The sequence below is a fragment of the Streptomyces sp. NPDC002754 genome (assembly GCF_053592315.1).
Genome location: NZ_JBSFVM010000042.1, coordinates 1 through 44,090 on the forward strand (window position 1 = coordinate 1; position 44,090 = coordinate 44,090).

Sequence of the window (44,090 nt, forward strand, 5' to 3'; positions counted from 1 at the left end):
CGGACGTTGTCCACGGAGTCGACCTTCTCCAGGAGCTCCCAGCCCTCGGCGTAGGCCTGCATCATGGCGTACTCGATGCCGTTGTGGACCATCTTGGAGAAGTGGCCGGCGCCGACCTTGCCCGCGTGGACGTAGCCGAAGTCGCCCTCGGGCTTCAGGGCGTCGAAGACCGGCTTGACCTTGGCGACGTTCTCCTCGGAGCCGCCGACCATCAGCGCGTAGCCGTTCTCCAGGCCCCAGACGCCGCCGGAGACACCGGCGTCGACGAAGCCGATGCCCTTGGCCGCGAGCTCCTCGGCGTGCTTCTCGTCGTCCGTCCAGCGGGAGTTGCCGCCGTCGACGACGATGTCGCCCTCGGAGAGCAGGGCGCCGAGCTCGTCGACGGTCGACTGGGTGGCGGCACCGGCCGGGACCATCACCCACACCACGCGCGGGCCCTCGAGCTTCTCGACGAGCTCCTGGAGGGAGGCGACGTCGGAGACCTCGGGGTTGCGGTCGTAGCCGATGACGGTGTGGCCGGCGCGGCGGATGCGCTCGCGCATGTTGCCGCCCATCTTGCCGAGACCGATGAGACCGAGCTGCATGTCAGTTCACTTACCTTCAGTGCTAGTTGTGGCTGATCTAGGGCTACTTGCGACCGCGCAGCGCGCGGTACGTGCTGACCAGGGACTGCGTCGACGCGTCGAGGCCGGGGACCTCCGCGCCTTCGGTGAGGGCGGGCTCCACGCGCTTGGCGAGGACCTTGCCGAGCTCGACGCCCCACTGGTCGAAGGAGTCGATGTTCCAGATGGCGCCCTGGACGAAGACCTTCTGCTCGTAGAGGGCGATGAGCTGGCCGAGGACCGACGGGGTCAGCTCGCGCGCGAGGATCGTCGTCGTCGGGTGGTTGCCCTTGAACGTCTTGTGGGCGACCAGTTCCTCGGCGACGCCCTCCGCGCGGACCTCGTCCGGCGTCTTGCCGAAGGCGAGCGCCTGGCCCTGCGCGAACAGGTTGGCCATCAGCAGGTCGTGCTGGTCCTTGAGACCGTCGCTCAGCTCGTCGACGGGGTTCGCGAAGCCGATGAAGTCCGCCGGGATCAGCTTCGTGCCCTGGTGGATCAGCTGGTAGTAGGCGTGCTGGCCGTTGGTGCCGGGGGTGCCCCAGACGACCGGGCCCGTCTGCCACTCCACGCCGCGGCCCTGGCGGTCCACGGACTTGCCGTTGGACTCCATGTCGAGCTGCTGGAGGTACGCGGTGAACTTGGAGAGGTAGTGCGAGTACGGCAGCACCGCGTGCGACTGCGCGCCGTGGAAGTTGCCGTACCAGACGCCGAGGAGGCCGAGCAGCAGCGGCGCGTTCGCCTCGGCGGGGGCCGTGCGGAAGTGGTCGTCGACCAGGCGGAAGCCGTCGAGCAGCTCGCGGAACGCGTCCGGGCCGATGGCGATCATCAGCGAGAGGCCGATGGCCGAGTCGAAGGAGTAGCGGCCGCCGACCCAGTCCCAGAACGCGAACATGTTGGCTGTGTCGATGCCGAACTCGGAGACCTTCTCGGCGTTGGTCGAAAGGGCGACGAAGTGCTTCGCGACGGCGGACTCGTCCTTCAGCGCCGCAAGCAGCCAGGAGCGCGCCGCCTTCGCGTTGGTGATCGTCTCGATCGTCGTGAAGGTCTTGGACGCGATGATGAACAGCGTCTCGGCCGGGTCGAGGTCGCGGACGGCCTCGTGCAGGTCGGCGCCGTCGACGTTCGACACGAAGCGGACCGTCAGATCGCGGGCGGTGAACGGGCGCAGCGCCTCGTACGCCATCGCGGGGCCGAGGTCCGAGCCGCCGATGCCGACGTTGACGATGGTGCGGATCCGCTTGCCGGTGTGGCCGGTCCACTCCCCCGTACGCACGGAGTCGGCGAAGACGGCCATCTGGTCGAGGACCTCGTGCACCTTCGGCACGATGTTCTCGCCGTCGACCTCGACCACGGCGTCGGCCGGGGCGCGCAGGGCCGTGTGCAGCACGGCGCGGTCCTCGGTCGTGTTGATCTTCTCGCCGCGGAACATGGCGTCGCGCTGCCCGAACACGTCGGTGGCGGTGGCCAGTTCCTGGAGCAGGGCGAGGGTCTCGTCCGTGATCAGGTGCTTGGAGTAGTCGATGTGCAGGTCACCGACGTCGAGCGTGTAGCGCTCGGCACGGGCCGCGTCCTTCGCGAACAGGTCGCGCAGGTGCGTGCCGTTGAACTTCGCGCGGTGGTCCTCAAGGGCCGTCCACTGCGGGCGGCGGGTGAGGAAGGGGGCGGTGTCAGGCATGTTGAACGGACTCCTTGGTGACTTTGCTGCCTTTGCTGCCTTTGCCGGGGGCGGCTGCCTGCAGGGCCACGGCGTACATCTCGTCGGCGTCGAGGCGCCGGAGTTCCTCCGCGATCAGCTCGGCGGTGGAGCGGACCTTGAGGGCGAGGGTGCGCTCGGGCTGTCCCGGCAGGGTCAGCTTGGCGAGCGGCCCTTCCGGGCGGTCGATGCGGATCTCACCGCTCGGCGTGCCGAGGCGGACCGCGGTGACGACCGGGCCTTCCGTGACGACCCGCTCGACCGGGACGCCGAGCCGGGCGCCGAGCCAGCGCGCGAGCAGTTCGGCGCTGGGGTTCTCGGCCTCGGACTCGACGGCCGCGGAGACGACGTCGGTACGGGCCTGGTCGAGCGCGGCGGCCAGCATGGAGCGCCACGGGGTGAGCCGGGTCCAGGCCAGGTCGGTGTCGCCGGGGGCGTAGTGCGCGGCGCGCCGGTCGAGGGCGGCGAGCGCGTCCTCGTCGGCGTACAGGTCGGTGATGCGGCGGGCGGCGAGCGCGCCGAGCGGGTCCTTGGAGGGCTCGTCGGGGGCGTCGACCGGCCACCACACGACGACCGGGGCGTCGGGCAGCAGCAGCGGCAGGACGACGGAGTCGGCGTGCTGGCCGGTCTCGCCGTACAGGCGCAGAACGACCGTCTCGCCGGTGCCGGCCTCGGAGCCGAGGCGGACCTCGGCGTCGAGCCGGTTGCCGTGCCGGTCGCGGGGCAGGCGCTTGGTGCGCCGGATGACGACGAGGGTGCGCGAGGGGTGCTCGCGGGACGCCTCCTGGGCGGCCTTCGTCGCGTCGTAGGCGTTCTCCTCGTCCGTGACGATGACCATCGTCAGGACCATGCCCACCGCGGGCGTCCCGATGGCCCGGCGTCCTTCGACGAGCGCCTTGTTGACCTTGCTTGCCGTGGTGTCGGTCAGGTCGATCCTCATGGCCTGCGCCAGCTCCGTCCGTCTCGTGCGAGCATCTCGTCCGCTTCCTTCGGGCCCCAGCTCCCCGAGGCGTACCGGGCGGGCCTGCCGACCTTGTCCCAGTGCTCCTCGATGGGGTCGAGGATGCGCCAGGACTCCTCGACCTCTTCCGTACGGGGGAAGAGGTTGGCGTCGCCCAGCAACACGTCCAGGATCAGCCGCTCGTACGCTTCCGGGCTGGACTCGGTGAACGACTCGCCGTAAGCGAAGTCCATGGACACGTCGCGGATCTCCATCGACGTACCCGGCACCTTGGATCCGAAGCGCACCGTCATGCCCTCGTCCGGCTGAACGCGGATGACGATCGCGTTCTGGCCGAGTTCCTCGGTGGCGGTGTGGTCGAACGGGGAGTGCGGGGCGCGCTGGAAGACGACCGCGATCTCCGTGACGCGGCGGCCGAGGCGCTTGCCGGTGCGCAGGTAGAACGGGACGCCCGCCCAGCGGCGGTTGTCGATGCCCAGCTTCACGGCCGCGTAGGTGTCGGTCTTCGACGCGCGGTCGATGCCGTCTTCCTGGAGGTAGCCGCGGACCTTCTCGCCGCCCTGCCAGCCCGCCGCGTACTGCGCGCGGACCGTGGACTTCTCCAGGTCGGCGGGGAGCCGTACGGACTTGAGGACCTTGAGCTTCTCGTTGACCAGCGACTCGGCGTCGAACGCGGCGGGCTCCTCCATCGCCGTGAGGGCGAGCAGCTGGAGCAGGTGGTTCTGGATGACGTCGCGGGCGGCGCCGATGCCGTCGTAGTAGCCGGCGCGGCCGCCGATGCCGATGTCCTCGGCCATCGTGATCTGGATGTGGTCGACGTAGGACCGGTTCCAGATCGGCTCGTACATCTGGTTGGCGAAGCGCAGCGCCAGGATGTTCTGGACGGTCTCCTTGCCGAGGTAGTGGTCGATGCGGAAGACCTGCTCGGGCGAGAACACGTCGTGCACGATCGCGTTGAGCTCGTGCGCCGACCCGCTGTCGTGACCGAACGGCTTCTCGATGACGGCGCGCCGCCAGGAGCCCTCGGCCGCGTCCGCGAGACCGTGCTTCTTGAGCTGCTGCACGACCTTGGGGAAGAACTTCGGCGGTACGGAGAGGTAGAACGCGTAGTTGCCGCTGGTGCCGCGCTTCTCGTCGAGTTCGTCGACGGATTCGCGCAGCTGCTTGAACGCGGTGTCGTCGTCGAAGTCGCCGGGGATGAAGCGCATGCCGTCGGCGAGCTGCTGCCAGACCTCCTCGCGGAAGGGGGTGCGGGCGTGCTCCTTGACCGAGTCGTGGACGACCTGCGCGAAGTCCTGGTCCTCCCACTCGCGGCGGGCGAAGCCGAGGAGCGAGAAGCCGGGCGGCAGCAGGCCGCGGTTGGCGAGGTCGTAGACGGCCGGCATCAGCTTCTTGCGGGACAGGTCGCCCGTGACGCCGAAGATGACGAGCCCGGAGGGGCCCGCGACGCGCGGCAGACGCCGGTCGCGCGGGTCCCTCAGCGGGTTCTGCCAAGCGGTGGAGCTCACTTGGACTCAGCCTCCGTCAGGCGGGAGGAGACGGTGCCGAGCAGGTCGTTCCAGGCGCTCTCGAACTTGGCGACGGCCTCGTCCTCGAGCTGCTGGGTGACCTCGTCGAGGGAGATGCCGAGCGCGTCGACGGCCTTGAGCTCGGCGCGGGCCTGCTCGTAGCGGCCGGTGATGGTGTCGCCGGTGATCTCACCGTGGTCCGCGGTCGCCTTCAGGGTGCCCTCGGGCATGGTGTTGACGGTGCCGGGCGCGACCAGCTCGTCGACGTACAGGGTGTCCTTGTACGCGGGGTCCTTGACGCCGGTGGAGGCCCACAGCGGGCGCTGCTTGTTGGCGCCCGCGGCCGCCAGCTTGGTGGCGCGCTCGGCGGCGAAGGCCTGCTCGAACGCCTCATAGGCGAGACGGGCGTTGGCGAGCGCCGACTTGCCCTTGGCGTCCTTGGCCCCGTCGGTGCCGATCTTGTCGAGGCGCTTGTCGATCTCGGCGTCGACGCGCGAGACGAAGAAAGAGGCGACCGAGTGGATCGAGGAGAGGTCGATGCCGCGCTCGTGGGCCTTCTCCAGGCCGGCCAGGTAGGCGTCCATGACGGCCTTGTAGCGGTCGAGGGAGAAGATCAGCGTGACGTTGACCGAGATGCCGAGGCCGATGACCTCGGTGATCGCCGGGAGGCCCGCGAGGGTCGCCGGGATCTTGATCATGACGTTCTCGCGGTCGACGAGCCAGGCGAGCTGCTTGGCCTCGGCGATGGTGGCATCGGTGTTGTGGGCCAGGCGCGGGTCGACCTCGATGGAGACGCGGCCGTCACGGCCCTGCGTCGCGTCGTACACGGGGCGCAGGATGTCGGCGGCGGCGCGCACGTCCTGGGTCGTCATCATGCGCACGGCCTCGTCGACGGTGACCTTGCGGACGGCCAGGTCGGCGAGCTGCTCCTCGTAGCCCTCGCCCTTGCCGATGGCGGCCTGGAAGATCGAGGGGTTCGTGGTGACGCCCACGACGTGGCTGTTCTCGATGAGCTCGGCGAGGTTGCCGGACTCGATGCGGGTGCGGGACAGGTCGTCCAGCCAGATGGAAACGCCTTCGTCGGACAGCGACTTGAGGGGTGCGACGGCGTTGCTCATGTTCTGCTTCATCTTCTTTCGGGCGTGCGTACGTGTGTTACGTGGGGTCAGGCGCGGGCGGCGGCGAGAGACTCGCGGGCCTTGGCGGCGACGTTCTCGGCGGTGAAGCCGAACTCGGCGAAGAGCGTGCCCGCGTCGGCGGAGGCACCGAAGTGCTCCAGGGAGACGATCCGGCCCGCGTCACCGACGTAGCGGTACCAGGTCAGGCCGATGCCGGCCTCGACCGCCACGCGGGCCTTGACCGACGGCGGCAGGACGGCGGCGCGGTACTCGGCGTCCTGCTCCTCGAACCACTCGACGGACGGCATCGAGACGACGCGGGTGGCGACGCCCTCGGCCTCCAGCTGCTCACGGGCGGCGACGGCGAGCTGCACCTCGGAGCCGGTGGCGATGAGGACGACGTCGGGGGTGCCGGTGGAGGCCTCGAAGAGGACGTAACCGCCCTTGGCGGCATCCGCGTTGGCCTCGTACGTCGGCAGGCCCTGACGGGAGAGCGCCAGGCCGTGCGGGGCCGGCTTCTCGGTGCCGCGCTCGAGGATCTCGCGCCAGGCGGTGGTGGTCTCGTTGGCGTCGGCCGGGCGGACCACGTTCAGGCCCGGGATGGCGCGCAGCGCGGCGAGGTGCTCGACGGGCTGGTGGGTCGGGCCGTCCTCGCCGAGACCGATGGAGTCGTGGGTCCAGACGTAGGTGACGGGGAGCTGCATGAGGGCCGACATACGGACCGCGTTGCGCATGTAGTCGGAGAACACGAGGAACGTGCCGCCGTAGATGCGGGTGTTGCCGTGCAGCGCGATGCCGTTCATCTCAGCGGCCATCGAGAACTCGCGGATGCCGAAGTGCACGGTGCGGCCGTACGGGTCGGCCTCGGAGAGCGGGTTGCCCTTCGGGAGGAAGGAGCTGGTCTTGTCGATGGTCGTGTTGTTGGAGCCGGCGAGGTCGGCGGAGCCGCCCCACAGTTCGGGGACGACCGGGCCGAGCGCCTGGAGGACCTTGCCGGACGCGGCGCGCGTGGCGACCTTCGTGCCGGTCTCGAAGGACGGCAGGGCGTCCTCCCAGCCCTCGGGGAGGCGGCCCGCGAGCACGCGGTCGAGGGTCGCGGAGCGCTCCGGGTTGGCGCTGCGCCACTCGGCGAGCTGCTTGTCCCAGGCTGCGTGCGCCTCGGCGCCGCGGTCGAGGGCGCCGCGGGTGTGGGCGACGACCTCGTCCTCGACGATGAAGGACTGCTCGGGGTCGAAGCCGAGGACCTTCTTCGTGGCGGCGATCTCCTCGGCGCCGAGCGCCGAGCCGTGCGAGGCCTCGGTGTTCTTCGCGGTCGGGGCGGGCCAGGCGATGATCGTGCGCATCGCGATGATCGAGGGCTTGTCGGTGACGGCCTTGGCGGCGGCGAGCGCCTCGTACAGGGCCTTCGGGTCGACGTCCCCGTCCGCCGTGGGCGCGATGCGCTGGACGTGCCAGCCGTACGCCTCGTAGCGCTTCAGGACGTCCTCGGAGAAGGCGGTCGCGGTGTCGCCCTCGATGGAGATGTGGTTGTCGTCGTAGACGAAGACGAGGTTGCCGAGCTTCTGGTGGCCCGCGAGGGATGAGGCCTCGGCGGAGACGCCCTCCTCCAGGTCGCCGTCGGAGACGATCGCCCAGATGGTGTGATCGAAGGGGGAGGCGCCCTCGGGAGCCTCGGGGTCGAACAGACCGCGCTCATAGCGGGCGGCCATGGCCATGCCCACCGCGTTGGCGAGGCCCTGGCCGAGCGGCCCGGTCGTGGTCTCGACACCGGCGGTGTGGCCGTACTCGGGGTGACCCGGCGTCTTCGAACCCTGCGTGCGGAACGCCTTCAGGTCGTCGAGCTCCAGCTCGTAACCGGCCAGGAACAGCTGGGTGTAAAGGGTGAGGCTGGTGTGGCCGGGCGACAGGACGAAGCGGTCGCGGCCGGTCCACTCCGGGTCGGCCGGGTCGTGCCGCATGGCCTTCTGGAAGATGGTGTACGCGGCCGGGGCCAGGCTCATCGCGGTGCCGGGGTGACCGTTGCCGACCTTCTGCACCGCGTCCGCCGCCAGGAGGCGCGCGGTGTCGACGGCACGCTGGTCGCGCTCGGTCCACTCGAAGGCGCTCTGGAAGGGGTCGAGTCCGTCCGGTGTCTGCGTGCTCATCTGTACAGCTTCCTTCACATCCGTTGTCCTGCCGAGGTACCGAAAGGCACCGTCCCCCCAGGACCAAAGTCCCAGGTCGAACCACTTACGAATGTAAAGGTCATACTTTTGGCTCGCCAGGTACCTCCGTGCCAGCGTTCGGTGAAAATGGGACACTCGCCGAAGCCAGAGCCAAGGAGAGTGGATGGCGGAGCAGGACCCCTCACAGACGAGCGCACATCTGCGGGCGCCCACTGAGAATCGAGCGCAGATCCGCACCTATCCGTTCGACCCGGGCGCGAGCCTGTCCGGCGTCGGGGTCCAGGTCGGGCCGATGGGTTCCGAGGGCCCGTGGGCGGGTGGCGTCGGCCTGTCGCGGCGCGTGCACCGCATCGACTTCCACGTGCTGCTGTTCTTCCGCGAGGGCCCCGCCCGCCACATGATCGACTTCACCGAGTACGAGGTGGGGGCGGGGGACATCCTGTGGATCCGGCCGGGGCAGGTGCACGGCTTCTCGACGGAGGACGCGTACGTCGGCACGGCGCTGACCATGCAGCCGGGGTTCCTGCCGCGGGCCATCGTCGAGGCGACCGGGCTCTACCGCTACGACCGGCCACCGCTGCTGCACCCCGACGCGGAGCAACTCGCCGCGCTCGACGCCTCGTTGGAGCAGTTGCGCCGCGAGTACGTGGACACGGACACGCTGCCGCTGAGCCTGCACACCGCGGTGCTGCGGCACACCCTGACGGCGTTGATGCTGCGCGTGGCGCATGTGTCGGCGCGGGCCGCGATGGAGGACGACGGGACGCCGCAGCAGAACACGACGTTCACGCGGTTCCGCGCGGCGGTCGAGCACGGGTTCGCGTCCAACCACAGCGTGAGTGCGTACGCCGACGAGTTGGGGTATTCGCGTCGCACGCTGGTCCGGGCGGTGCGGGCCGCGACGGGGCTCACGCCGAAGGCGTTCATCGATCGGCGGGTGATTCTGGAGGCGAAGCGGATGCTGGCGCATACGGAGTTGCCGGTGGGGCGGATCGGGGTTGCGGTGGGGTTTGCGGATTCGGCGAATTTCTCGAAGTACTTTCAGCAGCATGTGGGGGCTACGCCGGCCGGGTTTCGTGAGGGTACGGTCGGCCGGGGTTGACGACTCGGGGCTCCGCCCCGGACCCCGCGCCTCAATCGCCGGCGGGGCTTGATTTGCCGGAACCGCTTGCATAGCCAGAAGCGCCTGATAGGCACAATGGGCCCATGTCACGCGCCTCCTCCACCTGTCCCTGCGGGCTTCCCGCCGCCTACGAAGCGTGCTGCGGCCGGCACCATTCCGGCAGCAGCGCCGCGCCCACCGCTGAAGCGTTGATGCGGTCGCGGTATGTCGCGTTCGTTCGGCGGGACGGGGGGTATCTGCTGCGGACCTGGCATCCGGACACCCGGCCGCCCCGCATCGACTTCGATGACGCGCCGCGGTGGACCGGGCTGGAGATCGTGGAGACCGGTGACGGGTCCGCGTTCCATCAGCGCGGCACCGTCACCTTCCGCGCCCGCTACAAGGGCGGCGAGCTGCACGAGCGCAGCCGGTTCTCCCGGGTGGACGGTGCGTGGGTGTACGTCGACGGGGACTTCATCGAGTAACTCGCCGTCGCGGCAAGGTGGTTCAGGGCGCGAGGATGTCCAGCTCCTCCAGCGCGCCGACCGCGATCTCCCGCGTGAGCGCCTCCGCGCGCTCCGCGTCCCGCTCCCGTACCGCCTCCGCGACCTTGACGTGGAGGCTGACCGCCGCCGGGTCCGGGTCCTCGAACATGACCTGGTGGTGGGTGCGGCCCGAGAGGACCTCCGCCACCAGATCGCCGAGGTGGGCGAACATCTCGTTGCCCGACGCGTTGAGCACCACACGATGGAACTCGACGTCGTGGAAGAGGTAGCCCTCCAGTTGTTGACCCCGAGAGTTCGCCACCATGCCGAGCGCGCACTCCGTGAGCTCCGCGCACTGCTCCGCGCTCGCGTTCCGCGCCGCCAGGCCCGCCGCGATCGGCTCGACCGCCGAGCGCAGCACCGTCAACGACCGCAGCTGGCGCGGCCGGTCGGTGCCCGCGAGGCGCCAGCGGATCACCTGCGGGTCGTAGACGTTCCATTCCCCCGCGGGCCGCACCGTCACGCCGACCCGGCGCCGCGAGGCCACCAGGTGCATCGACTCCAGGACCCGCACCGCCTCGCGCATGACCGAGCGGGACACCTCATAGCGCTGCGCCAGCTCGTCGGTGCGCAGCACGCTGCCCGCCGGGTACTCGCCCGCCGTGATGGCGGGGCCGAGGCTTTCCAGTACGCGGGCATGCAGGCCGCGGCCCTCTGTGGTCATGGGTTTACCCTAGCCCCGGGCTCAATGGTCTGACTTTTACATCACAGCCCCTTGAATTAGTCAGACCTATTGGGTTTCAGTGAGGTGACACAGCGATGTCGACGAAGACAGCGAGGCAGTACCCGATGAGCACCCCCCACGTCGTCGTGGTGATGGGCGTGGCAGGAACCGGCAAGACAACGATCGGTCCCCTGCTCGCCGAACGACTCGGCGTCCCCTACGCCGAGGGCGACGACTTCCACCCCGAGGCCAACATCGAGAAGATGTCGGCCGGCACCCCCCTGACCGACGAGGACCGCTGGCCCTGGCTCGATGCCATCGGCCGGTGGGCACACGGCCGGGCAGGGCTCGGCGGGGTGGTCTCCAGCTCCGCCCTCAAGCGCAGCTACCGTGACCGCCTGCGGGCCGAGGCCCCCGGCGCCGTCTTCGTCCACCTCACCGGCTCGCGCGAGCTGATCGAGGACCGGATGGGGCATCGCGAAGGACACTTCATGCCCACCTCGCTGCTCGATTCGCAGTTCGCCACGCTCCAGCCGCTCGCGGCGGACGAGGCGGGCGTGGCCGTCGACGTCGCGGGAACACCTGAGGAGATCGCGGACCGGGCCGTACGGGCCCTGGCCGCACTCGACTCCGCGGCCCCCACCGCGTAACGCCCGTAAAACCCCCGTCCCCCCACTCGTACAAGGGATAAGACCGTGACCAGACTCAGCGTCGAGATGCTGGCAGCGGACACCGTCGAGCCGATCACGTCCGCGGGCCATGCCCAGCTCGGGATCGCCGTGCTCGCGGGAATCGCCGTCATCGTCCTGCTCATCACCAAGTTCAAGATGCACGCCTTCCTGGCGCTGACCATCGGCTCGCTCGCGCTCGGCGCGTTCGCCGGTGCGCCGCTGGACAAGGTGATCGAAAGCTTCAGCGGCGGGCTCGGTGAAACCGTCGCCGGCGTCGGCGTGCTGATCGCGCTCGGCGCGATCCTCGGCAAGCTGCTCGCCGACTCCGGCGGCGCCGACCAGATCGTCGACACGATCCTCGCCAAGGCCGGCAAGTCCGGCGGCAAGGCGATGCCGTGGGCCATGGTGCTCATCGCCGCCGTGATCGGTCTGCCGCTCTTCTTCGAGGTCGGCATCGTCCTGCTGATCCCCGTCGTCCTGATGGTCGCCAAGCGCGGCAACTACTCGCTGATGCGGATCGGCATCCCGGCCCTCGCCGGCCTGTCCGTCATGCACGGCCTGATCCCGCCGCACCCCGGCCCGCTCGTCGCGATCCAGGCGGTGGACGCCAACCTCGGCCTCACGCTGGCGCTCGGCATCCTCGTCGCCATCCCGACGGTCGTCATCGCGGGCCCGGTCTTCTCGAAGTACGCGGCCAAGTGGGTCGACGTCCCGGCCCCCGAGAAGATGATCCCTGCCCGCGCCTCCGACGACCTGGAGAAGCGTCCGAGCTTCGGCGCCGCCGTCGCGACGATCCTGCTGCCGGTCGTGATGATGCTGTCCAAGGCTCTCGTCGACGTCATCGTGGACGACCCGGACGCCATGGTCCAGCGCGTGTTCGACGTGATCGGCAACCCGATGATGGCGCTGCTCGTCGCCGTCGTCGTCGCCATGTTCACCCTCGGCCGCCCGGCCGGCTTCACCAAGGGCAAGGTGCTCTCCACCACCGAGAAGTCCCTCGGCCCGATCGCGGGCGTGCTGCTCATCGTGGGCGCGGGCGGTGGCTTCAAGGGCACCCTCGTCGACTCCGGTGTCGGCGAGATGATCATGGAGATCTCCAAGGACTGGGGCCTCCCGACGCTGCTGCTCGCCTGGCTCATCGCGGTCGTCATCCGCGTCGCCACGGGTTCGGCCACGGTCGCCACGGTCTCCGCCGCCGGTCTGGTCGCACCCCTCGCGGCCAACATGAGCGACTCCCACACGGCGCTCCTCGTCCTGGCGATCGGCGCGGGTTCGCTGTTCTTCAGCCACGTCAACGACGCCGGTTTCTGGCTGGTCAAGGAGTACTTCGGGCTCAGCGTCGGGCAGACCGTGAAGACCTGGTCGCTCATGGAGACGATCATCTCCGTGGTCGCGGGTGCGCTGGTACTGCTGCTGTCGCTGGTGATCTAGCGAAGCACTCTTTCCGTGCCGGGCCCTCGCAGCGTGCTTGCTGCGGGGGCCCGTTCACATGTCGGTCGTGTCGCGGTCGAGCCACTCGCCGTGCTCGCGCGCGGCCCAGTCCCGGTCCACGAAGCCGGTACGCAGGCCCCGGCGCGCCTCGGGGTCGGCGACCGCCATGCCGATGTGCCCGGCGAGCACGATACCGAGGGCGAGCGCCAGCCAGTCGTGCACGAAGGTGCTGCCGGTGCGCACGGTGAGCGGGGCGAGGTGGGTGAACCACATGAGTAGTCCCGTGCCGAGCATCACCAGGACGGCGCCTGCGAGCCACGCCGCCCACAGTTTCTGCCCGGCGTTGAACTTGCCCGCCGGGCGGTGTCCCGGACGCCGGTGCAGGACCGCGCGCAGCCATGCCTTGTCGTGGGGGCCGAACCGGTTGAGCCGGCCCAGGTCCGCGCGGAAGGCGCGGGAGACGAGGCCGGCCAGGAAGGGCACCGGCAGCAGCAGGCCCGACCATTCGTGGAGCGTGACCACGAGGGCGCGGCGGCCGACGAGTTCGGCGAGCTGCGGAACGTAGAGGCAGGCGGCCGTCGCGACGCACACGCCCATGAGGACGGCCGTGGCGCGGTGCACCCAGCGTTCGGCGCGGGTGAACCGGCGGACGGCTGCCGCGAGTTGCTCAGTTCGTGGGCTCATCGTCGCGTCCGTTCGAGCGGCCGACCCAGGCGTCGATGTCGTAGCCGCGCTCCTCCCAGTAACCGGGCTGTACGTCGTCGGTGACGGTGATGCCGGAGAGCCACTTGGCCGACTTGTAGAAGTACATGGGGGCCGCGTAGAGGCGCACCGGGCCGCCGTGCGCGTGCGAGAGGTCCTTGTCCTGCATGCGCAGCGCCACCAGGACGTCGGCGCGGCGGGCCTGCTTCAGCGTGAGGCTCTCGCTGTACGTGCCGTCGAAGCAGGTCAGGCGTACGGCCCTGGCGGTGGGGCGCACCCCCGCGGCGTCCAGGATCCGCGAGAGCCGTACACCTTCGAAGGGCGTGTGCGGGACCCGCCAGCCCGTGACGCACTGGATGTCGCGGACGAGGCGGGTCTGCGGCAGCGCCCTCAGTCCGGGGAGCGTGTACGTCGACGGGTGGTCGACCAGGCCGTCGACCTTGAGGCGGTAGGTCTCGGCGCTCTTGTGGGGGACGGAGGCGGCGACCGAGTAGTAGCGGAAGCCGCCGCCGTTCGGCAGTACGCCGGTGAGGCCGGTGGGGTCCTTCTGGGCGAGGCTTTCGAAGGCGTGTTGGAGGGTGGGGGCGGCGGCCACGGTGAGCGCTCCCGCGCCCAGCATTCCGAGGATTAGCCGTCGGCCTACCGGGGGGCCTTGGTTCGGGGTCACGTTGCGATTCCAGCATCACGGGGGGCCGGATACCAGGGGTTTCGGCCCCCCGTCAGGGGTTCGTCACTTGTGGCTCCCGGGGCAGCGCCCCCCATCAAGCCCCTGCGGCGACTGAGCAGCGGGGTCCGGGGCGGAGCCCCGAGTCCTCAGCCCCGGATGGGGTTGCGCTCCCGGGGCGCTGCCCCGGACCCCGCGCCTCAATCGCCGGCGGGGCTTGAATGGTCCGCACGTTGGTCCAGCTGGAAGGCCTCGTTGCCCAAGCCGATGCGCGCGTGGGCCTCGGGGCTTGTGCGGCGGAGGAACAGGCCGTACGCGCCGCCGGCCACCGCCGCGAGGGCGATGATGCCGGGGAGGATCCAGTTGAGCGGGGAGTTGGGGCCCGAGCCGACCAGGACGTCGAAGTCCTTGACCGTGTAGACGGCGATCACGAGGAGGGCCAGGCCCGCCACCGCGGACGCCGCCAGGCGCCACGCCTGCGACCCCGCGGCCCCACGCCGCGCGAAGAACACGATGACCGCGAGGGACGCCGTGGCCATGAGGACGATGACGCCGAGCGCGCCCACGTTGCCGCCCCACGTGAACAGGTGCAGGACCGGCGCCGTCGGGTCGCCGAACGGCCCGTCGTCGGCGATCGCGAAGCCGACGACCGCGATCAGCGCGATCACCGACTGCAGCACCGAGCCCTTGCCGGGCGCCCCGGTCGCCGTGTTCGTCCGCCCGAACGCGGCGGGCAGCAGCCCCTCGCGCCCCATCGCGAACGCGTACCGCGCCACCACGTTGTGGAAGCTGAGCAGCGCCGCGAACATGCCGGTGACGAAGAGGACATGGACGACGTCCGTGAAGGCGCCGCCGAGGCGGTCCTCCGTCAGTCCGAAGAGGAGACCCGCCGACTGCTTCTGTGCGGCCCCGACGATGCCGGAGGGGCCCGTAGCCACCGTCATCGCCCACGAGCTGAACGCGAAGAAGAGGGCGACGCCGCCGACCGCGAGGAACATCACGCGCGGCACCAGGACGTGCGGCCTGCTGGTCTCCTCCGCGTACACCGGTGCCTGCTCGAAGCCGGTGAACGCGGCGATGCAGAAGCAGAGCGCCGTGCCGAGGCCGACGCCCGAGAGGGTCTCCGGGTTGAAGGCGTGCAGGGACAGGCCCTGGGGGCCGGGGTCGCCGATGGCCGCGATGTCGAAGACGACCACGACGGCGACCTCGATGAGGAGCAGGACGCCCAGCACCTTCGCGTTGACGTCGATCTTCAGCAGGCCGAGTGCGCCGACCGCGAGGACCGCCACCAACGCCGGTATCCACCAAGCCAGTTCGAGGCTCAGAAACTGCTCGGCGAGGCCCTCGACCTCGTAGCCGAACAGTCCGAAGATGCCGACCTGCAGCACGCTGTAGGCGACGAGCGCGACGAAGGCCGCCGCCGCGCCCGCGGTCGGGCCGAGGCCGCGGGCGATGTACGCGTAGAACGCCCCGGCGTTGTGCACGTGCCGGCTCAACTCCGCGTAGCCGACGCTGAAGAGGGCCAGCACGACGCCGAGGAGGAGGAAGAGGAGCGGCATGCCGACCACCCCCATCACCGCGAACGTCGTCGGCATGACCCCCGCGACGACCAGCAGCGGCCCGGTCGCGGCGAGCACGGAGAGCAGCAGCCCCGCCGTACCGAGCCGCCCGGCGCGCAGCGCGCCCGTCTCGCCCAGATACGTGTGAATGGCCGGATCCGCCGTGGCCTCGGGCGGTCGCTCGCTCGCGCTCATTGGGGGGACGTCCCTTCCTTCGTGCGGTGAGGTGGGTGAAGTGAGGTGAGGGCTTGGGCGGTGAATCTCTACGCCGAGCCGAGCGCGGCGCCGCGCGCGACCCGGAACGCTTCGTACGGGTCCCGGTCCGGGTACGACCAGGGGTGCGGTGTGCTGTACCGGCCGATCCGGTGGAACAGGGCGGCCGCCTCGGCGGGGCGGCCCTCGCAGTACTTCGCGTGCGCAAGGTAGTTGAGGTCGATGCGGCCGCGCGGGTGCGAGGCACCGGCCGGCTCACGCGCGGCTCCCCACTCCAGCCACCAGTCGAACGCGGCCTTCAGGACGAGCCGGGCGCGCCGCCCCGACCAGTGCCCGGACGCCTTCGGGTCGTCGGAGAGCACACCCACGCGGGCGAGCACCCGGTAGCGCTCGGCGTGCGCGACGACCGGGAGCAGCGCCAACGGCGAGTCCGGCGTGACCTGTTCACCGGCCCAGGACGCGAAGTCGTACACCTCGTGCATCGGGTCCTGCCCGACGTCGGCCCGCCGCTCGGCGAGCCGCGCAACCATCAGGTGGTGTGCGTGGTGGTGTCCGGGATGCCGCAGGCGTACCTCGTCGAAGAGCCGCACGACGTCCTCCTCGCTCCCCAACTCCCGCTCCAGGAGCATCAGCCCGAGCAGCGGCGTCGGATCGTCGGGCACGAGCTCCGCCGCCCGCGCGCACGCGTCGCGCGCCTTCTCCGGGCGGTCGCGGCCCTCGACGGCACGCAGCACGCCCGCGCAGGCGAGCAGCACGACCGCGTCGGTGGAGTCGGGTTCGGCGAGCAGCCAGTCGCGGGCCCAGACGTTGGCCGTGGGTTCGCCGGCGAGGCCGAGGACGCGGTGGCCGCGCAGGTCCCAGTCGCTGCCGGTGGCGCGGAGCAGGGATCTGACCTCGGTCCAGCGGCCGCGGGCGAGAGCGGAGCGCGCCGCGACGAGCTCGGTGTCGTCGAGCGCGGGATCGCCGAAGGGCGGGATGTGCGCGGGCTTCTTGCGGGAGCGCCCGAGCGGAGGCGGGGGTGGGGGCACCGCGGCGGGGTCCTTACGGCTGTTCAGATGTGGGTGAGTGGACGGCAAATCGATGATCAAGCACAGCAAACCGGTACGGAGGTGTCCGCGTCAAGGTCGGCCGGTGACGCACTTCACCAACTCGTCGAAAACGCAGGTGAGTTCGGCGCGCAAGCGGAAGGCGTCGCTCGCTCGCGCGCGGGTGGCCGCGCGGGCCGCTATCGTCGACAGGGTGTCGGTTGTCGTCCTCGTCCTCTCCGTGAGCGCGGCGTTCTGTCTGGGCATCGGTTTCGTCCTCCAGCAGAACGCGGCGGCGCGGGCCCCGCTCAGCGACTTCCTCTCACCCCGGCTGCTGCTCGACCTGGTGCGCGTACCGCGCTGGCTCGGCGGGATCGGCCTGATGGTGTGCGGGATGGTGCTCGGCGCGCTGGCCCTCGGCAAGGGCGAGGTGACCCTCGTCGAGCCGCTGCTCGCCACGAACCTCCTCTTCGCCCTGCTGCTCTCCCGCCGTCAGACGAGATCGCCGCTCGGCCGGCAGGGCTGGGCGGGGCTGCTGCTGCTCGCGGGCGGCGTCACGGCGTTCATCGTCGCCGGGCAGCCGCGGGGTGGCAGCGCGGTCACCGATCCGCTGCGGCACTGGCTGATCATCGGCGTGATGGTCGGCGGGGCGCTGCTCCTCGCGGCCCTCGCGAGGCGCTCCCGGCTGACCGCGGGCCCCGCACTTCTCGGGGTGGCGGCGGGCCTGCTGTACGGGGTGCAGGACGCGTTGACGCGGGTGAGCGGTCAGCGGTTCTCCGCGGGCGGCTGGCCGGAGCTGTTCACCGGCTGGCAGCCGTACGCGGTGCTGGTGCTGGGGGTCACGGGGCTCGTCCTGGTGCAGAGCGCGTTCGAGACGGCGCCGCTGCGGATGTCGCTGCCCGCGCTGACCGCGGCGCAGCCGCTGGCCGGGATCGCGTGCGGCGTGGGCTTCCTGGGCGACCGGCTGCGGATGGACACGGGGGCGCTCGCGTGGGAGGCGGTGGGCCTGGCCGGAATCGTGGCCGGCGTCGTCCTGCTCGGGCTGCACCCCGCGATGCCGGGCGCCGCGGCGTGCGGGCGGGACCGGGTGGAGGCACCGCTTTAGCCGTCCCCCTTAGCCTGCGGTTCATGAATCCCGCTGAGGAAATCCTCGACATCGTCGACGAGCAGGACCGCGTGATCGGGCAGGCGCCGCGCGGCGAGGCCTACGCGAAGCACCTGCGCCACCGGTGCGCGTTCATCCTCGCCAGGAACCCGGCCGGCGACATCTTCGTGCACCGCCGCACCCCCACCAAACTCGTCTTCCCCTCCCACCACGACATGTTCGTCGGCGGAGTGGTCGGCGCAGGCGAGACGTACGACGAGGCGGCGCTGCGCGAGGCGGAGGAGGAGCTGGGGGTGAGCGGACTCCCGCGGCCCACACCGCTGTTCACGTTCCTGTACGAGGGCGACGCGGGGCAGTCCTGGTGGTCGTCCGTCTACGAGGTCACCTTCGATCTGCCGGTGCGCCCGCAGGTCGAGGAGATCGACTGGCACGCGTTCCTGAGCCCCGACGAACTAGAGCGGCGGATCGGCGAGTGGGACTGGACGCCCGACGGGCTCGCGGCGTACGAGCGGTGGAAAACGCACGGGTAAAACGCACGGGTAATGTGCCGCGAGTGATCGAATTTGTACGCAGTATCCGTCTCTGGTTCGCGCCGGAGCGGGTCAGAGAAGAGGGTGACACTCCCGACTACCGCTTCTCGCTCGCCAACGAGCGCACCTTCCTTGCGTGGGTGCGCACCGCGCTCGCGCTGATCGGTGGCGGTTTCGCGGTGGACCAGTTCCTGCCGGACCTGCGCTGGGGCTGGCGCGTCGGGCTCGCGCTCGCACTGCTCGCAGCGGGCGCGCTGTGCTCGCTGCGGGCCGTTGGGCACTGGGTGCGCTGCGAGCTGGCGATGCGGCGCGGCGAGGACCTGCCGGTGTCGAGGTTCCCCGCGGTGCTCGGTGTGGTGGTGGCGCTCGTCTCGGTGGCCATGGTCGTCATCGTGTTCGTGGGGTGGGAGGGGTGAGCGGGACGGACGCGCCCGTGCGCGACCCCGGGCTTCAGCCCGCCCGGACGCGGCTCGCGTGGCGGCGTACGACGCTGTCGGGCTCGGTCGCAGCGGTGCTCGCGGTGAAGGCGACGCTGAACAGCGGCGTCGGACCGGGGCGGTTCGCGGCCACGGCGCTGTGCCTGCTGCTGTGGCTGGGCTTCGTGGCGGTCGCCCACCAGCGGATCACCGGCCTCGCCCGCAACGAGGCCGCGCCGCCGGTGCTGACCCGGCGCCAGGCGGCGGCCGCCGCGCTGTGCACGGTGGCGATCACGGTGTGCGCGGCGGTACTCATCGTGTGAGGGCGCGGGATCCCGTCGTCGGCGACCACCGGAAGGGCCACGCCCCGTTCCGCCCCGTTCGCCGTAAGAACGATCACGTTTGTGAGAGCCCCTGGACGCCATACCGACTGGTCGGCATGATGGCAGCCACTGTTGCCCGGATACAGCCCGGATCCTCGGAGGACCGCGATGAGTCACCCCCCTGGCCTCGACCTCGACCAGCTGCGCGCCCATCTCGACCGGGAGCGCCCCGGCCTGGTCACCGGGCCACTGACCGGGCGGCTCATCGAGGGGGGGCGTTCCAATCTGACGTACGCGGTCGACGACGGCGCCTCGAAGTGGGTGGTGCGCAGGCCACCGCTCGGGCACGTGCTCGCGACCGCGCACGACATGAAGCGCGAGCACCGGGTGATCGCGGGGCTGCACCCCACGAACGTGCCGGTGCCGGAGCCGGTGCTGCTGTGCGAGGACGAGAACGTCGTCGGGGCGCCGTTCTACGTCATGGAGTTCGTGGACGGCACGCCGTACCGCACCGCGCAGGAGCTCGCGCCGCTCGGGCCGGAGCGCACGCGCGCCGCGGTGCTCGGGCTCGTGGACACGCTGGTCGATCTGCACGCGGTGGACCCCGCCGCGGTCGGGCTCGGCGACTTCGGGCGGCCCGATGGATTCCTCGACCGGCAGTTGCGCCGCTGGGGCAAGCAGCTGGACGCCTCCCGCAACCGTGAACTCCCGGGGATCGACGAGTTGCAGGCGGCGCTCGGCCGTGAGCTGCCGGCCTCGCCCGCGCCGACGATCGTGCACGGCGACTACCGGCTCGACAACGTGCTCGTACGGCAGGACCCCGATGGGGTCGACCGGATCAAGGCGATCCTCGACTGGGAGATGTCGACGCTCGGCGACCCGCTGACGGACGTGGGTCTGCTGGCGATGTACAGCGCCAAGCTGGACATGCCCGGCTCGCCGATCTCCACGACCGCCGAGGCCGCGGGACACCCCTCCCCCGCCGAGCTGATCGAGCGCTATGCCGAGCGGTCGGGGCGCGATGTGTCGGCGATCGCCTGGTACACCGCGTTCGCCTGGTTCAAGCTGGCCGTGATCCTCGAGGGCATCCACTACCGCTACACGCTCGGCCAGACCGTCGGCGCGGGCTTCGACCGGATCGGCGAACTGGTCCCGGTCTTCATCGACCACGGCCTCGGCACCCTCAAGCAGGGCTGAGCCACTTCAAGCCCCTGCGGCGATTGAGCAGCGGGGTCCGGGGCAGAGCCCCGCGGCGTAGGACCGGGCCCGCCGAAGTTACGGCCGCAGCGCCCGCAGCAGAAGGTCGGCCAGCTGGTCCGCCAACTGCTGCGGGGTCAGCGGCCCGTCGGGGCGGTACCACGTGGACAGGTGGTGGATCGAGCCGAAGTGGTAGTCGACCACCAGGTCGGCCGGCGTCTCGGTGGTGAAGACGCCGGCCTTCTGCCCCTCCTCGATCAGCGCCCGGAACCGCTCGTGGTACCGCCGCCGCTCGGCCCGCACCTGCTTGTTCTTCTCCGGGCTCAGATGGTGCATCGAGCGGAAGAAGATCGACGCGTCGTCGAGGTTGTCGATGGTGGTCACCACCACGTCGGCCGCCGCGCCTCGCAGCCGCTTCTCCACCGGCTCGTCCCGGTCGGCGAACGCGTCGAGCCGCTCCTGCTGGAGGCGCAGCACGCGCGCGTACACCTCGTGCAGCAGATCGTCCTTCGAGCCGAAGTAGTGGTAAAGGGCGCCCTTCGTGACGCCCGCCGCCTCCACGATCTCCTGCACCGACGTCCGGTCGTAGCCACGGTCGGCGAACAGCCGGGTGGCGGCCGCGAGGAGCCTTTGCGGGACGGGCGTGCCGTCGCCGTCGGTCGTCCTGGGCACTGCCGCCACCTGCCTTTCCGTAGTTCTCAGCCTTGTACTGACGGGGAACGCAGTTCCCGCCGGAGGATCTTCCCACTTGCTGCCCGCGGGCGGAGCCCGCTGATCGACACGGCGGAAGGTCGCCGAGGACTTCCACCATCGCCACGCCTCACGAGCGCAACTCCCTGCGAAGAATCTTTCCGCTTGCCGTCTTCGGAAGGTCGCCGAGGACTTCCACCTCGCGCGGGTACTTGTACGCGGCGAGGCGTTCCTTGCAGTAGGCGGACAGCTCCTCGGGGCTGGCCTGGGCCCCCGGGCGCAGGCTCACGTAGGCCTTCACGCTCTCGCCGCGGTAGGAATCGGGGATGCCGACGACCGCGGCCTCGCGCACGGCGGGGTGGCTGTAGAGGACGTCCTCGACCTCGCGGGGCCACACCTTGAAGCCGGACGCGTTGATCATGTCCTTCTTGCGGTCGACGACGTACAGCCAGCCGTCCTCGTCCATGAAGCCGATGTCGCCGGTACGCAGCTCCCCGCCGGGGAAGCCCTCTTCCGTTGCCTCGGGGCGGCGCCAGTACCCGGGCACGACCTGCGGGCCGCGCACCGCGATCTCGCCGTTCTCCCCGAAGGGCACGTCGTTGCCGTGGTCGTCGATGATGCGGACCACCGAGTCGGGCCCCGGCACCCCCACCGCGAGCGTCCCCGAGGCGGGGTCGACCGGCGCCTCGACGCCCGGCGGCACGGACGCACAGGGCGCCGTGCACTCGGTGAGCCCGTAGCCGTTGTGGATGTACGGGCCGAAGGAGTCGCGGAACTTCTCCACCAGGGCGGGCGGCACGGGCGCGCCGCCCGAGGAGATCGAGTGGAACGACGCGAAGTGCTCACGCGTGGCCTGCGGCTGCGCGCCGAGCGCCATGAAGGCCGTCGAGGGGCCGACCGTGTACGCGGGCCGGTGCTCGGTGAACGCGTCGAGGACGACGCCCGGCTCGAAGCGGTAGGCGAGCGCGAGCGTGCCCGCGTTCGCGAAGGAGGCGACGAGCTCGCAGACCATGCCGGTGATGTGGAACAGCGGCGCGAGCGCGAAGTAGACGGACCCTTCGGGCAGGCCCAGGCCGGTGCGCTGGCGCTCCGCGTTGAAGGTGATGTTGCGGTGCAGGTTGGTGGCGCCCTTCGGGGCGCCGCTGGTGCCCGACGTATAGCTGATCAGCGCGATGTCGTCGCCGTCGAGTTCACGCCCGTCCGGCGCCTTGTGTCCCGCGTGCGCGACCGCGACGAGATCGTCGGCGTCCGACGCCGCCGGTTCGACCCGCTCGAAGTTCAGCACCCGCTCGTCGCCGCGCGTCTGGAGGTCCAGCTCGCAAGCGGTCAACGCGATGCGTACGGGAGAGTCGGCCGCCGTCTCGCGCAGATACGACTCCCAGGCGCGGTCCGAGCAGACGAGCCCGGTCACCTCGGCGTCGCGCAGGACGTGCCCCACTTCCCCCGCCTTGTACATCGGGTTCACCGGGACCACGATCGCGCCCGCCTTGAACGCGCCCAGCAGCGCGAGCACGAAGTGCGGCGAGTTCTGCAGCATGATCGCGACACGCTCACCGCGCTCCAGGCCGCGGGCGGCGAGGTGACCGGCCACGGAGTCGGAGAGCGCGTCCACGTCGGCGTACGAGAGGCGGCCGTCGAAGTAGGCGAGGGCTGTGCTGTCCGGGGCGCGGCGCACCGCGTCGGCGAAGGCGTGCACGACGGTGGCGGCCGGGGTGATCGGGGCCTTCTGCGCGTCGTTGAGGACGCCGAGCCAGGGCCTGGCCTCGTAGATCGAAGCGGACTGTCCCTGCGAATCGTGCACCATCGTTCTCCTTCGAACGCTCCCCGAAAGCTCTGGCCTGCCGGGCAGACTAACCAGTCGGTATGTCGCTGCGGAAGAGCTTCGTGGTGTCGGTTCGTTCCGTGGGGCGGATTCCGCGACTAGCGTGCGTGGGCATGCCAGTCCCGAAGATCACGGAGGTTCATCCATGAACGTGTCGAGACGAGGGCTGCTCGCGGCGAGTGCGGGCGTCGCGGGTGGCCTGGGCGTCAGCGGCGCGACGGCGAGCGCCGCACCCGGCATCGACGGTCCCGGTGTCGGCGGCCCCGGCATCGGCGGTCCCCGCCTTCGCACCGGCTTCGAGCGCCTTGTGGACAGCGGCTACGCGCTGCTCGCGGGCCAGAAGGTCGGCATGGTCACCAACCCGACCGGTGTCACCCGCGACGTACAGCACATCGTCGACGTGATGCACGCCGACGAGCAGGTCGACCTGAGGGCCGTGTTCGGGCCCGAGCACGGCTTCCGCGGCACGGCGCAGGCGGGCGGCTCCGAGGGCAAGAGCGAGGACCCGGCGACCAAACTCCCCGTCTACGACACGTACTTGAAGAGTGGTCAGGCGCTCGCCGACATCTTCACGGAGTCCGGCGTCGACACGATCGTCTTCGACATCCAGGACGTGGGCGCGCGCTTCTACACGTACATCTGGACGCTCTACGACTGCATGGAGGCGGCCCAGCTAGCGGGGAAGAAGTTCGTGGTGCTCGACCGCCCGAACCCGGTGACCGGGCGGAACGCCTACGGGCCCATCCTGGACCGGAAGTTCGCGAGTTTCGTCGGCCGCCGCGAGATCGCGCAGGCGCACGGCATGACCGTCACCGAGCTGGCCCGCCTTTTCAACGCCGAGTATCTGGAGCACCCCGTCGAGCTGGAGACGGTGCTGATGAGCGGCTGGAAGCGGCGCGACTTCTACGACGCGTCGGGCCTGCCGTGGGTGCCGCCGAGCCCCAACATGCCGACGCCCGACACGGCCCTCGTCTACTCCGGCACCTGCATGTTCGAGGGCACGCTGCTCTCCGAGGGCCGCGGCACCACCCGCCCCTTCGAACTCCTCGGCGCGGAGGGCATCGACGCGAAGTGGGCGGCCGCGGCCAATGAACTCGCCCTGCCCGGCGTGCACTTCAGGGAGGCGTACTTCGCCCCGACGTTCTCCAAGTTCCAGGGCAAGACGATCGGCGGCGTCCAGATCCACGTCGACGACCGCGAGGCGTTCGAGCCCGTGCGCACCGGCATCGGCCTCCTGGTGACGGCCAAGAAGTCCTGGAAGGACTTCGGCTGGCGACCCGACAACGCGATCGACCGCCTCACCGGCTCCACGCGCGTGCGCACGATGGTCGACGCGGGCGCGTCCACGGACGAGATCGTCGGGGCGTGGCAGGAGGAGCTGGCAGCGTTCCGGCGCGTACGGCGCGCGTACCTGACGTACAAGTGACCGCTGCGGAAGGGGTCTGAGGGCGTCTCGGGATCCGGGACGCCCGTCCCGGAACATTGACTGGGCAGTACACGGACAATCAGAGTTCGCTCGTGCTCAAAGATGACTCAACCAGGGACGACCTCGCCGAGGCGGAACCGGCGCAGGCCGCCGAGCCAGAAAGCTCGGAGAGCCTGCGCCGCGTGGCCGTGGCCAGCTTCATCGGCACGGCCATCGAGTTCTACGACTTCTACGTCTACGGAACGGCCGCCGCGCTCGTCCTCAACGCCGCGTTCTTCCCGAACCTCACCCCGATCAACGCCACCCTCGCCTCGTTCTCGACGTACGCCGTCGCGTTCGCGGCCCGCCCGATCGGCTCGCTGATCTTCGGCCACTTCGGCGACCGGATCGGCCGCAAGTCGGTGCTGGTGGCCTCGCTGCTCCTGATGGGCCTGTCGACGGCCTGCGTCGGCCTGCTGCCCGGGTACAGCACGCTCGGTCTGTGGGCGCCGATCCTCCTCGTGCTGCTCCGCTTCCTTCAGGGCGTGGGTCTCGGCGGCGAGTGGGGCGGGGCCGCGCTGCTCGCCGTGGAGCACGCGCCGAAGGGCAAACGCGGACTGTTCGCGGCGTTCCCGCAACTCGGCCCGTCCGTGGGCTTCTTCGCCGCCACCGGCATCTTCTGGCTGCTCTCCGAGTCCCTCTCGGACGAGGCCTTCAAGTCGTGGGGCTGGCGCATCCCGTTCCTGCTGTCGTTCCTGCTCGTGGCGGTCGGCCTGTTCGTCCGTCTGAAGATCAGCGAGACGCCGGTCTTCGCCAAGGTGATGGCGGAACAGGAGGCCAGCAAGGCGCCGGCGTTCGAGGTCTTCAAGCGCCACCCAAAGGAGATCGTGCTCGGCGCCGGCGGCATGATCATCGCGTACGGGCTCTTCTACACCGCCACGACGTACTGCCTCGCCTACGGCACCACGACGCTCGGCATCCCGCGCTCCACGATGCTCGCCGTGTCACTCGTGGCCTGCCTGTTCCTCGCGGCCGGCACCTGGCTCGCGGCGACACGATCCGACGCGGGCGGCCGCCGCAAGATGGTGCTCATCGGTTCGAGCCTCGCTGTCGTCTGGGGCCTGGCCCTGTTCCCGCTGATGGACACCGAGAAGCCGGTGCTCATCGCGCTCGCGCTCGGCGGCGCCCTGTTCTGCATGGGTGTCGTGTACGGGCCGATGGGCGCGTATCTGCCGGAGCTGTTCGGGGCGAAGGTGCGCTACTCCGGTGCCTCCTTCGCGTACAACCTGGGCGGCGTCCTCGGCGGCGCCGTCTCCCCGCTCATCGCGACGCGGCTGCAGAGCGCGCTCGGCTCTTCGTCGGTGGGCTGGTACGTCAGCGCCATGGCGGTCGTGTCACTGCTGTGCGTGCTGGCCCTTCCGGAGACGAAAGAGCGTCAACTCGCCTGACGCGTCCGCCATTTGGCGCCAATTGACGGCTGAACATCTGGCCAACCCCCGGGTACGGCGGGACGATGCGCGGCACAGCACGAAGGCTGCGCGACGCCTCCCACGGGGTTCGAGCTGTTGGCCGTGGAGTGTGCGTGAGTGGGTTCTGGCGTGCGGGAGTGGGCGCTGAGAGTGAGGGGGGGCTTGATTGTGTGGTGTCGGGGCGGGGGGGAACGTGGGTTTGTGGGTCGAATGGGTGATCTTGTGGGTGGTGGGTCGTTGGGTGGGGTGTCGGGTTGCCTGAAGGCGCATTGGGGGTGAAGTGGTGTGCAGGTTGCGGGAGTTGGTGGCGCCGTTCGTGGTGGCGGGTCCCTCGGGGGTGGCGGTGCGGACCCGGCTGAAGGGGCTGTCCACGCGGGATGTGGCGGTACTGGAGCGGGTGGGTGCGCATCTGGGGGCGCTGGCGGGCGGGGATCTGGCGGTGCGCTGCGCGCAGGGCCTGGAACACTCGGGCGAGGCGTGGGCGGTGCGCAAGCGGGAGTTGACCGCGCGGTCGTCGTCGCGGTGGGCGGGTGCTCTCACGAAGGCGACGCATGATCAGTGGGCGCTGGCCCGGCGCGCCCAGCTGGCCCACCTTCGGTCGTTGGAGGCGGGGGTGCAGATGCTGCGCCACCGACTGGCCCAGCCGCTCGGATCAAAGGGCACCAAACACGCGCCGGGCGGCTATGCGACGCGGCGGGAGTGGCACGCCAAGTCCCGCCGCCTGCACACCCTGGAGCACCGCCTGGAGCGGGTGCGCGGCGACTGGCAGGCCGGACGCGTGCAGGTGGTGCGCGGCGGCAAGCAGCTGGCCCGCACCCGCCACCACCTCGACGACGCCGGACTGAACGAAACAGTGTGGCGCCGGCGCTGGCAGGCGGCCCGCGCGTTCCTCCAGGCGGACGGCGAATCCGGCAAGAAGCACGGCAACGAAACCCTCCGCATCACCCCCGACGGCGAGGTCAGCCTCAAACTGCCCGCCCCGCTCGCCGATCTGGCGAACGCGCCGCACGGCCGCTACGTGCTGGACGGGCGCGCCCACTTCACCTACCGGGGCCCGCAGTGGGCGGACCGGGTCGCCGGGAACCGGGCCGTCGCCTACCGCATCCACCACGACACCGGGCGCGGACGCTGGTACGTGACCGCCTCCTGGCAGCACCCCACCACCCCCGCCGTGCCGATCGAGGCGGCCCTCGCGCACGGCGTGATCGGGGTGGACACCAACGCCGATCACCTGGCGGCCTGGCGGCTGGACGTGCACGGCAACCCGATCGGCGATCCCCGCCGCTTCACCTACGACCTGTCCGGCAGCGCGCACCATCGCGACGCCCAGGTACGCCACGCGCTGACCCGGCTGTTGAGCTGGGCGAAGGCCTGCGACGTGAAGGCGATCGCGGTTGAGAACCTCGACTTCCAGGCGGAGAAGACCCGCGAGGAACACGGCCGCAGAAAGCGGTTCCGTCAGCTCATCTCCGGCCTGCCCACCGGCAGGCTGCGGGCCCGGCTGACGTCCATGGCCGACGCCACCGGCATCGCGATCATCGCCGTGGATGCGGCCTACACCAGCCGCTGGGGCACCCAGCACTGGAAGAAGCCGACCACCACGACCACCCGCAAGACGACCGGTCACGATGCGGCGAGCATCGCGATCGGACGACGCGCCCAGGGACACCCGATCCGGCGACGGACGGCACCGCCCCGCGACGACCAGAGCGATCGTCGCGGGCATCGGACCGCCCAGGCCCCATCGGAGGTTCCCGGGCGTGAAGGACCCCGCCCCCGCATCCCCGGACCACGGACACGATCCGTGCCACCGGACACGGAGCGTACGCGGGCGACCAGGACACCCAACACCGTTCGGGATGTCCGCAGCGACCGGGAATGGGTCCAACACTCACTCCTGCTCACTGAATAGGAACGGTTTGACATGTCCGCACCCAAGCCACGCCAAGCACCTGAAGTCCATGTACGGCCCTACTGGGAGCTGAGGTTCGACGCCGACGGCGATCCGGATCCCCGGCAGCTCGCCACACTCCTGCGCGAAGCACGCCAGGTGCGCGATCTGGTGGTCTTCGCGCACGGCTGGAACAACGACCGCTCCATCGCGACCCGCCTCTACGACCGCTTCTTCGCGCCGTTCCCCGCCCTGGCGCCGCGGGCCTCCCTCGGCTACGTGGGGGTGCTCTGGCCGTCGATGCGCTTCACGGACGAAACGATCCCGGACTTCGACCGGTCGGCCGCCTCGACCACGGCCGCCGCCGCCCCGCGCACCACGCTCGACAAGGGCACACGGCAGGGGCTCATGGAGGCCTTCCCGCGCAGTGCGCCCGTCGTGGACCTGCTGGCGCGACGTTTGGAGGAACAGTCGGACGCGGCGTCTTCCTTCGACGAGTTCGGCGGCCTCGTACGGCAGTTGGTCGGGGTCGGCCCTACCGCGTCCGGCGCCGACACCTCGGAGGACGGCGGTCCGCACGCCACGCCCGCGATGCTCCACGAGGACACCAGGGCCATGTGCCTGGAGTTCGCGGAGGCCCTGGAGACGGCGGCGGGACCGGATGCCGCGGCGGCCTTCAAGCTGCCCGGCGGGCTCGCGAAGGCGTGGAAGGGAGCGCACGAACTGCTGCGCCAGGCCACGTACTTCGCGATGAAGCGGCGGGCGGGGAAGGTCGGCCAGGCCGGGCTCGGCCCTACGCTCGGGCGGCTCGCCGAGGAGGCGCCGAAGGTGCGGGTGCACCTGGTGGGGCACAGTTTTGGCGCGCGCCTCGTCTCCTTCGCGCTCGCCGGGATGCCGAGGGCCGCCCACAACGTGAAGTCCGTGACGCTCCTTCAGGGCGCCTTCTCGCACTACGTGTTCGCCGGCCGGGGCGCACTGAAAGGCCGGCAGGCGCGGGTGGACGGCCCGCTGGTGGCGTGCTTCTCGCGGTACGACACCGCGCTGAGCGTGATGTACCCGCTGGCGTCGCGGCTCGCGGGCGACGACAGGACGCTGGTCGACCTCGGCGAGCGGTGGGGCGCGCTCGGGCACGACGGCTTCCAGGAAGTGGCGGGCGCGGTGCGCTTCACACTGGCGGACGTGCTGCGGGCCGGGGTGCCGGGCGCGGGCTGTGTGAGCGTGGACGTGGCGCAGGTGGTGCGCGAGGGGCCCCCGCCTTCGGGGGCCCACAGCGACATCTGCCACGCGGAGCTCGCGCGCGTGGTGCTCGGTGCGGGGCGGGTCACTACGTAGGCCTCCATGAGCGACCTCCCTGAGCGACCCGCCCCTGTGCGCTACCGGTGCGCCGGGAATTCCACGACCTGCTGGTACGTGGGCCGGTTCTGCCACTGGATGTTGCGGTGCGTGATGCCGCCGACGGCGCGCTGCGCGATGCTGTCGGCGCACCACTGCTCGCCCGCCTTGCAGGTGTCGTCACCGGGGTAGACCTCGGTGGCGGGCTTGGCTGCGGCCTCGGCCAGGGTGGCGAGGAGGACGTCCCGGCAGGCCGAGAGGTCGCCGGAACCGCAGTACGAGGCGCCGAGCTTCCCCTTCACCGGCTCGCCGAGCACCGACCTGAGGTCCTTGTCGGCGTAGCCCCACCAGCCGTACTGGAAGGCCGATCCTGCGTGCGAGCCGGTGGGCCCGTGTCCGGCGGACGGCGCCTCGTCGACGGTCAGCTGCGAGGTGAGCGACTTGTAGAGCTCGTCGCCGAGCCCTGGCTTGAACTCGGCCTCGACCATCAGCGGCCACCAGGCGTCCATGATCCGTACGGCGTCGGGGTGGGCGTACGTCTTGGACCCGGCGGACGTCTGGTTGCGCTGGGCGCCCGCCTTCTCCCAGGCCTCCAACTGCTGGACGGCCTTGGTCAGCTGCGGATTGTCCAGGTCGCCGAGCGGCTTGCTGCGGATGACCTTGAGCATCTCCGGGAGCACCTGCTCGCCCCGCAGATCCGTGACGGCGGCCTCCTCCATGGCCCGGGTGAGCGAGGCCCGGGTGACGCCGCCGCGCTCGGTGAGCTTCTTCACCCGGTCGTTCAGCAGGTCGGCCCGGTGGACCGCCCCCATGCTGAAGTTGGGTGACGAGAAGCCCTTGGCCTGTTTGTTGTTCCAGGAGACGTAGTAGTCCTGGTCGACGGAGTTCGGGTGCTGGGACGGGGGCGTCTCGGCGGCCGTGTTGTTCGCCGGGTCGAAGTCCTTCCACTCATAGGCCTGTTCGCCCCGCACCGGCAGCGACATGTCGATGTCCTTGGCGCGCACCGGGTTGGTGCCGCTGTTGTAGTACGCGATGTCGCGCGAGTCGGCGTAGAACCAGTTGAACGCGTAGTTGATGTGCTGCGCCGCCTTCTGGAACGACGCGGCGTCCTTGACGTAGGTCGGGTCGTTCAGCATCTGGAAGCCGATGATCGAGTCGGCCTCGTGGCGGTACGTGGAGCGAAGTGCCGTGTAGGCGACGGGTTTTCCGTCGACGGTGGCGCGGTGGCTGACGATCCCGTACTTCGTACGGAGGATCTGCATCCGGTAGGAGCCGGCGGCCGTGGAGTCGGCGATCGTCGGCTTCCAGGCGTTCTTCTTCTCCATCTTCTCCATGGGCGTGCAGGTGCCCCGGTACATGTACGAGGTCGACTGCCGGGTGGGCGCGGAGCCGTCGGCCTCGCACAGCGGGACCGCGTATGTGTCGGTGATGTCCTGGGTCGCCGAGGTCGCGGACCACGCGTAGTCCTGGCCGCGGCCGAGCTGGACGTACATGCCGACGCCGGCGAAGGAGACGCCGCGCGCGCTGATGCCGGGGCCCTGGAGCTCCTGCATCATCAGCAGCTGTGGCGCGAAGTAGCCGGTCTGCGGGCCGAACACGGCGACCGGGTTGCCGGAGGCGGAGTGCTTGCCGGAGACGAGCAGCGCGTTCGACATGCCCTTCTTGGACGCCGAGCGCGTGAACAGGTCGGAGGGCAGGACGCCGTCGTCGTACATGCCCTGGAGCGGTTTGAGCTTGGCGGGCGCCTTGACGGGGTCCTTCTTCGCCGTTGCGGCCCCTGCCGTCCCTGCCGCCGCCGAGCCCTCCTTGTCGTACACGAGGGGTTCCTTCTCCACCGAGCCCTTGTCGGGGAGCGCCTGCCCGCGCGCGTGCTCCGGCTTCTCGCCGTACGGGAAGCTGGTGCCGTCGTGGATCGTGGTGACGGTCTCCGGGTCCTCGCGGCCGCGGAAGGACTCCCAGACCTCGGTGCCCTTCTCGACGCCGTACTTCTCCTGGGACTTCATGAGCGAGAGGGCCGCGTCGACCTCTCCGCCGCCGCCGTTGCCGAAGAGTCCGCCGACCACGGAGGCGAGCGCGATCATGTCGGTCACCTTGAACGGCTGGATCTCGCCCACGTTCGTGATCGCGTCGACCTTGCCCGTGAGCACGTACTCGCCGGGGAAGTAGCGGCCCTTCTTCGACTTCTCCCGATAGGCGTTGAGGCCGTCGATATAGGCCTGCGCGTCCTCCATGGCCTGCTTGCCGCGGTCCCCGCCGGTCTTCTTGATGGAGTCGACCTGCTGTTCGAGATCCTTTTCGGTGTACGGGGCCTGTGGCCAGAACTCCTGCTCGAGTCCCTGGTTCGCGAGGGCGCCGCCCGCGAACGACGTCAATTCGCCGCGGCCTATGTGACGGAACAGGTCGATCAGCCAGAGGCGGTCCTGACCTGCGGCGAAGCCGGCGCCGAATTCTGTTCCGTAGCGCGAGGAACCTTTGATGTGGGGTACGCCGTTCTTCTTGTCACGGGTGATCGTGACGTCCTCGCGGGGGCGGGTGACGGAACCGACCTGGTCGTCCTTGACGCCGAAGGAGGAATCGTTGAAGAAGTTGGTGAGTGTGTCGTCGGTGAGAGACGGATACCCGGACGACAGCGCGTCATAGGGACCGAGTTGATCGTCGGCGTGCGGAGGCTGGGTACCCAGCAATTTGTTGCCGAGGATCTGGGCAAGTGTGGCGCTGCCGTTCGCTCCGGGCGGCAGGATGTCGGCGCACTGGCCCCCGCAGTAGTCGGCGGCCGTCTCCTGGGCGGTGGGTTCGTCGGCGGCATTCGCGGTCGACGCGGGCGAGAGCAGTCCGGCGGTGAGTACAAGCGCCGCCAGGGCCGTAACTCTCTTCGTAAGGCTTCCCATAAGGCTTCCCATGGCGCCGGAGGTTACCGACGGTTAGCCGCGAACAGAAGATGAACATGCGTCACGTTTTCGGAATCAGCACAGGGAACACTCAGGCAGCACTCAAGTACTCCCCGGCCTCAGAAGGTGACAGTGATGGACCCCATCCGAAATCGGATGGGATCCACCGGCCTTCGAAGGGATCCGAATCGCGTGTCGATACGTCTACTCGGCGACGTCGTTTCATGGCTGCGACGACGCCGACGTACGTGTGACGGAGGTGCAGGGCGATGGCCGGATTTCGAAGTATGGCGAGACAGGTACGCGATCCGCTGAGCGATCTGGCACTGCGGCGCTATTCACTGCGCAAGTGCCTTGAGAGATTTGCCCCTTACGGGCACCGTGCGACCTGGGACCACCTCTGTTCCCGGGCGGGGTTCGACCCCGAGGACCGCTCCCCCGACCCGGCCCGCCTCGTCGCGGCCCTGGAGGAGCTGGAGGAGGCGCGGGCCGTCTGGCTCGCGTACGAAGTCGCCTTCGCGGAGCGCAGGCGCAAGGAGAAGCACGACGGGCTGCGCAGCCCGGGCAGCGTGGACGACTGGCACCGGCTGACCTGGGGCGGCTTCGGAGTCGCCTGGTGCGACGACCCGTCTGTGCATCCCACGGAGCCGCTGGCCGAAGTGCTGCGCAGGCTCATCACGGCACTTGAGCGCGGCCCCGGCGCGCGCTGCCCGGTGTGCGCGGGCAGCCGCCTGGTCTGGCAGCACGATCTGGCGCACGAACCCTCGTCGGGCCCCGTGTGCACCCGCTGCGGCATCGTCGTGCCGCGGCCCGTCCTCACACCCATGGCACTGGCGGAGGCCAGGCTGGCGCGGCTGCTCGTCTCCGCGTAGGCCGCCCACCGGAACCAGGTGACGTACAGCGCGACGGGGGTGCGGCCCCGACACCGGCGCACCCCTGATCCAGCACTGGTCCAGTACTGATCCATACAACCGGCCCTAGCTCGGCGCGACCTCAAGGCGCTGCCGGTTGAGCAAGTACCGCGGCAGGTACGGCAGATCGGTGCGGACCGGGAAGTCCATGTCGTACGCGAGGCACGCGAGCGCGAGCGGGCCGAGGGCCACGCGGGCGCGCGGCGCCCCCGACCCGCCCCAGTAACCGGCGTGCTGCACAAGGGATTCCGCGAGCGCCTCGCCGAAGGCCTCGTGGTCGTGCGTGAGCAGCCGGTGGAACAGCGCGACGGGCTGGTAGTCGACGAGGTTGAGGAAGTCCTTCGGCGCGAGGGTCGCGACGTCGGGGTGCGAGGCCTCGATGGTGGTGACGAGCCGGTCCACGACGTCGTCGACGGGGCGGCGCAGCCAGTGGCTCTGCAGAACGTCGATCCAGTGCGGCACGTAGTCGTCCACCGAGGCGCCGCCGCGCAGCGTGCCGAGCGGGACCCGGCACAGGCGTGTGGTGTGTTCGCGGTCGCGGGTGACCAGGGTGAGGTAGAAGGCGTCCAGCCAGGCGCGGGCCGCGTCGTCCTCCGCCGCCAACTCCGCGTCGTCCGCCGGAGGTTCACCGTCCTTGCCGTGCGCGAACAGGGCGGTGCCGCGCTGCTGCGCCGCGACCCAGGCGTCCCACGTCTCGGCGCGCGCGGCGTCGGGGTCGCTCTCCGCGCGCGCGAGGGCGCCGACGAGCGCGGCGGCGAAGGAGCCGGCGGGGGCCTCGCACGGCCGACCGGAGTCGAGCCGGCCCGCCCGGTCGAGCGCGCGCAGCGCCTTCATCACGTCGACGAGTTCGCGCGGCGGCCGCTGCTCGATGGTGCGGGCCGCGTCGTCAATGTGGGTGAGCGACGTGAGGCGCCCGTCGTGCCACCAGTAGACGCGGGGCGAGAGCGGCCCCGGCCCTTCGTCGTGGGCCCGGATCGCGTACGTGGCAAGGTCGTTGAGGGCCTCGGCCGCGCCGCCGTCGACGATGGGGTGGAAGGCGAGCAGGTGCCGGGTGGGCACGGCGACGAGGGCGCCCGCGTCGGGCATCCGGCGCCCGGTGACCTCCGCGACGACCTCCGGCAGCACGACGGCCTTGGTGGCGACGGAGTGCGCGTCGCCGTACACGGAGTACAGGACGGGGTGCCCGTCGAGCCGCACCTCCTCGTGCCGCATCGGCGCCCGGGTCAGGGCCCGCCGACCCGCGGCCCACAGCTCGTCGGCGCCCGCCCGCGCCACGTCCTCGTCGGTCAACAGGCGTACGGAGTCGGGCCCGTCGAGCGCGAGCGCGAGGCGCAGCCCTTCGGCGACCTCGCGCGCGTGCACGGGCACGGACGGGCCGACGGCGCCCTCGGGCACGAGGCGCAGACACGTCCCCTCGAGCAGTTCATCGGCGTCCTCGCCGCCCCGCGAGGCGTCCGCCAGCGCCACGAAGTGGGCGTCGACGAGCGCGGGCCAGTCGCTCTCGGGGGCCTCCGCGCACCGCCGCGCCAGGTTCGCCAACGGGAAGAGGTGACCGTCGCGCTCGACCGCGCCCCCGACGAGGACGAAGTCCCGCTCGGCCCCGTATCGCGCCCGCACGCACTCGGCCACGAGCGCTCTGAGCCGCTCGGCCTGCGGCGTCGCGAGCATGGGCAGTTGCGAATCCGGAGCCTCGTTCTCAATCACGGTGGCGACTCTACGAGGCGTGGGGCGCCCGAAGCGGGCCAATCCGGAAGACAAACCCGAACCGGCCCGGCGGGCCCCGGGATCCGTCAGGGCGTGAGCACATCCGTCTGGATCGCCAGCTTGAACTCGGCCAGCGTGATCGGCACCTTCAGCGGGGTGTCCCCCGAGCGGGCGGAGACCTTGAAGCCGACCGGGGTGCCGGGGTGCACGAACATCTGCCAGGTGTACGAGCGGTACTGCCCGCCGCCCGTGGGCGAGATGTCGGTGGTGGCGGTGGAGTCGTAGCCGGTTCCGATGCCCAGCGGGTCGCGCACGAAGCGGGCGCGGTACTCGCTCGCGCGGGCGTCCGCGCCCCAGAAGACCAGCGCGGACAGCGTGCCCCAGCCGTCGTGACTGGGCCAGATCAGCCCCGAGCGGGCGTCGGGGTACGCCGACGAACCGCCGCCGCCCGCCGGGTCGTGCATGGTCCACGGGTCGTACGACTCCTCGGCGTCCTCGTACGGGAAGCGCACCAGGTGGTAGCCGTCGTCGTCGTAGACCAGGGTTTGCGCGCCCGTGCGGGCGGACTCGTACTTGAGCGAACTGATCGCCACTGCCATGCCGTTCGACCTCCCCCGTCGCATTCGGTGCGACGCATGGTCGCGCCAAGTACGGCCGCGGGCAAGGGGTGTTGCGCGCCGGACCCGATCCGGACGACGGGCCCTACGGCGCGGCGATGCCCACGACGAGGACCCGGGTGCCGGGCTCCAACGGGCGCCAGCGGTGCGGGAGTCCGGCCGCGCAGTACAGCGTGTCGCCGCGCTCCAGCACGTAGTGGGTGTCGTCCGCCTCGACCTCGGCCGAGCCGTCGGCGACGTACATGATCTCGTCGCCGGGGTGCCGGAAGACCCGGTCCCAGTCGTGCTCCCCGGTGAACTCCAGGGCGTGCAGCCGCTGTTCGCCCCGGACGAGCGGGCGCGCGCCGTCGGCCATCGCGGGCTTCTCCCCCGCGCGCACCACGTCGACCGGGCGGGGCGGCTCGGCGGACGCGAGGAGTTCCACGGCGGTGGTGTCGAGGGCGTCGGCTATGCGCTGCAGCGAGCCCATGCCGGGGCGCGAGTGCCCGTTCTCGACCTGACTGAGGAACGGGACGGAGACCCCGGCGCGGCGGGCCACCTCGGCGAGCGTCAGTTCGAGGCCGCGGCGCCTGCGCCGGATTCCGGGTCCCACGTTCATGAACTTGTAACGCCCTTTCGGTTCGGCCCCTGTTCCCCGGCAGCCTACCGCCGTGGTTAACTTCTTAACCAGTACTTAAAAAAGTTAACCACTGGATGGAGGGCCTCCATGGCTCGTGTGGACCAGAACCAGCGCCGCCGCCGCGGCACCGGACTCCTCGCCCTCGACGAGGACGCCGCGTACACCGGGTACACCCTCTTCGCCCCGCTGACCGGGACCGGCGAGGTGTACCTGATCGACCTCCACGGCGAGGTCGTCCACCAGTGGAACCTCCCGAACCGCCCCGGCCGGCACGCGCGGATCCTCGCGAACGGGAACCTCGCCTACAGCGGCGTGCTGCCCGACGAGCCCGCCCTCTTCCCCATGTGGCACAAGTACCGCGGCGGCCTCATGCAGGAGATCGCCCCGGACGGCACGGTGCTGCGCGAGCACCACGACCCGCTCCAGCACCACGACGCCCACCACTACGGCGACGGCCGGATCCTCTACACGGCGCTCGAAGCGCTGACCGGGGAAGCGGCGGCGGCCGTGCGCGGCGGAGTACCGGGGTCGGAGGCCGGCGGCACGACGATCTGGGCGGACACGATCGTCGAGGTCGACGCCGAGGGGAATACGACCTGGGAGTGGAAGGTCTCCGAGCGGCTCGGCCGCGAGGACTTCCCGCTCCACCCGGACTACGCCCGCGAGCACTACCCGCTGATCAACAGCGTGCTGCCGCTCGCCGATGGCAACATCCTCGCCAGCTTCCGCTCGGTCTCCGCCGTCGTCGTCATCGAGCGCGCCACCGGCGACATCATCTGGCGCTCCGAGCCGGGCGTGGTCTCGCAGCAGCACTGCCCGACCGAGCTCGACAACGGCAACTTCCTCGTCTTCGACAACGGCGTCTTCCGGCCGCACTGGGACGTACCGTTCAGCCGCGTCATCGAGATCGAGCGCTCCAGCGGCAAGATCGCCTGGGAGTACCACGACCCGGCGCGCGAGTCCTTCTTCGCGCCGTTCATGGGCAGCGCCCAGCGCCTCCCGAACGGCAACACCCTGGTCACCGACTCCCCCGCGGGCCGGCTCTTCGAGGTGACCGAGGACGGCTACCTCTGCTGGGAGTACATCGTCCCGTTCTTCGGCGGCTACTCCGAGGAAGAGGTCCGCAGGCTCTTCCCGTCCGAGCCCAACGCCGTGTTCCGCGCCTACCGGTACTCCGCGGCCGAGCTGCCGTGGCTGAAGCGGTGACCGCGACCGCCGCACCACCAGTGGCTCCGGTCGACGAGCGCCTGCCCCTCAAGCGCCTCGCCCCCCTCGCCTGCCAGCACCTGCTGGCGGGCGTGGCCGCGCCCGTCTCCTCCGTCATCCTCATCGCGACGACGCTGAAGCTGACGACGACGCAGACCGCCTCGCTGCTCAGCGCGACCCTCGTGCTGTGCGGCGTGGGGGCGCTGCTGCAGTCGCTCGGGATCGCGGTGCTGCGGGTGGGCGCCCGGCTGCCGTTCCTGATGCTGCCGGGCGGCGCCGCGGTGGCGATCTTCCTCCAGATCGCGCAGGAGTACGGCCCGGCGACGGCCTCGGGCTCCGTGCTGGTCGCGGCAGCCTTCCTGCTCTGCGTCCTCCCGTTCTACGGGCGCCTGGTCCGCCTGTTCCCGCCGCTGGTGATGGGCACGACGGTCGTCCTCATCGGCATCAACATGATCAAGGTGACCGCGCCGATGGTCGCCTCGGGTCCGGGCCTCGGCTTCGCGACGCTCGGCGTGATCGCGGTGTTCTTCCTCGTCCTGCGGGGCGTGTGGCGGCAGATGGCGGTGCTGCTCGGCCTGGTCTGCGGCACGGTGATCGCCGCACTCATGGGCACCGACATCGAGGTGGCGCACGGCGGCACCTTCGCGCTGCCCGACCCCTTCCCGTACGGCGCCCCGCACTTCGACCTGCTCGCCGCCATCCCGCTCCTGGTCTTCGCCCTCGCCTCGCTCGCCGAGGCCACCGGGCAGACGGTCCTCAACAGCGAGGCCGTGGGCCGCACCCCCGACGCGGGCCGCGACGTGCCGCGCATCGCCCGCGCCGACGCGCTCGTCTCGCTGTTCTCCGGCGTCTTCGGTACGTCGCTGATGGTGACCAGCGCCGAGAACATCGGCATCGTCCAACTCACGCGCGTACGCAGCCGGTTCGTGACGGCGGGGGCCGGTGTGCTGCTGATCGTGTGCGGACTGATCACGCCGCTGACCCGTATCCTCGCGGCGATCCCGGAGCCGGTGGTCGGCGCGGCGGGCCTCGTCATCTACGCGGTGATCGCGGTCATGGGCTTCGGGATGCTCTCCCGTACGAACCTCTCGCACGGCACGGACAGCGTCGTCATCGCGCTCGCCCTCGTGATCGGCATGCTGCCGATCGTGGCGCCGGAGATGTACGCGGAGCTGCCGACGTGGGCCCGCACCCTGTTCGGCAGCGGGGTCGCGGCCGGGGCGATCGCGGCGATCGTGCTCAGCGCGGTGTTCCGGACGCTGGGGCCCAGGTTCACGCCTACGACTCCGGACGCTCCCGCCGCTCCCCCATCAGACGAGAGCCCGTGAGGCGCTCGCCGAAGACGTCGTCCGGATTGGACAGGACACAGGTCTCCAGGGACAGGCACCCGCACCCGATGCAGTCGGTCAGGTGATCACGCAACCGCCCCAACTGCTTGATCCGCTCGTCCAGTTCGGACCGCCAGACCTCCGAGAGGCGCGCCCAGTCGTCCCGGTTCGGGGTGCGCTCCTCGGGGAGTTCGGCGAGCGCGTCGCGGATCGTGGCGAGCGGGATGCCGACGCGCTGGGCGGCCCTGATGAATGCGACGCGGCGCAGGGTGTCCCGCTCGTACCGGCGCTGGTTGCCGGAGGTGCGGCGGCTGGTGATCAGACCCTTGGACTCGTAGAAGTGCAGCGCGGAGACGGCGGCGCCGCTGCGCGCCGACACCTGGCCGACGGTGAGCTCGTGGATCTTCTCCGGAATCTGTGGCACCCGGCCGAGCGTAGACGAACCTAGTGCGGGCGCGGCTCTCGTTGTTAGAGTGCCAAGTGGTCTGAGCAAGCGCTTAGACAAGTCATCTGGGAGGTCACCGAACATGGCTGAGCCGCGCGTTTTCAAGGACGTCGACGACCTGAAGGGCGCCGTCGGCGAGCAGCTCGGGTACAGCGACTGGGTCGAGGTCGAGCAGAGCCGCATCGACCAGTTCGCCGAGGCCACGGGCGACCACCAGTGGATCCACGTCGACCCGGAGCGCGCGAAGGAGGGCCCGTTCAAGACGACCATCGCGCACGGCTATCTGACCCTCTCCCTGCTGCCCCTCTTCGGCCCGCAGCTGATGAAGGTCGAGGGCATGAAGATGGGCGTCAACTACGGGACGAACAAGGTCCGTTTCCCGGCCCCCGTCCCCGTGGGCTCGCGGCTGCGCGCCACCGCGAAGGTCACGGACGTGGCGGACGTGGCCGGCGGCGTACAGGTGACCGTGGCGTTCAGCGTGGAGCGCGAGGGCGGCGACAAGCCGGTGTGCGTCGCGGAGTCGGTGTCCCGCTACTACCTCTGAGCGCCCGTTACGAGGCTGGGGGCGCGGTCACCATGCGCAGTACGAGGTCGGCGTAGAGCGCGCCGACCTCGTCGGGTGTCCGCTTGCCCTCGGCGTTGAACCAGCGGGCCACGTCGATGCAGAGCGAGAGGACGGCGACCGTCGTGCCCGGCACGTCGGGGACGTCGAACTCCCCCGCCCGGACACCGTCGTTGAGGATCTCCCGCACGGCGGCGTCGCTCTGGCGGCGCAGCGCCACGATCTCGGGCCGGTTCTCCTCGCCCAGCGAGTCCAGCTCGTACTGGACGACGCGCGCGGTCATGTGGTGCCCCGCGTGCCAGCGGACGAAGGACCGGACGGCCTCCGCGAGGCGCTCGGCGGCGGTGCCCTCGGTCTCGACCGCCCGGCGCAGGATCGCGAGGGCCTTGTCGTGACCGATCCGGCTGATCTTGAGGAGCAGCTCTTCCTTGGTCTTGTAGTGGATGTAGAGCGCGGCCGGGCTCATGCCGGCGCGGCTCGCGATGTCGCGGGTCGTGGTGGCGTGGTAGCCGCGCTCGGCGAACGCCTGTACCGCGGCGACGAGCAGCCGCCGGGCGGCGTCGGGCGTGACGTCGGCCCACGGCATCTCGTCCGTGTCCGCGGCCTCGCCGACACCGCGCTCGTCCTGCGTCATCGCTGTGCTCACATCCTCCCGGGGGTGGTGACACCATACCCTCCGGGGTGAGCGAGCGCTTAGGGCTGGCCGCCCGGGATGTGACTGCGGAGCCGACCGGAAAAGATGTCCTCAATCGCCGGACGGGCTTGAGTGGCGCCGGGACGGGCTTGACTAGGCCACCGGCTTGAAGGGGTCGTGGTCTGCCAGGATTTTTTCGAGGCGGGCCTGGTCGACGCGGCTGTAGATCTGGCCCGCTTCCTGGCGGTCGCGGATGACCTTGGCCAGGGTGAAGGCCGAGGTCGTCAGGTACAGGACGGAGATGCCGAGGAAGGCGCGGATCCAGCCGCTCGCGTCGAGGCTGTAGATGCCGATGCCGACCGCGAGGAGCGCGACCGCGAACGAGGCGACCGCCTGGCCGTAGAAGGCCACCGTGTTCTGCTGCTTGACCGGTGTGTCACTGCTCATGTCGAACAGCATCGGGCGGACGGGGCCGGAGCCCCATCCGCCCGCGTACTCAAGTACGTACTCAGAACGCCGAAACACCCGTCAGCGCACGGCCGATGATCAGTTTCTGGATCTGGCTCGTGCCCTCATAGAGGGTCATCACGCGGGCGTCGCGCAGCAGCTTGCCGACGGGGTACTCGTCGATGTAGCCGTAGCCGCCGAAGACCTGGAGCGCGTTGTTCGCCGCGCGGACCGCCGCCTCGGACGCGAACAGCTTCGCCTTGGACGCCGCCGTCGCGAAGTCCTCGCCGCGGTCGATGAGGTCGGCGACGCGCCAGGTCAGCAGGCGGGCCGCGTCCACGTCGACGGAGATGTCGGAGATCAGCTCCTGCACCAGCTGGTACGAGGCGATGGACTTGCCGAACTGCTCGCGCTCGCCCGCGTATCCGACGGCCGCGTCCAGTGCGGCCTGGGCTATGCCCACGCAGCCCGCCGCCACCGACATGCGGCCCTTGGCGAGCGCGGACATGGCGATCGAGAAGCCCTTGCCCTCCGGGCCCATCAGCGCGGAGGCCGGTACGCGGACGTCCTCCAGGACCAGCTCGGCCGTGGTCTGGCCGCGCAGGCCGAGCTTGCCGTGGATGGTGTTGCGGGTCAGGCCGGGGGTGTCCGTGGGGACCAGGAAGGCGGAGATGCCCTTGTGGCCCGGGGTGTCGTTGGTGCGCGCGAAGAGGAGGACGACGTCGGCCCAGGTGCCGTTGGTGATGAAGATCTTCGTGCCGTTGATCACGTACTCGTCGCCGTCGCGGACCGCGCGGGTCTGGAGGTCCGCCGGGTTCGAACCGTGGCCGGGCTCGGTGAGGCCGAAGCAGCCGAGCGCCTCTCCGGCCGTCAGCTTCGGGATCCAGTGCCGCTTCTGCTCCTCGCTCGCCCACTGCTGGATCGGCTTGGTGACCAGGCCGAGGGAGACGGAGACGATGCCGCGCACCGACGAGTCGCCGCGCCCCAGCTCCTCCGTGACCAGCGTGTACGCGAGGTGGTCGCCGCCCGAGCCGCCGTACTCCTCGTCGATGGTCAGGCCCAGGAAGCCGAGATTGCCGAGCTTCTTGACGATGCCCCGGTCGACCTCCTCGGCCCGGTCCCACGTCACCACGTTCGGCGCGATCTCGCGGTCCACGAAGTCCTTGGCGAGGCGGCGCACCGCCGTCTGCTCCTCGCTCAGCTCCAGGTTCATGGCCACTCCCGATCGATCGACTCGTCACTCACTTAATTAGCACTGCTAGTTTTAGCGTGCAGCCCTACTATGTGCCGCATGGCCCGACCGCGCAAGCCCCTCCTGAGCAGAGATCGCATCGTCGACGCGGCGCGCACCCTCGTCGACACCGAGGGCCTCGCCGCCGTCTCGACGCGCCGGCTCGCCGCCGGGCTCGGGGTGAGCGGGCCCTCGCTCTACAACCACTTCCGCACGAAGGACCAGATCCTGGAGGCGGTCGCCGACTCGGTGAGCGCGCAGGTCGACCTGTCGATGTTCGGCGCGGACGACGACCGGGACTGGCGCACCGCGCTGCACGACTGGGCCGTCTCCTACCGTGCGGCGCTGCGCGCCCACCCGAACATCGTCCCGGTGCTCGCGCGCGGGCCCGGCCACCGTCCGGCCGGGCTGCGGCTCGCCGACGCGGTGTTCGGCTCGATGGTCGACGCCGGGTGGCCGCCGCCGCAGGCCACGTCCATCGGCGCGCTCATGCGGTACTTCGTGACGGGATCCGCGCTCGGCTCGTTCGCGGGCGGCTTCCCCGACGACGAGGCGGCGTACGACCCCGCCGACTATCCGCACCTCGGCCAGGCGCATCTGCTCGCCGAGCGGCAGGAGGCCGTCGACGACCGGGCCTTCGAGACGGGGCTAGCGGCGCTGCTCGACGGGCTCGCCCTGCAGTACGAGCAGGTGGCCGCAGGGACCCACTGACGTTTCGGCGGTCGCCGAAGCGTGCCGGGGGCATGCTTGGGTCATGGCCGCCTCGACCGAACCCGGCGCTCCGCGCCTCGCCGCTCTCGCCTCGCTGATCGCCGACGAGACACGGGCCGCCTGCCTGCTCGCACTGCTCGACGGCCGGGCGTGGACGGCGGGCGAGCTGGCGCGGCACGCGGGCGTCGCGGCGTCGACCGCGAGCGAGCACCTCGGCAAGCTCGTCGCGGGCGGGCTGCTCGCCGAGGAGCGGCAGGGCAGGCACCGGTATCTGCGGCTCGCCGACGCGCAGGTCGCCGGGCTCCTGGAGGGCCTCGCCGGGTACGCCGTGCCGGACGGCGGGGAGCGGCCTCCCACGCTGCGGGCCGCGTCGGCGCGGACCGCGATGGCCCGCGGGCGGACCTGCTACGACCACCTCGCGGGCCGGCTCGGGATCACGGTCACCGACGCGATGGTCGAGCGGGGGCTGCTGCGGCTCGCCACCGACCCCTCGACCTTCGCGCTCACCGACGCGGGGCACGGCTGGTTCCGTGCGCTCGGGGCGCCGCTGGATCCCGGCCCGCGGCGGCCGCTCGCGCGCGGCTGCCTCGACTGGACGGAGCGCCGTCTGCACCTCGCCGGGCGGGCGGGCGCCGCACTGTGCGCCCACGCCTTCGCGGCGGGCTGGGTCGAGCGGATCGGCTCCGAGCGGGCGGTGCGGGTGACCGGGGCCGGGGAGCGGGCGCTGCGGGCCGAGCTGGGAGCGGCGGCGCCGCGCTGAGCGGGCGCCGTGGCGCGTTCCCGCCCCCGGCCAGGGCCTTTCCCGGAAGTAGCTGTAACGTACATTCGCCGGATCGGGAAACATCCTCGTAACACGGGAGCGGCGCATGGCGCAGACGGCGGATGCCGCGATTCACCAGGAAATCGGGCAGAGTTGGACGACCGGTTGTAGACGGTTCGCACTGCACGTACTGCGCGGGATCGGCCAGGTCACGTTCCTGCCGCATGCCCTCACGGGAGCACTGTTCGGCGCCGCGCTGTTCGCCTCCGGGTGGGAGTACGGGCTCTACGGGGTCGGGGGCGCGGCCGTCGGCACGCTGGTCGCGGCGCTGCTCGGTGTGGAGAAGGAGCGGCTCACCCTCGGCATGGAGGGCTTCAACGCCTGCCTCGTGGGCGTGAGTTGCGCCGTCTTCCTCGACCCCGACCAGCTCTCCTCGGTACTCGTCGCCGTGCTCGGCTGCGCCGCCGCGACCGTGGCCACCGCCGCCGCGGGGCGGGCCCTCGGGGCGTGGGGGCTACCTGCCCTGACGCTGCCGTTCTGCCTCGTGGCGAGCGTCATCACGCTGGCCGCGCCCGGGTTCGCGCGGGTGTGGACCGGCGGGGGCGGGATCGCCGGGTTCCCGCAGGCGGTGTCCGGGGCCAGGACCGGCGTGCAACTCGACGACGCCGTGCGGGGGTTCTTCGCCGGATTCGGTCAGATCTTCCTGATGCCGCAGTGGTACGCGGGGGCGCTGGTGCTCGCCGGTCTCGTGGTGGCCGGGCCGCGGGTCGCGGGGGTGGCCTGCCTCGGGAACGTCGCGGGCATGGTGACGGCGTGGGCCCTCGGTGAGCCTGCCGCGCAGCTGGCCGACGGGACGTCCGCGTACAACGCGGTGCTTGTTTCGCTCGCGCTGTGTGGCGTGTTTCTGAAGGCGACGCCGCGGACGGTGGCGTATGCCGTCGCCGGGGCGGTGGCCGCGACCGTGTGTGCGCCGGCGTTCGGGGCGCTTGCGGCGCCGGTGGGCGGACACATGTTCACGTGGCCGTTCGCGTTGACCACGTTGGTGTTCTTGGTGGCGGCGCGATCGTTCCCTCGGTTGACCCACTCAAGCCCGGCCTCCGCCTCGAGCCCCGCCGGCGATTGAGGCGCGGGGTGTGGGGCAGAGCCCCACTCCAGCCCCTGCGGCGATTGAGCAGGCGGCTCCGTGGCCGAGGCCGCGGGGCTCCGCCCCGGACCCCGCGCCTC

41 protein-coding genes are annotated in these 44,090 nt (G+C 70.8%); 20 read left to right on the plus strand and 21 right to left on the minus strand.

Features of this window, described 5'->3' with window-relative positions; translation table 11 throughout:
* From ACWD2L_RS37895 to tkt, 6 genes are all read right to left on the minus strand, one after another.
* Nucleotides 1-584 (minus strand): NADP-dependent phosphogluconate dehydrogenase (locus tag ACWD2L_RS37895; protein WP_351344404.1); only part of this gene is annotated, 584 nt, incomplete at its 3' end.
* 43 nt (nucleotides 585-627) lie between these two features.
* Nucleotides 628-2,277, minus strand: a complete 1,650-nt coding sequence (pgi, locus tag ACWD2L_RS37900) for a glucose-6-phosphate isomerase (protein WP_351344401.1) — start codon at nucleotides 2,275-2,277, stop codon at nucleotides 628-630.
* Complete coding sequence (opcA, locus tag ACWD2L_RS37905; RefSeq protein WP_351344398.1) at nucleotides 2,270-3,235, minus strand: glucose-6-phosphate dehydrogenase assembly protein OpcA; 966 nt, start codon at nucleotides 3,233-3,235, stop codon at nucleotides 2,270-2,272. Before opcA ends, pgi begins: the two co-directional genes overlap by 8 nt.
* On the minus strand, nucleotides 3,232-4,764 hold the full coding sequence (gene zwf / locus ACWD2L_RS37910) for a glucose-6-phosphate dehydrogenase (protein ID WP_351344395.1): 1,533 nt from the start codon (nucleotides 4,762-4,764) through the stop codon (nucleotides 3,232-3,234). Before zwf ends, opcA begins: the two co-directional genes overlap by 4 nt.
* Entirely contained in the window at nucleotides 4,761-5,882 is a 1,122-nt protein-coding gene (tal, locus tag ACWD2L_RS37915) for a transaldolase (protein WP_351344392.1), read from the minus strand. The genes zwf and tal overlap by 4 nt, the downstream gene beginning before the upstream one ends.
* Before the next feature lie 47 nt (nucleotides 5,883-5,929).
* Nucleotides 5,930-8,026, minus strand: a complete 2,097-nt coding sequence (gene tkt / locus ACWD2L_RS37920; RefSeq protein ID WP_351344389.1) for a transketolase — start codon at nucleotides 8,024-8,026, stop codon at nucleotides 5,930-5,932.
* Nucleotides 8,027-8,210: 184 nt separating this feature from the next.
* Between tkt and ACWD2L_RS37925 the strand changes: the two genes are divergently transcribed.
* Together ACWD2L_RS37925 and ACWD2L_RS37930 are read left to right on the plus strand one after the other, a co-directional pair.
* A complete protein-coding gene (locus tag ACWD2L_RS37925) occupies nucleotides 8,211-9,149 on the plus strand; it encodes a helix-turn-helix domain-containing protein (protein WP_351344386.1) in 939 nt (312 codons plus the stop codon).
* A 104-nt stretch (nucleotides 9,150-9,253) separates the two neighbouring features.
* Nucleotides 9,254-9,634 carry a YchJ family protein gene (locus ACWD2L_RS37930; protein WP_351344383.1) on the plus strand — a complete coding sequence of 127 codons (381 nt, stop codon included), beginning with the start codon at nucleotides 9,254-9,256 and terminating at the stop codon, nucleotides 9,632-9,634.
* A gap of 22 nt (nucleotides 9,635-9,656) precedes the next feature.
* Here the strand turns inward: ACWD2L_RS37930 and ACWD2L_RS37935 are convergent, their stop codons facing one another.
* Nucleotides 9,657-10,358: a FadR/GntR family transcriptional regulator gene (locus ACWD2L_RS37935; RefSeq protein ID WP_351344380.1), complete on the minus strand. Its 702-nt coding sequence runs from the start codon at nucleotides 10,356-10,358 to the stop codon at nucleotides 9,657-9,659.
* A 125-nt stretch (nucleotides 10,359-10,483) separates the two neighbouring features.
* Between ACWD2L_RS37935 and ACWD2L_RS37940 the strand changes: the two genes are divergently transcribed.
* Both ACWD2L_RS37940 and ACWD2L_RS37945 read left to right on the plus strand, forming a co-directional pair.
* Nucleotides 10,484-11,008, plus strand: coding sequence for a gluconokinase (locus ACWD2L_RS37940; protein WP_351344377.1), 525 nt, complete (start codon nucleotides 10,484-10,486; stop codon nucleotides 11,006-11,008).
* A gap of 45 nt (nucleotides 11,009-11,053) precedes the next feature.
* Nucleotides 11,054-12,460 carry a GntT/GntP/DsdX family permease gene (locus ACWD2L_RS37945; RefSeq protein WP_351344374.1) on the plus strand — a complete coding sequence of 469 codons (1,407 nt, stop codon included), beginning with the start codon at nucleotides 11,054-11,056 and terminating at the stop codon, nucleotides 12,458-12,460.
* A gap of 54 nt (nucleotides 12,461-12,514) precedes the next feature.
* Here the strand turns inward: ACWD2L_RS37945 and ACWD2L_RS37950 are convergent, their stop codons facing one another.
* The 4 genes from ACWD2L_RS37950 to ACWD2L_RS37965 form a co-directional block, all read right to left on the minus strand.
* Nucleotides 12,515-13,144 carry a cytochrome b/b6 domain-containing protein gene (locus ACWD2L_RS37950; protein WP_351344372.1) on the minus strand — a complete coding sequence of 210 codons (630 nt, stop codon included), beginning with the start codon at nucleotides 13,142-13,144 and terminating at the stop codon, nucleotides 12,515-12,517.
* Nucleotides 13,128-13,781, minus strand: coding sequence for a molybdopterin-dependent oxidoreductase (locus ACWD2L_RS37955; RefSeq protein ID WP_351344369.1), 654 nt, complete (start codon nucleotides 13,779-13,781; stop codon nucleotides 13,128-13,130). The genes ACWD2L_RS37950 and ACWD2L_RS37955 overlap by 17 nt, the downstream gene beginning before the upstream one ends.
* Nucleotides 13,782-14,026: 245 nt before the next feature.
* Nucleotides 14,027-15,580, minus strand: a complete 1,554-nt coding sequence (locus tag ACWD2L_RS37960; protein ID WP_351341664.1) for an APC family permease — start codon at nucleotides 15,578-15,580, stop codon at nucleotides 14,027-14,029.
* Nucleotides 15,581-15,648: 68 nt separating this feature from the next.
* On the minus strand, nucleotides 15,649-16,626 hold the full coding sequence (locus tag ACWD2L_RS37965) for a tetratricopeptide repeat protein (RefSeq protein WP_351341666.1): 978 nt from the start codon (nucleotides 16,624-16,626) through the stop codon (nucleotides 15,649-15,651).
* A 211-nt stretch (nucleotides 16,627-16,837) separates the two neighbouring features.
* Here ACWD2L_RS37965 and ACWD2L_RS37970 point away from each other — a divergent pair, with 211 nt between their 5' ends.
* The 5 genes from ACWD2L_RS37970 to ACWD2L_RS37990 all read left to right on the plus strand — a co-directional run bounded on the left by ACWD2L_RS37970 (nucleotide 16,838) and on the right by ACWD2L_RS37990 (nucleotide 20,194).
* Nucleotides 16,838-17,728: a DMT family transporter gene (locus ACWD2L_RS37970; protein ID WP_351341728.1), complete on the plus strand. Its 891-nt coding sequence runs from the start codon at nucleotides 16,838-16,840 to the stop codon at nucleotides 17,726-17,728.
* Nucleotides 17,729-17,751: 23 nt separating this feature from the next.
* Nucleotides 17,752-18,258 carry an NUDIX hydrolase gene (locus ACWD2L_RS37975; RefSeq protein ID WP_351341669.1) on the plus strand — a complete coding sequence of 169 codons (507 nt, stop codon included), beginning with the start codon at nucleotides 17,752-17,754 and terminating at the stop codon, nucleotides 18,256-18,258.
* A gap of 23 nt (nucleotides 18,259-18,281) precedes the next feature.
* Nucleotides 18,282-18,674, plus strand: a complete 393-nt coding sequence (locus ACWD2L_RS37980; RefSeq protein WP_351341672.1) for a YidH family protein — start codon at nucleotides 18,282-18,284, stop codon at nucleotides 18,672-18,674.
* Nucleotides 18,671-18,997 (plus strand): DUF202 domain-containing protein, encoded by a 327-nt coding sequence (locus ACWD2L_RS37985; RefSeq protein ID WP_351341675.1) that lies wholly within the window; start codon nucleotides 18,671-18,673, stop codon nucleotides 18,995-18,997. The genes ACWD2L_RS37980 and ACWD2L_RS37985 overlap by 4 nt, the downstream gene beginning before the upstream one ends.
* 168 nt (nucleotides 18,998-19,165) lie before the next feature.
* Nucleotides 19,166-20,194: a phosphotransferase family protein gene (locus tag ACWD2L_RS37990; RefSeq protein ID WP_351341677.1), complete on the plus strand. Its 1,029-nt coding sequence runs from the start codon at nucleotides 19,166-19,168 to the stop codon at nucleotides 20,192-20,194.
* Between the two features lie 78 nt (nucleotides 20,195-20,272).
* On the opposite strand, the gene ACWD2L_RS37995 is transcribed toward ACWD2L_RS37990, so the two are convergent.
* Both ACWD2L_RS37995 and ACWD2L_RS38000 read right to left on the minus strand, forming a co-directional pair.
* Complete coding sequence (locus ACWD2L_RS37995) at nucleotides 20,273-20,866, minus strand: TetR/AcrR family transcriptional regulator (protein ID WP_351341679.1); 594 nt, start codon at nucleotides 20,864-20,866, stop codon at nucleotides 20,273-20,275.
* Between the two features lie 148 nt (nucleotides 20,867-21,014).
* Entirely contained in the window at nucleotides 21,015-22,685 is a 1,671-nt protein-coding gene (locus tag ACWD2L_RS38000) for a class I adenylate-forming enzyme family protein (RefSeq protein WP_351341681.1), read from the minus strand.
* Between the two features lie 166 nt (nucleotides 22,686-22,851).
* On the opposite strand from ACWD2L_RS38000, the gene ACWD2L_RS38005 reads away from it, so the two are divergent.
* From ACWD2L_RS38005 to ACWD2L_RS38020, 4 genes are all read left to right on the plus strand, one after another.
* Entirely contained in the window at nucleotides 22,852-24,132 is a 1,281-nt protein-coding gene (locus ACWD2L_RS38005) for an exo-beta-N-acetylmuramidase NamZ family protein (protein ID WP_351341683.1), read from the plus strand.
* A gap of 173 nt (nucleotides 24,133-24,305) precedes the next feature.
* The gene (locus ACWD2L_RS38010) at nucleotides 24,306-25,559 is read left to right on the plus strand and encodes an MFS transporter (RefSeq protein WP_351341731.1); all 1,254 of its coding nucleotides are present in this window, start codon (nucleotides 24,306-24,308) and stop codon (nucleotides 25,557-25,559) included.
* 304 nt (nucleotides 25,560-25,863) lie between these two features.
* Nucleotides 25,864-27,492: an IS200/IS605 family accessory protein TnpB-related protein gene (locus ACWD2L_RS38015; RefSeq protein WP_351341686.1), complete on the plus strand. Its 1,629-nt coding sequence runs from the start codon at nucleotides 25,864-25,866 to the stop codon at nucleotides 27,490-27,492.
* 12 nt (nucleotides 27,493-27,504) lie between these two features.
* The gene (locus ACWD2L_RS38020; protein WP_351341688.1) at nucleotides 27,505-28,803 is read left to right on the plus strand and encodes an alpha/beta hydrolase family protein; all 1,299 of its coding nucleotides are present in this window, start codon (nucleotides 27,505-27,507) and stop codon (nucleotides 28,801-28,803) included.
* Nucleotides 28,804-28,844: 41 nt separating this feature from the next.
* Here ACWD2L_RS38020 and ACWD2L_RS38025 read toward each other — a convergent pair whose 3' ends face one another.
* Complete coding sequence (locus tag ACWD2L_RS38025; RefSeq protein WP_351341690.1) at nucleotides 28,845-31,691, minus strand: penicillin acylase family protein; 2,847 nt, start codon at nucleotides 31,689-31,691, stop codon at nucleotides 28,845-28,847.
* 269 nt (nucleotides 31,692-31,960) lie between these two features.
* Between ACWD2L_RS38025 and ACWD2L_RS38030 the strand changes: the two genes are divergently transcribed.
* Complete coding sequence (locus ACWD2L_RS38030) at nucleotides 31,961-32,563, plus strand: hypothetical protein (RefSeq protein ID WP_351341693.1); 603 nt, start codon at nucleotides 31,961-31,963, stop codon at nucleotides 32,561-32,563.
* A gap of 105 nt (nucleotides 32,564-32,668) precedes the next feature.
* Here ACWD2L_RS38030 and ACWD2L_RS38035 read toward each other — a convergent pair whose 3' ends face one another.
* The 3 genes from ACWD2L_RS38035 to ACWD2L_RS38045 form a co-directional block, all read right to left on the minus strand.
* Nucleotides 32,669-34,306, minus strand: a complete 1,638-nt coding sequence (locus ACWD2L_RS38035) for an immunity 49 family protein (RefSeq protein ID WP_351341696.1) — start codon at nucleotides 34,304-34,306, stop codon at nucleotides 32,669-32,671.
* An 86-nt stretch (nucleotides 34,307-34,392) separates the two neighbouring features.
* A complete protein-coding gene (locus ACWD2L_RS38040) occupies nucleotides 34,393-34,905 on the minus strand; it encodes a hypothetical protein (RefSeq protein WP_351341698.1) in 513 nt (170 codons plus the stop codon).
* A gap of 103 nt (nucleotides 34,906-35,008) precedes the next feature.
* Entirely contained in the window at nucleotides 35,009-35,521 is a 513-nt protein-coding gene (locus ACWD2L_RS38045; RefSeq protein WP_351341700.1) for a helix-turn-helix domain-containing protein, read from the minus strand.
* 108 nt (nucleotides 35,522-35,629) lie between these two features.
* Here ACWD2L_RS38045 and ACWD2L_RS38050 point away from each other — a divergent pair, with 108 nt between their 5' ends.
* Complete coding sequence (locus tag ACWD2L_RS38050) at nucleotides 35,630-36,748, plus strand: aryl-sulfate sulfotransferase (protein WP_351341703.1); 1,119 nt, start codon at nucleotides 35,630-35,632, stop codon at nucleotides 36,746-36,748.
* Entirely contained in the window at nucleotides 36,733-38,076 is a 1,344-nt protein-coding gene (locus ACWD2L_RS38055; protein ID WP_351341706.1) for a uracil-xanthine permease family protein, read from the plus strand. The genes ACWD2L_RS38050 and ACWD2L_RS38055 overlap by 16 nt, the downstream gene beginning before the upstream one ends.
* On the opposite strand, the gene soxR is transcribed toward ACWD2L_RS38055, so the two are convergent.
* Nucleotides 38,027-38,500 (minus strand): redox-sensitive transcriptional activator SoxR, encoded by a 474-nt coding sequence (gene soxR, locus ACWD2L_RS38060; RefSeq protein ID WP_351341708.1) that lies wholly within the window; start codon nucleotides 38,498-38,500, stop codon nucleotides 38,027-38,029. The genes ACWD2L_RS38055 and soxR overlap by 50 nt on opposite strands.
* Before the next feature lie 103 nt (nucleotides 38,501-38,603).
* Here soxR and ACWD2L_RS38065 point away from each other — a divergent pair, with 103 nt between their 5' ends.
* Entirely contained in the window at nucleotides 38,604-39,065 is a 462-nt protein-coding gene (locus ACWD2L_RS38065) for a MaoC family dehydratase (RefSeq protein ID WP_351341711.1), read from the plus strand.
* 7 nt (nucleotides 39,066-39,072) lie between these two features.
* Here the strand turns inward: ACWD2L_RS38065 and ACWD2L_RS38070 are convergent, their stop codons facing one another.
* The 3 genes from ACWD2L_RS38070 to ACWD2L_RS38080 form a co-directional block, all read right to left on the minus strand.
* A complete protein-coding gene (locus ACWD2L_RS38070; RefSeq protein ID WP_351341713.1) occupies nucleotides 39,073-39,717 on the minus strand; it encodes a TetR/AcrR family transcriptional regulator in 645 nt (214 codons plus the stop codon).
* Between the two features lie 153 nt (nucleotides 39,718-39,870).
* Entirely contained in the window at nucleotides 39,871-40,164 is a 294-nt protein-coding gene (locus tag ACWD2L_RS38075; RefSeq protein WP_351341715.1) for a YiaA/YiaB family inner membrane protein, read from the minus strand.
* A 61-nt stretch (nucleotides 40,165-40,225) separates the two neighbouring features.
* Nucleotides 40,226-41,377: an acyl-CoA dehydrogenase family protein gene (locus ACWD2L_RS38080; protein ID WP_351341718.1), complete on the minus strand. Its 1,152-nt coding sequence runs from the start codon at nucleotides 41,375-41,377 to the stop codon at nucleotides 40,226-40,228.
* 78 nt (nucleotides 41,378-41,455) lie between these two features.
* Here ACWD2L_RS38080 and ACWD2L_RS38085 point away from each other — a divergent pair, with 78 nt between their 5' ends.
* The 3 genes from ACWD2L_RS38085 (at nucleotide 41,456) to ACWD2L_RS38095 (ending at nucleotide 43,989) form a co-directional block, all read left to right on the plus strand.
* Entirely contained in the window at nucleotides 41,456-42,106 is a 651-nt protein-coding gene (locus ACWD2L_RS38085) for a TetR/AcrR family transcriptional regulator (RefSeq protein ID WP_351341720.1), read from the plus strand.
* A 43-nt stretch (nucleotides 42,107-42,149) separates the two neighbouring features.
* The gene (locus ACWD2L_RS38090) at nucleotides 42,150-42,866 is read left to right on the plus strand and encodes an ArsR/SmtB family transcription factor (protein WP_351341723.1); all 717 of its coding nucleotides are present in this window, start codon (nucleotides 42,150-42,152) and stop codon (nucleotides 42,864-42,866) included.
* Nucleotides 42,867-42,972: 106 nt separating this feature from the next.
* Nucleotides 42,973-43,989 carry an urea transporter gene (locus tag ACWD2L_RS38095; protein ID WP_351341725.1) on the plus strand — a complete coding sequence of 339 codons (1,017 nt, stop codon included), beginning with the start codon at nucleotides 42,973-42,975 and terminating at the stop codon, nucleotides 43,987-43,989.
* Nucleotides 43,990-44,090: the final 101 nt, after the last annotated feature.

What these genes read in the sequence shown, in the direction of transcription:
- pgi (WP_351344401.1), bottom strand. Translation starts at nt 2,277, where the DNA reads ATGCCTGACACCGCCCCCTTCCTCACCCGCCGCCCGCAGTGGACGGCC.
- opcA (WP_351344398.1), bottom strand. Translation starts at nt 3,235, where the DNA reads ATGAGGATCGACCTGACCGACACCACGGCAAGCAAGGTCAACAAGGCG.
- tal (WP_351344392.1), bottom strand. Translation starts at nt 5,882, where the DNA reads ATGAGCAACGCCGTCGCACCCCTCAAGTCGCTGTCCGACGAAGGCGTT.
- tkt (WP_351344389.1), bottom strand. Translation starts at nt 8,026, where the DNA reads ATGAGCACGCAGACACCGGACGGACTCGACCCCTTCCAGAGCGCCTTC.
- ACWD2L_RS37925 (WP_351344386.1), top strand. Translation starts at nt 8,211, where the DNA reads ATGGCGGAGCAGGACCCCTCACAGACGAGCGCACATCTGCGGGCGCCC.
- ACWD2L_RS37930 (WP_351344383.1), top strand. Translation starts at nt 9,254, where the DNA reads ATGTCACGCGCCTCCTCCACCTGTCCCTGCGGGCTTCCCGCCGCCTAC.
- ACWD2L_RS37935 (WP_351344380.1), bottom strand. Translation starts at nt 10,358, where the DNA reads ATGACCACAGAGGGCCGCGGCCTGCATGCCCGCGTACTGGAAAGCCTC.
- ACWD2L_RS37940 (WP_351344377.1), top strand. Translation starts at nt 10,484, where the DNA reads ATGAGCACCCCCCACGTCGTCGTGGTGATGGGCGTGGCAGGAACCGGC.
- ACWD2L_RS37950 (WP_351344372.1), bottom strand. Translation starts at nt 13,144, where the DNA reads ATGAGCCCACGAACTGAGCAACTCGCGGCAGCCGTCCGCCGGTTCACC.
- ACWD2L_RS37955 (WP_351344369.1), bottom strand. Translation starts at nt 13,781, where the DNA reads ATGCTGGGCGCGGGAGCGCTCACCGTGGCCGCCGCCCCCACCCTCCAA.
- ACWD2L_RS37960 (WP_351341664.1), bottom strand. Translation starts at nt 15,580, where the DNA reads ATGAGCGCGAGCGAGCGACCGCCCGAGGCCACGGCGGATCCGGCCATT.
- ACWD2L_RS37975 (WP_351341669.1), top strand. Translation starts at nt 17,752, where the DNA reads ATGAATCCCGCTGAGGAAATCCTCGACATCGTCGACGAGCAGGACCGC.
- ACWD2L_RS37990 (WP_351341677.1), top strand. Translation starts at nt 19,166, where the DNA reads ATGAGTCACCCCCCTGGCCTCGACCTCGACCAGCTGCGCGCCCATCTC.
- ACWD2L_RS38005 (WP_351341683.1), top strand. Translation starts at nt 22,852, where the DNA reads ATGAACGTGTCGAGACGAGGGCTGCTCGCGGCGAGTGCGGGCGTCGCG.
- ACWD2L_RS38020 (WP_351341688.1), top strand. Translation starts at nt 27,505, where the DNA reads ATGTCCGCACCCAAGCCACGCCAAGCACCTGAAGTCCATGTACGGCCC.
- ACWD2L_RS38025 (WP_351341690.1), bottom strand. Translation starts at nt 31,691, where the DNA reads ATGGGAAGCCTTACGAAGAGAGTTACGGCCCTGGCGGCGCTTGTACTC.
- ACWD2L_RS38030 (WP_351341693.1), top strand. Translation starts at nt 31,961, where the DNA reads ATGGCCGGATTTCGAAGTATGGCGAGACAGGTACGCGATCCGCTGAGC.
- ACWD2L_RS38040 (WP_351341698.1), bottom strand. Translation starts at nt 34,905, where the DNA reads ATGGCAGTGGCGATCAGTTCGCTCAAGTACGAGTCCGCCCGCACGGGC.
- ACWD2L_RS38045 (WP_351341700.1), bottom strand. Translation starts at nt 35,521, where the DNA reads ATGAACGTGGGACCCGGAATCCGGCGCAGGCGCCGCGGCCTCGAACTG.
- ACWD2L_RS38050 (WP_351341703.1), top strand. Translation starts at nt 35,630, where the DNA reads ATGGCTCGTGTGGACCAGAACCAGCGCCGCCGCCGCGGCACCGGACTC.
- ACWD2L_RS38065 (WP_351341711.1), top strand. Translation starts at nt 38,604, where the DNA reads ATGGCTGAGCCGCGCGTTTTCAAGGACGTCGACGACCTGAAGGGCGCC.
- ACWD2L_RS38070 (WP_351341713.1), bottom strand. Translation starts at nt 39,717, where the DNA reads ATGACGCAGGACGAGCGCGGTGTCGGCGAGGCCGCGGACACGGACGAG.
- ACWD2L_RS38075 (WP_351341715.1), bottom strand. Translation starts at nt 40,164, where the DNA reads ATGAGCAGTGACACACCGGTCAAGCAGCAGAACACGGTGGCCTTCTAC.
- ACWD2L_RS38080 (WP_351341718.1), bottom strand. Translation starts at nt 41,377, where the DNA reads ATGAACCTGGAGCTGAGCGAGGAGCAGACGGCGGTGCGCCGCCTCGCC.
- ACWD2L_RS38085 (WP_351341720.1), top strand. Translation starts at nt 41,456, where the DNA reads ATGGCCCGACCGCGCAAGCCCCTCCTGAGCAGAGATCGCATCGTCGAC.
- ACWD2L_RS38090 (WP_351341723.1), top strand. Translation starts at nt 42,150, where the DNA reads ATGGCCGCCTCGACCGAACCCGGCGCTCCGCGCCTCGCCGCTCTCGCC.
- ACWD2L_RS38095 (WP_351341725.1), top strand. Translation starts at nt 42,973, where the DNA reads ATGGCGCAGACGGCGGATGCCGCGATTCACCAGGAAATCGGGCAGAGT.